59 protein-coding genes and 5 pseudogenes (1 of these 64 running past the window's edge) are annotated in these 54,803 nt (G+C 58.7%); 26 read left to right on the forward strand and 38 right to left on the reverse strand.

Features of this window, described 5'->3' with window-relative positions:
• Window positions 1–56: 56 nt before the first annotated feature.
• Window positions 57–278, reverse strand: a pseudogene (locus ACODSU_RS06770) (ATP-binding protein); the annotation flags it as partial.
• The gene (istA, locus tag ACODSU_RS06775) at window positions 271–1,782 is read right to left on the reverse strand and encodes an IS21-like element ISVapa4 family transposase (RefSeq protein ID WP_488841031.1); all 1,512 of its coding nucleotides are present in this window, start codon (window positions 1,780–1,782) and stop codon (window positions 271–273) included. The pseudogene ACODSU_RS06770 and the gene istA, both read right to left, overlap by 8 nt.
• A 116-nt stretch (window positions 1,783–1,898) precedes the next feature.
• Here istA and ACODSU_RS06780 point away from each other — a divergent pair.
• From ACODSU_RS06780 to ACODSU_RS06790, 3 genes and pseudogenes are all read left to right on the forward strand, one after another.
• Window positions 1,899–2,471, forward strand: a pseudogene (locus tag ACODSU_RS06780) (IS110 family RNA-guided transposase); the annotation flags it as partial.
• A gap of 353 nt (window positions 2,472–2,824) precedes the next feature.
• The gene (gene tnpA, locus ACODSU_RS06785; protein WP_488841033.1) at window positions 2,825–3,112 is read left to right on the forward strand and encodes an IS66-like element accessory protein TnpA; all 288 of its coding nucleotides are present in this window, start codon (window positions 2,825–2,827) and stop codon (window positions 3,110–3,112) included.
• Window positions 3,043–3,261 (forward strand): CzcE family metal-binding protein, encoded by a 219-nt coding sequence (locus ACODSU_RS06790; protein WP_488841035.1) that lies wholly within the window; start codon window positions 3,043–3,045, stop codon window positions 3,259–3,261. The genes tnpA and ACODSU_RS06790 overlap by 70 nt, the downstream gene beginning before the upstream one ends.
• A gap of 128 nt (window positions 3,262–3,389) precedes the next feature.
• On the opposite strand, the gene ACODSU_RS06795 is transcribed toward ACODSU_RS06790, so the two are convergent.
• The 12 genes from ACODSU_RS06795 to ACODSU_RS06850 all read right to left on the reverse strand — a co-directional run bounded on the left by ACODSU_RS06795 (window position 3,390) and on the right by ACODSU_RS06850 (window position 17,343).
• The gene (locus ACODSU_RS06795; RefSeq protein ID WP_488841037.1) at window positions 3,390–4,793 is read right to left on the reverse strand and encodes a heavy metal sensor histidine kinase; all 1,404 of its coding nucleotides are present in this window, start codon (window positions 4,791–4,793) and stop codon (window positions 3,390–3,392) included.
• Entirely contained in the window at window positions 4,790–5,464 is a 675-nt protein-coding gene (locus tag ACODSU_RS06800) for a heavy metal response regulator transcription factor (protein WP_488841039.1), read from the reverse strand. The genes ACODSU_RS06795 and ACODSU_RS06800 overlap by 4 nt, the downstream gene beginning before the upstream one ends.
• A 610-nt stretch (window positions 5,465–6,074) precedes the next feature.
• Window positions 6,075–6,440 (reverse strand): copper-binding protein, encoded by a 366-nt coding sequence (locus ACODSU_RS06805; protein ID WP_488841041.1) that lies wholly within the window; start codon window positions 6,438–6,440, stop codon window positions 6,075–6,077.
• Window positions 6,441–6,524: 84 nt separating this feature from the next.
• A complete protein-coding gene (locus tag ACODSU_RS06810; protein WP_488841043.1) occupies window positions 6,525–6,992 on the reverse strand; it encodes a copper-binding protein in 468 nt (155 codons plus the stop codon).
• Window positions 6,993–7,422: 430 nt separating this feature from the next.
• Window positions 7,423–10,602 (reverse strand): efflux RND transporter permease subunit, encoded by a 3,180-nt coding sequence (locus ACODSU_RS06815; protein ID WP_488841045.1) that lies wholly within the window; start codon window positions 10,600–10,602, stop codon window positions 7,423–7,425.
• Window positions 10,599–12,197 carry an efflux RND transporter periplasmic adaptor subunit gene (locus ACODSU_RS06820; protein ID WP_488841047.1) on the reverse strand — a complete coding sequence of 533 codons (1,599 nt, stop codon included), beginning with the start codon at window positions 12,195–12,197 and terminating at the stop codon, window positions 10,599–10,601. The genes ACODSU_RS06815 and ACODSU_RS06820 overlap by 4 nt, the downstream gene beginning before the upstream one ends.
• 24 nt (window positions 12,198–12,221) lie before the next feature.
• Window positions 12,222–13,541 (reverse strand): TolC family protein, encoded by a 1,320-nt coding sequence (locus ACODSU_RS06825; protein WP_488841049.1) that lies wholly within the window; start codon window positions 13,539–13,541, stop codon window positions 12,222–12,224.
• Between the two features lie 133 nt (window positions 13,542–13,674).
• On the reverse strand, window positions 13,675–14,151 hold the full coding sequence (locus tag ACODSU_RS06830) for a hypothetical protein (RefSeq protein ID WP_488841051.1): 477 nt from the start codon (window positions 14,149–14,151) through the stop codon (window positions 13,675–13,677).
• Window positions 14,152–14,438: 287 nt separating this feature from the next.
• A complete protein-coding gene (locus ACODSU_RS06835; protein ID WP_488841053.1) occupies window positions 14,439–14,819 on the reverse strand; it encodes a hypothetical protein in 381 nt (126 codons plus the stop codon).
• 60 nt (window positions 14,820–14,879) lie between these two features.
• Entirely contained in the window at window positions 14,880–16,544 is a 1,665-nt protein-coding gene (gene merA / locus ACODSU_RS06840; protein WP_488841743.1) for a mercury(II) reductase, read from the reverse strand.
• Window positions 16,545–16,546: 2 nt separating this feature from the next.
• Window positions 16,547–16,837 carry a mercury resistance system periplasmic binding protein MerP gene (gene merP / locus ACODSU_RS06845; protein WP_419474877.1) on the reverse strand — a complete coding sequence of 97 codons (291 nt, stop codon included), beginning with the start codon at window positions 16,835–16,837 and terminating at the stop codon, window positions 16,547–16,549.
• 149 nt (window positions 16,838–16,986) lie between these two features.
• Complete coding sequence (locus ACODSU_RS06850; RefSeq protein ID WP_419474878.1) at window positions 16,987–17,343, reverse strand: mercuric transporter MerT family protein; 357 nt, start codon at window positions 17,341–17,343, stop codon at window positions 16,987–16,989.
• Window positions 17,344–17,432: 89 nt separating this feature from the next.
• Here ACODSU_RS06850 and merR point away from each other — a divergent pair, with 89 nt between their 5' ends.
• From merR to ACODSU_RS06885, 7 genes are all read left to right on the forward strand, one after another.
• A complete protein-coding gene (merR, locus tag ACODSU_RS06855; RefSeq protein ID WP_488841056.1) occupies window positions 17,433–17,843 on the forward strand; it encodes a mercury resistance transcriptional regulator MerR in 411 nt (136 codons plus the stop codon).
• A 126-nt stretch (window positions 17,844–17,969) separates the two neighbouring features.
• Entirely contained in the window at window positions 17,970–18,383 is a 414-nt protein-coding gene (locus ACODSU_RS06860; RefSeq protein ID WP_488841058.1) for a heavy metal-responsive transcriptional regulator, read from the forward strand.
• Complete coding sequence (locus ACODSU_RS06865; protein WP_488841059.1) at window positions 18,380–18,649, forward strand: thioredoxin family protein; 270 nt, start codon at window positions 18,380–18,382, stop codon at window positions 18,647–18,649. The genes ACODSU_RS06860 and ACODSU_RS06865 overlap by 4 nt, the downstream gene beginning before the upstream one ends.
• Window positions 18,650–18,665: 16 nt before the next feature.
• Window positions 18,666–19,334, forward strand: coding sequence for a cytochrome c biogenesis CcdA family protein (locus ACODSU_RS06870; RefSeq protein ID WP_488841745.1), 669 nt, complete (start codon window positions 18,666–18,668; stop codon window positions 19,332–19,334).
• 5 nt (window positions 19,335–19,339) lie between these two features.
• Window positions 19,340–19,540 (forward strand): hypothetical protein, encoded by a 201-nt coding sequence (locus tag ACODSU_RS06875; RefSeq protein WP_488841061.1) that lies wholly within the window; start codon window positions 19,340–19,342, stop codon window positions 19,538–19,540.
• A 21-nt stretch (window positions 19,541–19,561) separates the two neighbouring features.
• Window positions 19,562–20,578 carry a site-specific integrase gene (locus tag ACODSU_RS06880; protein WP_488841063.1) on the forward strand — a complete coding sequence of 339 codons (1,017 nt, stop codon included), beginning with the start codon at window positions 19,562–19,564 and terminating at the stop codon, window positions 20,576–20,578.
• 31 nt (window positions 20,579–20,609) lie between these two features.
• Window positions 20,610–20,876, forward strand: a complete 267-nt coding sequence (locus ACODSU_RS06885; RefSeq protein ID WP_488841065.1) for a hypothetical protein — start codon at window positions 20,610–20,612, stop codon at window positions 20,874–20,876.
• Window positions 20,877–21,086: 210 nt separating this feature from the next.
• Here ACODSU_RS06885 and ACODSU_RS06890 read toward each other — a convergent pair whose 3' ends face one another.
• A complete protein-coding gene (locus tag ACODSU_RS06890) occupies window positions 21,087–24,131 on the reverse strand; it encodes a Tn3 family transposase (RefSeq protein ID WP_488841067.1) in 3,045 nt (1,014 codons plus the stop codon).
• 80 nt (window positions 24,132–24,211) lie between these two features.
• Complete coding sequence (locus ACODSU_RS06895) at window positions 24,212–25,678, reverse strand: hypothetical protein (RefSeq protein ID WP_488841069.1); 1,467 nt, start codon at window positions 25,676–25,678, stop codon at window positions 24,212–24,214.
• Window positions 25,679–25,776: 98 nt separating this feature from the next.
• Here ACODSU_RS06895 and ACODSU_RS06900 point away from each other — a divergent pair, with 98 nt between their 5' ends.
• The gene (locus ACODSU_RS06900) at window positions 25,777–26,232 is read left to right on the forward strand and encodes a helix-turn-helix domain-containing protein (RefSeq protein ID WP_488841071.1); all 456 of its coding nucleotides are present in this window, start codon (window positions 25,777–25,779) and stop codon (window positions 26,230–26,232) included.
• Here ACODSU_RS06900 and ACODSU_RS06905 read toward each other — a convergent pair.
• The 15 genes from ACODSU_RS06905 to ACODSU_RS06975 form a co-directional block, all read right to left on the reverse strand.
• Complete coding sequence (locus tag ACODSU_RS06905) at window positions 26,229–27,281, reverse strand: tyrosine-type recombinase/integrase (protein ID WP_488841073.1); 1,053 nt, start codon at window positions 27,279–27,281, stop codon at window positions 26,229–26,231. The genes ACODSU_RS06900 and ACODSU_RS06905 overlap by 4 nt on opposite strands.
• Window positions 27,282–27,532: 251 nt before the next feature.
• Window positions 27,533–28,231 carry a hypothetical protein gene (locus ACODSU_RS06910; RefSeq protein ID WP_488841075.1) on the reverse strand — a complete coding sequence of 233 codons (699 nt, stop codon included), beginning with the start codon at window positions 28,229–28,231 and terminating at the stop codon, window positions 27,533–27,535.
• A 177-nt stretch (window positions 28,232–28,408) separates the two neighbouring features.
• Window positions 28,409–28,654 (reverse strand): hypothetical protein, encoded by a 246-nt coding sequence (locus tag ACODSU_RS06915; protein WP_488841077.1) that lies wholly within the window; start codon window positions 28,652–28,654, stop codon window positions 28,409–28,411.
• Window positions 28,655–28,925: 271 nt separating this feature from the next.
• Complete coding sequence (locus ACODSU_RS06920; RefSeq protein ID WP_488841078.1) at window positions 28,926–29,186, reverse strand: hypothetical protein; 261 nt, start codon at window positions 29,184–29,186, stop codon at window positions 28,926–28,928.
• 116 nt (window positions 29,187–29,302) lie between these two features.
• The gene (locus ACODSU_RS06925; RefSeq protein WP_488841080.1) at window positions 29,303–29,713 is read right to left on the reverse strand and encodes a hypothetical protein; all 411 of its coding nucleotides are present in this window, start codon (window positions 29,711–29,713) and stop codon (window positions 29,303–29,305) included.
• A gap of 292 nt (window positions 29,714–30,005) precedes the next feature.
• Window positions 30,006–30,146, reverse strand: coding sequence for a hypothetical protein (locus ACODSU_RS06930; protein ID WP_436078911.1), 141 nt, complete (start codon window positions 30,144–30,146; stop codon window positions 30,006–30,008).
• A 33-nt stretch (window positions 30,147–30,179) separates the two neighbouring features.
• Window positions 30,180–30,494 carry a hypothetical protein gene (locus tag ACODSU_RS06935; RefSeq protein ID WP_436078910.1) on the reverse strand — a complete coding sequence of 105 codons (315 nt, stop codon included), beginning with the start codon at window positions 30,492–30,494 and terminating at the stop codon, window positions 30,180–30,182.
• 118 nt (window positions 30,495–30,612) lie between these two features.
• On the reverse strand, window positions 30,613–31,587 hold the full coding sequence (locus ACODSU_RS06940) for a ParB/RepB/Spo0J family partition protein (protein WP_488841082.1): 975 nt from the start codon (window positions 31,585–31,587) through the stop codon (window positions 30,613–30,615).
• Between the two features lie 66 nt (window positions 31,588–31,653).
• The gene (locus tag ACODSU_RS06945) at window positions 31,654–31,974 is read right to left on the reverse strand and encodes a hypothetical protein (RefSeq protein WP_488841084.1); all 321 of its coding nucleotides are present in this window, start codon (window positions 31,972–31,974) and stop codon (window positions 31,654–31,656) included.
• 70 nt (window positions 31,975–32,044) lie between these two features.
• Window positions 32,045–32,380 (reverse strand): hypothetical protein, encoded by a 336-nt coding sequence (locus ACODSU_RS06950; protein ID WP_488841086.1) that lies wholly within the window; start codon window positions 32,378–32,380, stop codon window positions 32,045–32,047.
• Window positions 32,381–32,509: 129 nt separating this feature from the next.
• A complete protein-coding gene (locus tag ACODSU_RS06955; protein WP_488841088.1) occupies window positions 32,510–32,740 on the reverse strand; it encodes a hypothetical protein in 231 nt (76 codons plus the stop codon).
• A 93-nt stretch (window positions 32,741–32,833) separates the two neighbouring features.
• Complete coding sequence (locus ACODSU_RS06960; RefSeq protein WP_488841090.1) at window positions 32,834–33,133, reverse strand: hypothetical protein; 300 nt, start codon at window positions 33,131–33,133, stop codon at window positions 32,834–32,836.
• Entirely contained in the window at window positions 33,130–34,587 is a 1,458-nt protein-coding gene (locus ACODSU_RS06965; protein ID WP_488841092.1) for a DNA cytosine methyltransferase, read from the reverse strand. Before ACODSU_RS06965 ends, ACODSU_RS06960 begins: the two co-directional genes overlap by 4 nt.
• 257 nt (window positions 34,588–34,844) lie before the next feature.
• Entirely contained in the window at window positions 34,845–35,324 is a 480-nt protein-coding gene (locus ACODSU_RS06970) for a hypothetical protein (protein ID WP_488841093.1), read from the reverse strand.
• Window positions 35,325–35,336: 12 nt separating this feature from the next.
• Window positions 35,337–35,942, reverse strand: a complete 606-nt coding sequence (locus tag ACODSU_RS06975) for a hypothetical protein (RefSeq protein WP_488841095.1) — start codon at window positions 35,940–35,942, stop codon at window positions 35,337–35,339.
• Window positions 35,943–36,102: 160 nt separating this feature from the next.
• On the opposite strand from ACODSU_RS06975, the gene ACODSU_RS06980 reads away from it, so the two are divergent.
• The 4 genes and pseudogenes from ACODSU_RS06980 to ACODSU_RS06995 form a co-directional block, all read left to right on the forward strand.
• On the forward strand, window positions 36,103–39,018 hold the full coding sequence (locus ACODSU_RS06980) for a Tn3-like element IS1071 family transposase (RefSeq protein ID WP_003049965.1): 2,916 nt from the start codon (window positions 36,103–36,105) through the stop codon (window positions 39,016–39,018).
• A 134-nt stretch (window positions 39,019–39,152) separates the two neighbouring features.
• Window positions 39,153–39,341, forward strand: a pseudogene (locus ACODSU_RS06985) (dihydrolipoyl dehydrogenase); the annotation flags it as partial.
• Between the two features lie 108 nt (window positions 39,342–39,449).
• On the forward strand, window positions 39,450–40,997 hold the full coding sequence (locus ACODSU_RS06990) for an IS91-like element ISCR8/ISPps1 family transposase (protein WP_011117152.1): 1,548 nt from the start codon (window positions 39,450–39,452) through the stop codon (window positions 40,995–40,997).
• A gap of 187 nt (window positions 40,998–41,184) precedes the next feature.
• Window positions 41,185–41,295: pseudogene (locus ACODSU_RS06995) on the forward strand (Sua5 family C-terminal domain-containing protein); the annotation flags it as partial.
• Window positions 41,296–41,321: 26 nt separating this feature from the next.
• On the opposite strand, the gene ACODSU_RS07000 reads toward ACODSU_RS06995, so the two are convergent.
• On the reverse strand, window positions 41,322–41,750 hold the full coding sequence (locus ACODSU_RS07000; protein WP_169132477.1) for a cupin domain-containing protein: 429 nt from the start codon (window positions 41,748–41,750) through the stop codon (window positions 41,322–41,324).
• A gap of 119 nt (window positions 41,751–41,869) precedes the next feature.
• Between ACODSU_RS07000 and ACODSU_RS07005 the strand changes: the two genes are divergently transcribed.
• Complete coding sequence (locus ACODSU_RS07005; RefSeq protein WP_169132476.1) at window positions 41,870–42,841, forward strand: LysR family transcriptional regulator; 972 nt, start codon at window positions 41,870–41,872, stop codon at window positions 42,839–42,841.
• 50 nt (window positions 42,842–42,891) lie between these two features.
• Window positions 42,892–43,164 (forward strand): HNH endonuclease, encoded by a 273-nt coding sequence (locus ACODSU_RS07010; RefSeq protein ID WP_169132475.1) that lies wholly within the window; start codon window positions 42,892–42,894, stop codon window positions 43,162–43,164.
• A 26-nt stretch (window positions 43,165–43,190) separates the two neighbouring features.
• Here the strand turns inward: ACODSU_RS07010 and ACODSU_RS07015 are convergent, their stop codons facing one another.
• Window positions 43,191–43,658 (reverse strand): carboxymuconolactone decarboxylase family protein, encoded by a 468-nt coding sequence (locus tag ACODSU_RS07015; RefSeq protein WP_169132474.1) that lies wholly within the window; start codon window positions 43,656–43,658, stop codon window positions 43,191–43,193.
• Between the two features lie 59 nt (window positions 43,659–43,717).
• Entirely contained in the window at window positions 43,718–44,350 is a 633-nt protein-coding gene (locus ACODSU_RS07020; protein ID WP_169132479.1) for a sigma factor-like helix-turn-helix DNA-binding protein, read from the reverse strand.
• Between the two features lie 38 nt (window positions 44,351–44,388).
• Between ACODSU_RS07020 and ACODSU_RS07025 the strand changes: the two are divergent.
• Window positions 44,389–44,835: pseudogene (locus ACODSU_RS07025) on the forward strand (Tn3 family transposase); the annotation flags it as partial.
• 176 nt (window positions 44,836–45,011) lie between these two features.
• Here the strand turns inward: ACODSU_RS07025 and ACODSU_RS07030 are convergent.
• Complete coding sequence (locus ACODSU_RS07030; protein WP_488841098.1) at window positions 45,012–45,383, reverse strand: recombinase family protein; 372 nt, start codon at window positions 45,381–45,383, stop codon at window positions 45,012–45,014.
• Window positions 45,384–45,636: 253 nt separating this feature from the next.
• Between ACODSU_RS07030 and ACODSU_RS07035 the strand changes: the two genes are divergently transcribed.
• The 6 genes from ACODSU_RS07035 (at window position 45,637) to ACODSU_RS07060 (ending at window position 50,101) form a co-directional block, all read left to right on the forward strand.
• A complete protein-coding gene (locus ACODSU_RS07035; RefSeq protein WP_011342941.1) occupies window positions 45,637–45,915 on the forward strand; it encodes a hypothetical protein in 279 nt (92 codons plus the stop codon).
• Window positions 45,912–46,196, forward strand: a complete 285-nt coding sequence (locus tag ACODSU_RS07040) for a type II toxin-antitoxin system RelE/ParE family toxin (protein ID WP_011342942.1) — start codon at window positions 45,912–45,914, stop codon at window positions 46,194–46,196. The genes ACODSU_RS07035 and ACODSU_RS07040 overlap by 4 nt, the downstream gene beginning before the upstream one ends.
• A 406-nt stretch (window positions 46,197–46,602) precedes the next feature.
• Entirely contained in the window at window positions 46,603–47,163 is a 561-nt protein-coding gene (locus tag ACODSU_RS07045) for a chlorite dismutase family protein (RefSeq protein ID WP_011514928.1), read from the forward strand.
• A 133-nt stretch (window positions 47,164–47,296) separates the two neighbouring features.
• Complete coding sequence (locus ACODSU_RS07050; protein ID WP_012435589.1) at window positions 47,297–47,653, forward strand: cupin domain-containing protein; 357 nt, start codon at window positions 47,297–47,299, stop codon at window positions 47,651–47,653.
• A gap of 692 nt (window positions 47,654–48,345) precedes the next feature.
• Entirely contained in the window at window positions 48,346–49,416 is a 1,071-nt protein-coding gene (locus ACODSU_RS07055) for a DNA-binding protein (protein WP_488841101.1), read from the forward strand.
• Window positions 49,417–49,786: 370 nt separating this feature from the next.
• Window positions 49,787–50,101, forward strand: a complete 315-nt coding sequence (locus ACODSU_RS07060) for an H-NS family nucleoid-associated regulatory protein (RefSeq protein ID WP_488841103.1) — start codon at window positions 49,787–49,789, stop codon at window positions 50,099–50,101.
• Window positions 50,102–50,263: 162 nt separating this feature from the next.
• Here ACODSU_RS07060 and ACODSU_RS07065 read toward each other — a convergent pair whose 3' ends face one another.
• The 3 genes from ACODSU_RS07065 to ACODSU_RS07075 all read right to left on the reverse strand — a co-directional run bounded on the left by ACODSU_RS07065 (window position 50,264) and on the right by ACODSU_RS07075 (window position 53,697).
• On the reverse strand, window positions 50,264–50,824 hold the full coding sequence (locus tag ACODSU_RS07065) for a GNAT family N-acetyltransferase (RefSeq protein WP_488841105.1): 561 nt from the start codon (window positions 50,822–50,824) through the stop codon (window positions 50,264–50,266).
• A gap of 3 nt (window positions 50,825–50,827) precedes the next feature.
• Entirely contained in the window at window positions 50,828–51,160 is a 333-nt protein-coding gene (locus ACODSU_RS07070) for a hypothetical protein (protein ID WP_488841107.1), read from the reverse strand.
• A 134-nt stretch (window positions 51,161–51,294) separates the two neighbouring features.
• Entirely contained in the window at window positions 51,295–53,697 is a 2,403-nt protein-coding gene (locus ACODSU_RS07075; protein ID WP_488841109.1) for a site-specific integrase, read from the reverse strand.
• Window positions 53,698–53,998: 301 nt separating this feature from the next.
• Here ACODSU_RS07075 and ACODSU_RS07080 point away from each other — a divergent pair, with 301 nt between their 5' ends.
• Window positions 53,999–54,403, forward strand: a complete 405-nt coding sequence (locus ACODSU_RS07080; protein WP_146186048.1) for a hypothetical protein — start codon at window positions 53,999–54,001, stop codon at window positions 54,401–54,403.
• A gap of 23 nt (window positions 54,404–54,426) precedes the next feature.
• Window positions 54,427–54,803, forward strand: partial view of a hypothetical protein gene (locus ACODSU_RS07085; protein ID WP_060985853.1) — the 5' portion only. The gene runs 94 nt beyond the window's last position; 377 of the gene's 471 nt are visible here — the first part of the coding sequence; its start codon is at window positions 54,427–54,429; its stop codon lies off the right edge, out of view.

The raw sequence follows: 54,803 nt of genomic DNA on the forward strand, positions 1-54,803 counted from the left end.
GCCAGTGCTAGCTTTGCGTACCGTCACTTATTGCACTGAAAACGAGGAGACCCCAAGTCGAAGCCGGCCAGATCCCGGTGCACGGGGAAGCGCGCCGAGTTCATCTGGTGCTGGACCGAACGCATCGAACGGTCTGTAGTCTCCGCCTGCAGCAGGTGCTCGACCAGCCAGCGAGAGGCATCCAAGCCGGACGCGGCACCTTGCTCCGCCAGATCGCACCAGGCACTGGCCATGCCGTGCAGGCGCAACGCCTTGAGTTCGACTGTCACGTCACGCATGGTCCACCTCCTGTCCACGCAAGCCGTCGTATCGGGCCGTGTTGGCCAGCGGCGGCGTGACGATCTGCAGCGCCGTCTGCGCACTCTGCGGTGCTGCCGGTGCGGTGAGCCGGCCGAGCACATTGACGACGTGCTCCACGCTGACCCGGCCCGATGGCGGACCACTCTCCAGCGCCAACTCGACCGCCACGATCACCGCGTCCAGCCCCGCCGTCGGCACGATGGCCAACACCTGCGCCATCACGCGATCTCCCCCGGCCTGGCGCAGCAGGCCGCGGCGCAGTTGCTGCAGTGCCTCGGGCATGTCTGCGAAGGGCGCACCGTTCCTCAATGCACCAGGCTTGCGCTGGATGAGCGGAATGTAGTGCTGCCAGTCGTAGCGGGTGCCGCCCGCGTCGCTCAGGCGCTCGTGTCGCGCGACCACCGCATCATCGGCAACAACCACGATGCCGCCCGGATACAGCCGCGTGCTGACCATCTGCCCGGCCAGCTCGCAGGGCACCGAGTAGCGGTTGCGGGCCACCGACACCAGGCAGGTGCTCGACACCCGCGCCGGCTTCTCCACATAGCCATCGAAGGGCTCCGGCATGGGCATCAGGTGGGGCCGCTCGTGCTCGAGCATCTCGGCCACGCTGAACTGGCTGTGCTCGGGGTGGCGCACCTCGTTCCACAGTGCTCGGCATCGCTCTGCCAGCCAGGCATTGAGTTCGACGAAGGAGCCGAAGCGGCGCCGGCCCGCCTCGATCCAGATGCGCCGACGGCTGTCCTGTACGTTCTTCTCCACGCGTCCCTTCTCCCAGCCCGAGGCGACGTTGCAGAAGTCGGGGTCGTACAGGTAGTGCGCGCACATCACGGCGAAGCGGGCATTGACGGTGCGACCCTTACCCTTGTGAACCTTATCGACGGCGGTGCGCATGTTGTCGTAGATCCCGCGGCGCGCCACACCACCCAGCGCTGCAAACGACCTCGTGTGGGCATCGAACAGCATCTCGTGACCTTGGCTCGGGTACGCCACCAGCCAGAACGCACGGCTCGCGCACAGCTTCAGGTGCGACACCTGCATGCGGTAGTAGATGCCGCCGACGACCAGGCCTTCTTCGCTCCAATCGAACTGGAAGGCCTCGCCGAGCTCGAAGGTCAGTGGAACGAACGCGGTGACGTTGACTGCCTGTCCCTCGCCCTGGCGCCACGCTCGAACGAAGTCAGTGACGGCCGAGTAACCGCCGTCGTAGCCCGCCGCCTTGATCTCGGTGTGCAGCGCACGTGCCGTGCGCCTCTCGTGCTTGGCCCGTCGCGCATCGGCCGTCAATGCCTGCTTCAGCGTTGCCTCGAACGCACTGAGTTTGTTCGGGCGCGCTTCGCGCCGGTACTTCGGTGCCTCGGCAACCGGTGCCCGCAGCCACTTCGACACCGTGTTGCGCGACAGCCCCGTCATGCGCGCTATCTCGCGCTCCGACAGCTTGTCCCTCACGTGCAGCCGCCGGATCCTGCCAATCATGTCCATGGTGATCACTCCTCGAACCCCGCTGCTTAAATAAACAGCAGGGTAGGTTGAACACCTGGCTCACTTTTACTTCGGCACCACCTACAAAACTGGCTCAGTTTCCGGTCGGCGCCAACAGCTATATCGCTTCGAGGGTGCCGGAACTGATCGAAGACGCCGACAACGAGCTCCCCGGCTCCTTCCGCGTGCTCGTCCAGCGACTGCTCGACCACTTCAAGGAACTCGGGCGCCAGGTCGAAGAGCTCGAAGCACAGATCCAGGCATGGCATCGAAGCAGCGACCTCAGCAGCCGGCTCGCTCAAGTGCCCGGCATCGGCCCCATCACGGCGAGCGCGCTGGTTGCCTCCATTGGGGACGCGAAGAACTTCGACGGCGGCCGCCAACTGGCGGCTTGGCTGGGCCTGGTGCCCCGGCAACACTCTTCTGGAGGCAAGTCGAACCTGCTGGGGATGAGCAAGCGCGGCGACAGCTACTTGCGCACCTTGCTGATACACGGTGCGCGATCGGTCATCTATCGCGCGGGACAGAAGGCAGACCCGTGCAGCTGGGTCAACGCAGTGGTGCAGCGACGCAACAAGAATGTCGCGGCGGTTGCGTTGGCCAACAAGAATGCTCGAATCGTCTGGGCGTTGCTGGCCCATGATCGACGTTACGAGACGGGTTACAGGAAGGCGGCCGAGGTCGCGTGATCGAAGGCCAATCGCGGAAGAGGTAAAACAACTTCAGGGAGAAATACCACCGATTGCTCAGGCGATCATGAAGTGATGGCAAGACAGGTAAGACCGTGGTTGACCAAGCCCGCGCCGCGCGAGGCACCCAGAGTGCGTGTAAGCGATCGAGGCGTCAACCAGCAGATCCCATCAGGGACCGCAGCCAAAAGCTGCACTCACAGTCCGAATGTACGGGAGCAATCTTCACCTTCGCGTTGTCACGAATTGAGAGACTGGCATAGGGGGCGTTCATGTACGCGCGGCCATCCCACCCTTGAATGCATTGGCGTAAGCGGCAACGATGGTGTCTACCAAACAATTAGGTGGACACCATGAATGAAGCCAAGAAGAAGACCCGCCGGCGGTACGGCGCCGAGCTCAAGCAGCAGATCCTTGCCAAGTGCGCCGAGCCAGGTGCATCGGTGGCCAGCATCGCCTTGTCGCACGGCATCAACGCCAATGTCGTGCATAAGTGGCGCCGCCAAGATGGCAGGGCGCTGCCTGCACTGGAGGCCCCCGCATTCGTTCCGGTGCCGCTGCCGCCGACGGCATGTGTACCTGCACCAGACATCCGCATCGATCTTCGCCGTGGAGCCACCAGCGTCTCGGTGACCTGGTGATTTTTCGGGCAGATGGGACCAACCAGTTTGCGTGGACCTTCAATGGCGTTCAAAACCGCTCGTTGGATTTGGCAAAAATTGCACCCCCTGGATTCAGCGCAACAGACTATAAGGTCTATGTTGGCCGCAACGCCCTTTATCGTCCTTGAAACATCCGACGCTGACCAAACTAAAACGGCCCTTTTCGCAACCTCCGAGCGGGCGATTTTGTCTCGCTCGGCGGTAAGAACACTAGGGGTCAGGACTGTCGCGCAAAATACTTCAGCCCTGGGTTTGGTCAGCGTTTCTTGTGACCTCGAGGAAAGTAGAGGGTGAAGCATGTCTCGCCATTGACACTACTTTTGGCCGTAACCCGCCCGCCATGAAGACTCATGATTGCTTTGACGATGGCCAGCCCTAGTCCGGTGCCGCCGAGATCTCGGGCACGCGAAATGTCAACGCGATAAAAGCGGTCGAAGAGCCGCTCCAGATGTTCACGCGGGATCGGTTCCCCGAAGTTGGTCACTCTCAGCGCAACTTCAAAATCGTCGGAATGGAACACGTTTAGGATCACCGGAATGCCCTGCGCACCATGCCGCACGGCGTTGGACAGCAGGTTGGTGATTGCCCGTTGCACCAGACCGCCGTCAGCGAATACGCGCGCACCACCCTCCACCAAGATCTCAATGCCGCGCTCGTCGGCCAGCAGCTGCAGAAACTCCGCGACGGTGCGCGCTTGTTCGACCAGATCGAGTTCGTCGCGTTCAAGGGCGGTTTGCGCATTGTCGGCCTGCGCCAGAAACAGCATGTCAGACACAAGGCGTCCCATCCGCTGAAGCTCGTCAACATTGTCTTCAAGCAGGTCCGTCAATTGCTCGACTGAGCGCGGCTGCAACAACACCACCTGGGTGCGCCCGAGCAACGTTGCCAGCGGCGTACGGAGCTCATGCGCCAGATCCTCTGAAAATTCGGACAATCGGCGCACTCCATCGTCCAGGCGCTCCAGCATGCCATTGAATGCTTGGCCAAGTCCTTGGAGCTCGGTCGGCAGGCCTTTGGAATCAATGCGCGCCGAAAGGTTGCTGGCAGTGATGTCGGTGGCGGTCAGTTGAAAGCGTCGCAACGGACGCAGGCTAAAAACGACAATCGCCAGCGAACTGCCAACCACCAACGCCAAGCCCAAGGGTGCCGCGGCCATCGCGGTGAACAGCAAATTGCGTAACAAACGCTGATCCTCGCTGCGCTCGACTGTCACAACAATCTCGTATGTTTCACCGCTCTTGAGTTGCACGGCGGCGGCCTGCGACAGCATCGGCGCGTCGTTGTTCTGCGAACGCCATTCAAGGAATGCGTCGGTGCCCCAGGTGTCTTCCCTTAATCGCTTCAGCGATTCAGCGGCTTCAGGGCTGAACGCAACCGTCAGCTCGTGTGACCCTTGGCGGGCGATTGCAAGATGCAATTCGGCGTGACCAGTGACGAGGTCCACAAGCTCGTAGGCCTTTGCGCGAATGGCCTCATCGTTGGGCATATTGCCGACCAACTGTTGGGCGTGATCGATCTTGTCACGCAGCACAAGTCGCCGTTGTGAACCCAACTCCTGTTGCATCGTGAGATAGGAAAACCACAGAACGCCGGCACCCTGCATTAGGCCCAACAGGCCGACCCACAGCGCGAGCCGAACAGAAAGGCTTTTGATCCTCATGGCCGAGGCTCGAAGACATAGCCCACGCCACGCACTGAGTGGATCAGTTTCGTCTGGAAGGGGTCGTCGATCTTGATGCGAAGACGGCGCACTGCCACGTCTACCACGTTTGTAGCGGAATCAAAGTTGATGTCCCAGACCAGCGAAGCGATCTGCGTTCTCGACAACACCTCGCCGCTCCTGCGAACGAACAACACCAGCAGGGCGAACTCTTTGGCCGACAAGTCGATGCGCTGGCCGGCACGCGTCGCGCGGTGTTTGACGGAATCAACTTCCATATCCGCGACGCGCAGCACGTCGTCGCTCGCCACTTTAGTCCCCCGCTTGAGGAGCGCGCGGATTCTCGCCAGCAGCTCTGGAAACTGGAATGGCTTCACAAGGTAATCGTCGGCGCCGAGATCGAATCCCTTGACCTTGTCATCGACCTTGGAACGCGCAGTCAACATCAGCACCGGCGTTTGCTTGGACGTTCGAAGTGCAGAGAGCACCGCAAAGCCATCAATGCCGGGCAGCATCACGTCCAGGACTACCAGATCGTGGTCTCCGTTTATGGCCGCGTGCAGGCCGTCGCTTCCATTGGTTGCAATCTCTGCCGTGAAGCCGCTTTCGGTAAGGCCCTGTTTAAGGTATGCCGCAGCACTCGCTTCATCTTCGATCAACAGTATTTTCATGATTTTGAAGGGTCTTGCGGAAGCTCCAAACCGAGAGCTTCTATTTACGCAAGATAACCCAGTGCCTCCGAATGGTGTGGCTCCCGGGACCTATGCCTTTTGTTCCTGATGTTGTTCAGTGATGGCTTCCTTCCGTTTATGGTCATCGGCTCGGAGGCGTTGAATGGATCATCATGGGAATGGGATGTGCCAGCTCCACCGGAGCGTATCCGTCACTCTTCCGGCAGAGCAGCTTGCTTCTCTGACCTCAGTCGCAGCCAATCCTGCCAAGGATGCGGCGCATCCTCGAGCATTAGTACCAAGATAAAGTGTGAAAATGGCGATATCTCTGCTTGAGCAACCGACGGGGCGGCATGGCCAAGGCGGACGTGGCCTGCGAAAGTGGAGTATCGGTATCACGCTCTGGCACGAGTGAGGATCCAACCGGCCGCACCGTCTCTGCATCTCTTCTAGTGCACGTGAGAGCCATGTAACTGAAGAGATCATTTTCAGACCAGGTGAGACTCCCGAAAAGCCAGTAGGAGAGGATCGACCCGCAGAGCGAGTTGAGCATCATTGCGACGATGCCCATTTGCCAGCCCCCCGGCGGATCATCGCTCTGACATTTCCTCTACTTCACTGAGGTGACGATGTACTTGCCATTTTCTTGAACGAACTCAAATTGAACTTTTGAGCCGACGACCATTTTTTCCATCAGCATCTTGTCTCTAATAACGAAGCCCATCGTCATCGACGGCCACTTGAGCGTTTTGACCGGCTCATGCGCAACCGTCACCACTTGACTCTTGGCGTCGACGGTCTTGACTTCGCCCATGGCTATGTGAGTGGCACCCACTGCCCCGGCCTTCTTTTGCATGTTCATGTCTTTTGAACCGGACATGTCCATGCCTTTCATGTCATCCATTTTCTGTTGCGCCAGCACGGCGGCGGGGACCAAGACGGCGGCGACGAGAAAATTGCATGTGAATTTTTTCATGAGAACTCCTGACTGAATGCAAGTTGGGGTGAATTGGTTGAAGCCGCCGTTCGGCGGCCTGTGCTGAAACGAATCGGCAGTTGCTTATTGGGCCTTCATCATCATCTCGTGGCATTTGGTCATCATTTTTTTATCCATGCCGCTCATCTTCATGCCGGACATGTCGTGATCTTTCATGTTGCCGCGAGGCATCGATGCGCCCAGCGTGGATTCCGAAGCACGGATGACCTGCATCTCGGTGATGGCAATTCCGTCGCTCGACGGACTGAGGATGAAGGCAATCGGCTGACCAATGCGCAAGCCCTCAGGTGAGAGACTTTTATCCAACTGAAAGTCCATCGTCATGCCGGACATGTTCATACGGGGGATGGCTTGGTGCTCAATGGTCAAGATGTGTTGAGCGGTATCTATTCCCCTGATCGTGCCGACGGCCAATGCGCTCGCACCTACGGCGCGCGCGCCTGAGGGCATCGGCGCGGAGGGCTGTGCCAGCGCGGGCAGTGCAAGCGCCGTGCACAACACGGCGGCAAATGCGATGTGTTTGGTTTTCATTGCTTTTTCCTTTCTTTGGAAGTGTTGGTACATCGTGGTGCTCATGTCATAAAAACGAACCGTTGATCAATGGAGCCACCGGCAGAACGCTATGTGCACAGGCAATCAAGCCCGCCCACCTCCGGTGGCTGCGAGCAGAGTGATGTCGGGAAACGAACTCGAGCGTTCCTGCCACGGAGCTTTCTCCGGCCATCCTCCCTGCCCGCTGATGTTCTGTACGACTGTTGCAGAAGCGGCATCACACCGCGCACAAAACATGACCTCCAAAACTGTAGAGATCGGATTTCGCGTTATCCCCCATTGCGGCACTGTCTCAGCCATCGTCCGCACCTCAACAGCGCGCGATTGGAATGCCTGACGCGTACCTGAGCGTAAGACCAGGAACAGAGATACCCCAGCAGCCAAGCAGGTGGAACAAGCCCTGCGAGATTCACGCCTCAGCACCGCTGCGCCTCCAGAATCCCCTCTTCGCCGCGCGCTTCTCTCGCTTTTCCCGCTCTCTGCGCATCAGAAAATAGACCGCCGGAATCACGAACATGGACAGCAGGGGCGCTGTGATCATCCCGCCGACCATGGGGGCAGCGATCCGCTGCATCACCTCCGAGCCCGTGCCCGATCCCCACATGATTGGGAACAGCCCAGCCAGAATTACGGCGACGGTCATTGCCTTGGGGCGCACGCGCAGGACTGCACCTTCGCGAATCGCATCCAGGAGGTCATCGTTGCTGGTCGTACCCCTTGCAATTCGCTCATCCCAAGCTTGCCTGAGATACAGCAGCATAATCACGCCGAACTCAGCAGACACGCCTGCAAGGGCAATGAAGCCCACCGCACCCGCCACCGACAGGTTGTAGCTCAGCAGGTACAGCAGCCAAATACCGCCCACGAGCGCAAAAGGCAACGTGGCCATGATCAGGGCTGCCTCATCAAAACGCTTGAAGGTAAGGTACAGCAGCACAAAGATGATGAGCAACGTGAATGGCACCACGATCTTCAGCTTGGCAGTGGCGCGTTCGAGGAACTCGAACTGCCCCGACCAGGAGACCGAGTAGCCCGCAGGCACCGTTACCTGTTCGGCCACGGCACGCTGCATGTCCTTCACGGCCGAACGCAGGTCACGACCGCGAATGTCGACGTAAATCCAGCCCGAAAGGCGTGAGTTCTCGCTCTTGAGCATCGGCGGGCCATCGACCACCTCGATCTTCGCGATGTCCGACAGCAAGATGCTGGCACCACGTTTGGTCACGATCGGCAGCTGCCGCACCCGCTCAACCGAGTCTCGGTACTCGCGGGGATACCGCACATTGATCGGGAAGCGGGACAAGCCTTCGACCGTTTCGCCTATGTTTTCGCCACCGATTGCAGATGCGATGATGGATTGCACATCCGCCACGTTCATTCCGAACCGAGCCGCAGCATCACGATCAATGTTGATGTCGACGTACCGGCCACCGGACAGACGCTCAGCGAGCGCGGACGATACTCCGGGCACGTTCTTCACGACGGCTTCGATCTGTGCGGTCACCCGATCGATCTCAGCCAAGTCGGCACCCGCAACCTTTACGCCCACCGGGCTCTTGATACCTGTGGCGAGCATGTCGATTCGATTACGGATCGGCGGCACCCAGATGTTGGACAGGCCCGGAACCTTGACAATGCGATCCAGCTCTTCCACCAGCTTGTCCTGGGTCATGCCAGCACGCCACTGATCGCGCGGTTTGAACTGGATGGTGGTCTCGAACATTTCCATCGGCGCGGGGTCGGTCGCGGACTCGGCCCGCCCTGCCTTTCCAAACACCGTGGCCACTTCCGGGACGGTCTTGATCAGGCGATCGGTCTGCTGCAGCAACTGAGACGCCTTGCCCGCCGAGAGTCCGGGCAGTGCCGAGGGCATGTACAGAAGATCGCCCTCGTCCAGCGCAGGCATAAACTCGCCGCCGATGTGCTGCAGCGGCCAGAGGCTGGCCACCAGAAGCACCCCCGCCACGCCGATCGTTAGCTTCGGCGCCTTGAGCACCGCATCGAGAAGCGGACGGTAGACCGCAATCAGGAAGCGATTGAGCGGGTTCTTGTTCTCGTCGGGGATCTTTCCCCGAATCAAATAGCCCATGAGGACTGGGATCAGCGTCGCCGACAACCCTGCGGCGGCCGCCATCGCGTAGGTCTTCGTGAAGGCCAACGGCGCGAACAGTCGGCCTTCCTGCGCCTCCAGCGTGAAAACGGGAATAAACGACAGCGTGATGATCAACAGTGAGAAGAACAGTGCCGGTCCGACCTCAGCGGCTGAATCGCCGATCACGCGCCAATGCGTCTCCCCTTGGAGCTTTTGCTCGGGGTGCTCGTGATGCCACTTCTCAATATGCTTGTGGGCGTTCTCGATCATCACGACCGCCGCGTCGACCATGGCACCGATGGCAATTGCGATGCCACCCAGGGACATGATGTTGGCATTCACGCCTTGATACCGCATCACGATGAAAGCGACCAGGATGCCGATGGGCAGCGACACGATGGCAACGAAGGCCGAGCGCAGGTGAAACAAAAAGATGAAACACACCACCGCGACAACAAGGAACTCCTCGATCAGTTTGAACGAAAGGTTTTGGATTGCTGAATCGATCAGGGTAGAGCGGTCGTAGGTCGGCACGATCTCTACGCCTTTTGGCAGGTTGGACTGCAGGCTTGTAAGCTTGTCTTTCACCGCCTGAATTGTCTCCAGCGCATTTTTCCCCGAGCGCATCACGATGACGCCGCCAGCAACTTCGCCTTCGCCGTCGAGCTCAGCGATGCCACGCCGCATTTCTGGACCGACTTGAATTCGGGCCACATCGCCCAGACGCACGGACACGCCGGCGTCGGTGGTCGAAAGCGGTATCTTGCGAAAGTCCTCTAGGGTTTTGAGATAGCCCGAGGCGCGGACCATGTACTCGGCCTCACCCAACTCGAGGACCGAGCCTCCGCTTTCCTGGTTGGATTTTTGAATTGCTTCCACCACTTCGCTGTGCGTCAGTTTGTAGCCGCGCAGCCGATCCGGATCGAGCACCACCTGATACTGCTTGACCATACCCCCGATCGAGGCCACTTCTGCGACGTTGGCAACGGTCTTCAGTTCGTATTTAAGAAACCAGTCCTGAAGAGCGCGGAGTTGCGCCAAGTCGTGTTTGCCGCTTCGGTCCACCAGCGCATAGGAGTAGATCCAGCCCACTCCTGTTGCATCGGGGCCAAGCGACGCCTTCGCGCTGGGTGGAAGGCGGGATTGAACCTGGTTCAAATATTCGAGCACCCGAGAGCGGGCCCAATACAGATCTGTGCCGTCTTCAAACAGAACATAGACGAACGAGTCGCCAAAGAACGAGAAACCACGCACCGTCTTTGCCCCGGGGACTGAGAGCATCGTTGTGGTCATCGGATAGGTGATCTGGTTCTCGACGATCTGAGGAGCCTGCCCCGGGTAACTGGTTCGGATGATGACCTGCACATCCGAGAGATCGGGCAGCGCATCCAGCGGAGTACGCATCACCGAGTACACGCCCCAGGCGCTGATCATCACTGTGGCCAGCAACACCATGAACCGGTTGACGATCGACCAGCGAATCAATTTGGCGATCATTGCTTTTGTCCCATTGCGCCCATCGGTATCGTGTCCTTGGTGCCCGAACTGGGCATGGACATTGCGCCTGCGCCAGCGGGTTCTATCCGCGTCAGCACCGGGAGGCCTTCCTTGTTCATCGTGAACGCGAAGTCAACGGTCTGGCCAGGTCTGAGGCCATCAGGAATGCCGCCAGCCGGCTTGCCGAAGTCCATCGTCATGGCACTCCACTTCATAGAAGGGATCGGATCATGCGACAGCGTGACAGCGTCCTTCTCGATGGATTCGATCTTGGCCTTGCCGCTGTGCTCGCTGGATGCGGCGGTGCTACCTGCGGCCTCACCACCAGAAGGCTGGCCTGTGCCTTCCATGCGCGTGGTGGTACCCCGGAGGCTGGCCTCGGAGTCGATTAGGAACTGGCCGGAGGTCACCACCATCTGGCCCGCCTGCAAGCCCCGCGTGATTTCGGTCTGACCGTTGGATTCGTTGCCTATCTCTACGTCCACCGACCTGAACTTGCCATCACCTTCCGCGATCATGACCACCAGCCTGCGTCCGGTCTGGATGATCGCCTCGGTCGGGACCATCAGCCCTTGCTCAGGCTTTGCATTCAGAGCGACACTCACGAACATGCCCGGGGCAAGCCGCCCTTGGGGGTTCGCCAGTTCGATGCGGGCCTTGATCGTGCGTGTGCCCTGGTTGACTTCCGGTAGGACTGCTTGGATCTTGCCCTTGAACACCGTGTCCGGCAGTGCCGGCGAACGAGCTTCCACAACAGTCCCTGGACGCAACAGCGCCGACTGGCTCTCTGGCACATCCGCGATAGCCCACACCGTCGACAGGCCGTTGATGCGAAACAGCGGTGAACCCGGCATGACGGTCATGCCCTCACGCGCCGTCAGCTCGACGATCACGCCACTGGTGGGCGCGACCAAAATGATGCGGGGTTGAACCCGGCCAGCGCGCTCAACCAGCTTGATCTGGTCGTCCGTCATACCCACCAGTCGCATGCGCTGGCGTGCGCCGTCAACGAGCACCGCCAGATCTGTTCCCTGCATGCGGCGCACAGAGAGAAACTCTTCCTGCGCAGCGATCCAGTCCGGGACGTACAGCTCAGCGAGGGGCTGCCCCTTCTTGACAGGGTCAAGAGTCGCACGAACAAACAGTTTTTCGACGAAGCCTGTCGATCTTGCTTGCACAAACGTCTGATCTCGCTCATTGAATGCGATGCTGCCTGCAGCTTCCACGCGCGACGTCATTTCGCCACGCGTCACCTCGGCGGTGCGGATTCCCAAATTCTGCTGAACGCGAGGGCTTACGGAAACCGTTCCTTCGTCGCCGGATTCACCTGCGTAGACCGGTACCAATTGCATATCCATAAATGGCGATTTGCCCGGCTTGTCGAACTTTTGGGTCGGCACCATCGGGTCATGCCAATACAGCACCTTCTTTTCTGAAGAGGGGTCCATCTTGTCACCAGGTGCATTGGAGACCGCTGGCGTCGGTGAGGCCGAACCATCGCTGCCCTGGCGTTTGCCAAGCGAGTACAGCCCGTAGCCACTTGCGACGAGCACACCGGTGGTGACGAGTCCAAGGACGAGGAGTTTGAGTTTCATGAAATTTCTCCGGTGTTCAGGTCTTCAAGGGCTCGTTGCGCTCGCTGCATGGCCTTCGGGGATCAAATAGTTCAGCTGCGCCCACAGGCGCGCGGCATCCATCTCGAGGCGGATGCGCTCCATTCGGACATCAATTTCGTCGCGACGCGCCTCCAGCACCTCAGAGAGGGGAGCGGCGCCTCCCCGGTAGCTGGCGATCGCAGCCCGCGTGCGCTCGGCCGCCAACGGAATGAGCGAGTTGTCGTAACGGAGCAAGCGTTCGCGATCGCTTTGCCACTCTTGCAGCATTGCCATCGCTTCCGATACGTGGCTGCGGGTCGCCTCTTCGCGTTCAGCTCGCATGCGCTCGACCATGGCCAGCTTGGATGCCAGCTCTCGGTCTTGCCGGCTCTTCTGGTCCCACTGCAGCGGCACCGATACGTTCACCGACACCATGTTGGAATAGGCGGAGCCGCGCTGGCTGTACATGACCTCCACCGTCCAGTCCGACTTCTTGTTGGTGCGGGCGATCTCTGCTTCGGCTTGCGCCGTTTCCTCTTGTTTGAGCATCAACTGGAGCTGCGGGTGGTGGGCCAGGCGCGTTTCCAGATCCTGTGGGGTCAGTGCGACCCGATCTAACTTCGGCAGGGACCCGATGGAAGCCGTCGCCGGCGTTCCGATCCAGCGCACGAGCGCGGTGGTGGCCGTTGCGATCTGTCGATCCACCTGGACGATGCGATCCTCAATTTGCGCCACCGCCGAGCGGGCCGCGAAGACGTCCGCCTGATTGCCCTTGCCCCCGCGGTAGGTGGCATCTGCCGCTTCAATTTGGAGCTTGGCCTCGTCGCGCTGCTGAAGCAGCACCTCGCGCATGCGCTCCTGAAAATACCGATCCAGCCAAGCGAACGCGGTGCCGGCCTGCAGCTTCGTCAGCGCTAGGGAACGACCTGCCTCGGCCGCTTCGGCTTCCTTTTCGTAGCGTGACGACCGAGCCCTCAACTTATCGCTTCGTGTGAGTTCCTGCATCAAGCCCACGGAACGCATGGTCATGAAGTCGCGCGTCAGGCTGAAGCGATCCTCGCCGTTCACCGGCAGGTTGTTTATTCCTGCACGAAAAATGGGATCGGGTCGCTGACCCGCAGCGACGGCCATTTCGCGCGACGCCGTGGCAAGAGAATCCTGGGCGGACAACTGCTGCGAACGGTCCCGTGCCAGCCGCAAAGCGTCTTGCAGCGACAGAGCACCGGCACCGGGCGTTTGCCCGAAGGCGCCGGTACTGAAGGCGATACCGAGCAAGGCGCCCAGCAACGAACTGCGGATGGCCGACTGGCTCCGCCGTCGACAGATAGCTTTATTGAGACACATGACCAATCTCCAAACAATGAGGGGCGTCGTTCTTCAGCCGTCTGGCGCCTTGCCAAAGGCAAGCGTCAAAGGGCCGAACCGGCGCGACAAGCATAGGCCGCAGGGCCATGCTTGGCTCGCTATTCGGGGGAGATCAGGTTCGAAGGCAGCAGTGCTCTATCGCGTGCGGAGGGCCCTCAGCCTGCAAAAGCATCCCAGGTACGTAATAGGCAGCCTCGGCCATAGGCGCCGCCGTGCTTTGCATCACGCTGTACAGCTCAGTGAGAATTACCGGTGCAATCGTCGAATTCGGAGTGTGATCGGCGCGTTGCTGACCTTGTTTGCAATATTCAGCACAGAGATTAGGAGCCTCTACATCAACCTCCTCACAGTCCACTGGCATGGAGTGCGAAGCGTTGGCTGCTCCCATGGCCGGGCTGGCCTGAATCAAGTGATTGGCGTCGGCGGGCATGACCTCTTGTACTTGCGATTGCATGCCCGCGCCTGCGCCCGCAAGTGTTGCTTTGGGTAGGTTTGGGCAGGCGTACGCCGCGATGGCCATTTGAGCAAACATCAAGACGCCAATCATCGAGCGGATGACTGGACGCCGCAGCGAGCTGAATAGTGTCATCGCCTTAGCCCAGAAAGGCGGCCGCGCAAAACGGCGGTCCTCGACGTGACGCCGCAGACGTGAGTGACTTCGCGAATGACGGGGGCGAACGCTTGCACGATGGGTTCTCAGTTGAAGAAACGGCGCTGGGCTAAGGATGTCTTTACGTCGATTGAAGATCAGAGTGAGAACCCATTGCTTGCTAGTCGGGACAAGTTCCAGACTAGCAGCAGCTACTGCCCAAGATGTCCAGAATGTGGAGCGTGGCGGTAGGCTTCTTTCTCTTCAATTTCACGGTGTCACCGCTCTCAGGTTTTGGGGCACCAACGGTTCGCTTTTTCGGTGTGGTGGACTGTATGCAGAAGATGCCGTCGGCACTCTGACCAAATGATTACAGTTCTGTCATTTAAACGGCATCGCTTTTGGTCGCCGCTGATCCGCGCGCGTTCCCAAGCCCCCAACCGTCTTTTGAAGGGCAGATGGGCTTGGGCAAACGACCCTGAGCCTCTTCTGATGGGTTTGGTTTGTTGGTCGAGGATCAGCCGGTCTTTCGCGATGCTGGGGAGTCGCAAAAGTGCTCTGGCGTAGCGCGCGATGGAAAAGCGGAACACACCCCGGAAGTCGATATGGACAAAATGCAAAGTCCCCATGCGACGCAGCCACGAATCTTCAATGGGGTGCTTTTCCATGCTTCAGCGATCAACGAAGCCCTGCATCCTCAAACTGAAATTGTTGGTGGTCATGTGCATTCACCCAGCGCAGCACGACAACTGCTTCACGTCTTTGAAAAATGTTTGGGCACACAGCTTCAGGCCTTCCACCATCGTCAAATAGGGAAACATCTGATCGCCCAGTTCCTGCACCGTCATCCGGTTGCGAATGGCGAGCACCGCCGTCTGAATCATCTCGCCCGCTTCGGCCGACAGGATTTGGGCGCCGATCAGGCGTCCGGTCGTCTTGTCGGACACCAGCTTGACGAAGCCGGTGGTGTCGAAATTCGCTAGCGCGCGCGGTACGTTCTCCAGCGCCAGGGTCCGGCTGTCAACCTCGAAGCCTTCGGCTCTTGCCAGGTCTTCGCTCAAGCCCACGGTTGCCACCTGCGGATCGGTGAAGACGACTGCCGGCATGGCCGTCAGGTCCAGCACCGCATTGCCCCCCATCATGTTGCGTGCCGCACGTGTTCCTGCGGCGGCCGCAACGTAGACGTATTGCGGCTGGTTGGTGCAATCCCCGGCGGCAAAGATATGGGAGACCGAGGTGCGCATGTGTTCGTCGATCACGACAGCGCCAGAGCTATCCACGGCAACGCCCGCAAGCTCCAACCCCAGGTTCGCTGTATTGGCTTGCCGGCCCGTCGCTATCAGCAAGCGATCGCCCTTGAGCTTCTCGGTGCCGGTGTCGATGTGGAAATCGGTGCCGTCGTGGCTCACAGTTTGAATCTGCGTGCGGGTCAGAATCCGCATGCCTTCTACTTCCAGAGCCGACTGAAGTCCGGCACTGATCGCCGGATCCTCCTTTGACAACAGCGTCGAGCGTGCAATGAGCGTGACTTTGGACCCGAGGCGCAAAAATGCCTGCGCAAGTTCGAGCGCAACAACCGAGGCGCCGTAGACCACCAGGTGCTCGGGCGTCCGATCGGCGAGCAGCGCTGTGGTCGATGTCCAGTACGGGGTCGCAGACAGGCCCGGCAATCCTGGAACGATGGGGGAGCGCCCGGTCGCGATCAAGACCCGATCGGCTATGAGCCGCTGTGCAGCGGCACCCTCATGCGAAACCTCGATCGTATGGGCATCGATAAAACGAGCCCGGCCCCGTACCAAAGTGATGCTCGCATTCGTTTCGAGGATCGCTTCATATTTGGCGTAGCGTAACTCCTCGACACGGCTCTGCTGTTGCAAAAGCAAGGCCGCGCGGTCGATCCGGGGCGTGCGTTTGTCGATGGCATGAAATGGGTGGTGAGCCTGCTGATGCGCCACTTGCGCTGCGCGAATCAAGATTTTGGAGGGTACGCAACCAACATTGACACAGGTTCCGCCCACCACGCCCGCTTCGACGATGGTGACCGTCGCGCCTTCCTCTGCGGCTCGCAATGCTGCGGCAAAAGACGCCGAGCCACTGCCGATGATGACGACCTTCAGTGCAGCGCCCGCACCTGGAACGGACGTCGGCGGTGCGACAGAAAATGCAGGCTCCTTGACGGCTGCGCTCTGCAGCGTGGCATCGAACCCCTTGGCCCGGATTGCATTGATCAGCGTTTCCGCTTGAACTACGGCATCCAGCGCAACGGTTGCCTGGCGCGCTGGATAGGACACCGTTGCACTGCGGACCCCCCTCACCTGGCCCAGCGCCTGCTGCAGCGTCGATGCGCAGTGGTCGCAGGTCATCCCTGTGATCTGAAAATCAAGCGTCTGCATGCTCATTTCACCACCTTCAGCGTAGCCGGATAACCGGCATTGGCGCTCGCCAGACTGAGCTTTTCGACCGAGGTTTTCTGGTCGTCGAACGTGACCACGGCTTCGCGTTTCTCAAAGCTGGCCTTGACTTTCTGAACGCCATCCACCTTGGACAAGGCCTTTTTGACCGTGATCGGGCAGGATGAGCACGTCATTCCCGGCACATCCAGCGTCACCGTTTGTATGGCGGCCATTGCCATGGACGACAGGCCAGCGGCACACACAAGCGCGAGGGTACGGAGTGTTTTGAACATAAATTTTCCTTAGTAGTTGAGAACAATAGGGCAGCAACCGAGGCGCTGCATGGAGAGCAACAAACCCAGAATGCCCAGGTAAAGGAGCAAGGCCACAGCCAAGGCGCCAACCGCGCAACGAAACAGGGTGTTTTTGATCACTGCCGTCATCACTCCAACAGCGTCACAAGGTACGGATAGGCCAGGGCGATACCAACAAGCAGCGAGACCACCCAGAAAAGTGCTCTGTTCCTGGAATTCGTCTGCGGAAGTGCGCATGCCGAGCCGGGCGCGCAGTCGGCAGCAGCCGGTGCCCGATAGATCTTTTGGTAGGCCAGCACCATGCAAAGCAGTGCGACGCCGATGAAGAGCGGCCTGAAGGGCTCGAGCTTGGTAAGGGTGGAAATCCACGCTCCACCAACGCCCACGCTGACCAGTACCAGGGGTCCGAGGCAACAGGCGGAAGCTGCCAGCGCGGCCAGACCACCTCCGATGAGGGTAGTTTTGGCAAGTTTGTCTTGTTCCATAGAGTCCTAAAAATGAATCGATGTGCAACTGTAAGCTCCGTACTACAGTACAGAGTCAAGCGCTTTTGCCACCTTCTTTGTAAAAGTTTATGGCTCAAAAACTAACCATTGGAAAAGTCGCTGCCGCTGCGGCCGTGAATGTGGAAACCATTCGGTTTTATCAACGGCGAGGCCTGCTGACGGAGCCGCCGAAATCGCCAGGGGGCTTTCGTTACTACGACGAGGCAACCATCGCCCGCGTCCGCTTCGTGAAGCGCGCCCAGGCACTGGGTTTTTCACTGGAGGAAGTTGTGGGCCTGTTGGCTCTAGAACAGTCCAGCGCTTGCGGACCGACCCACGCTGCGGCTGTTCGCAAGCTGCAACTTGTGGAGGAAAGGATCACCGATCTGAAGCGCATCCGATCAACACTGAAAAATCTGGTGCAGAAATGCGAGGCCGGCCCCGCCGCAGTCTGTTGCCCCATCATTGAGTCATTGGCACTCAGCGCGACCAATAAATAAACTTCCACACGTGTTGCCGCATCAGGGTGGCCCATTGACGCGCTACTGGGGCAGATGGCCCTGCCGAAAAAGCTTGACCTTCGCCTTAGGTGTAAGGATTAAAGTAGGTTTTTGAACAAGGATGCCATGCTTACCATTGGGAAACTAGCTACCCTAACTGACTTGAGTACCAACGCATTACGCTTTTATGAGCGCGAAGGACTGCTTCAGCCCAGCTCAAAAAGCCCGGCTGGCTACCGCTTGTATGGTGACGACGCGCAAGCCCGGGTGAGCTTTATCAAGCATGCTCAGCACTGCGGATTCACGCTAACAGAGATCAATGAGCTGCTGACGCTCCGCAGTAACGACTCTGCTTGCTGCGACGACATACGCCGCTTGGCCGTCGAGAAGAAGTTGCAGCTCGAAGCCAAGATTCGGTCCATGAAGGTCATGTCCAATGCGTTGGAGTTCCTGATCGTAAATTGCCCGGATCAAGGCCGCCCCATCGGCGACTGCCCGATTCTGGGTGCGATGGACCAAATCGACGGGTTGCGCACATGAAAGTAGAGCTTTTTCAAACCAGCGGGTGCAAAAGTTGCCAGGCTACGCGTGAAACTCTCAGACAGGCTGCTGAGAGCGCCGTACCCGGGGTGATTTGGCGTGACGTTGATGTCGCGGCAGAGCTCGACTACGCAGTTGAGGTAGGCATCCTGAACCTACCGGCAGTGGTCGTAGACGGTACTCTTGCTTTCTCTTCGCTCCCTACGGCGGCCCAATTAACGAAAGAGCTGCAGCGACGTGCGGCTGGAGGTGCCTGTGGACACTGAATTGCTGCGTCAAACGGTGGAACAGTCCAGGTACGCCGCCGTTGGAGTCGCATTTTTAGCGGGCCTATTTTTCAGTGTAAATCCAGTCGCCATCGCGGCCATACCTGTGTCGCTGGCGTATGTGACCAGGGCCAGAGAGCGGCCTACCGCACTCCGATTCGCCACCATGTTCATCATTGGTCTGCTCGTGACTCACGTCCTCTTGGGCGTGATGGCTGCGCTTGGAGGCAAGTGGGTGGAGCAACTGCTGGGACGGTATTGGGGCGTGGTGCTGGGCCCGGTACTGATTGTGATGGGACTGCTGTGGACTGGTTGGATCAAGCTCCCGCTCCCGGCGTTATCGTTAAGGGCGAAGCGTGTTACCGGATCATGGGGCGCATTTGCTTTGGGAGTGCCATTTTCCATTGCTGTCTGCCCCGTATGCACGCCGGCTTTGTTGGCATTGCTCGGTGTGGTGGCGGCTTTGGGATCACCCGCCTTGGGAGCCACCATCTTGCTTGCGTTCGCTTTAGGACGAACCATCCCGATTGGGGCAGGAGCTTGGGCCATGGGTTGGCTAGAAAGCCTGAAGCCGCTTGCGAGATATCAACACGCCTTCGATGTGGGCAGCGGGATCGTGCTGGTGCTTGTGGGTTTGTCCATGCTCAACGCCTACTTATTCATGGTGCCCGCACTTGCAGGGTAAGAGTGATGAACGTAATGACCGATGCCGCCTTGGCGGATCAGCTAGGCAAAATTTTCAAACTGGCTTGTGCAGAGAAGGACTGGGAAGTGGCAGAGTTCCTCCTTCAAGCCTTGGAAGCAATTGCCAAAAGAGAAGGAGATGATGGCCAAAAGGGACTTGCATCGGAAGAACTGCTGGAGCACCTCCCCAGACGTGGCTTGCACTGACTGGCTCGATCATTCCGGAAAATGACACAGCTTGCTCAGTACATCGAGGCAGCCGAGAGCGACAACACGCGCCGGAACTATGCTTCGGCGATACGCCATTTTGAAGTTGAGTGGAAGGGTTTGCTGCCATCCACAACGGACGCCATTGCCCGCTACATGGCCGACCATGCGGCTACCCTGGCCATCAACACCCTGCGCCAACGGCTGGCGGCGCTGTCGCGGTGGCACACCGACCATGGATTTCCCGATCCCACCAAATCGGCTTTGGTGCGTCAGGTCCTCAAGGGCATTCGCTCCGTTCACAGCGTGCGGGAAAAACGCGCCCGCCCACTCGAACTGGCCGTACTTCAGCAAGTCGATCAATGGCTCGATACCGCTATCACCAATGCGCAGCGGTCCGGCGACCAGTCAGCCGCGCTGCGCCATACGCGCGACCGCAGCCTGATACTTGTCGGATTTTGGCGCGGCTTTCGCTCCGACGAACTGGTCAACCTGCGCGTTGAGAACACCGAGGTCACCCCTGGCCAGGGCATGACCTGCTACCTGGGCCGCAGCAAAGGCGACAGGCAGCGTGAGGGCCGAGTTTTCAGATGCCCGGCGCTCTCCCGACTGTGTCCTGTAACTGCGTTCAATGCCTGGGTCAGCCTCGCTGGACTGAGCGAGGGCCCGGTATTCCGCAAGATTGACCGCTGGGGCCATGTTGCCGAGGAGAGCCTGCACGTCAACAGTCTGATCCCCTTGCTGCGCAGTCTGTTCGCCGAATCAGGCGTCGAGTCACCTGAGGAATACAGCAGCCACTCCATGCGTCGCGGCTTTGCCGGCTGGGCACGCGCCAGCGGCTGGGACATCAAGGAGTTGATGGAATACGTCGGCTGGAAGGATGTCAAATCGGCCATGCGCTACCTCGATGCGTCGGATTCCAGCCTGCAAGCTCGGTTCGAGCAGGGCCTGATCGCTTCGGCGCCAGCAGCTCAACTGATACCGCCTCCGCAGCCTGAAGACAAAGCTGGCGGGCATTGCGCACCCACCGGGCGATGAAACAAGGCCTGTGGCAATCTTGCGTGTCACGATGACCCTGGCCCGGTTCAGCAAACAGTCGCTCGGTCTGGCCCGCGCCCACCGCCTGATCGAGCAGACCTGCTTCGAACGTTTTGCCATGCAGCGTCTGAACACCGAAAGCACACTGTACGAGCTCACGATTCCTCATCCGTCCCGCGACGCGCTGAACGAGCTGATCGGCACGCTGCTGGAGGGCATGCGCCGCGTTGCCGAAGACAACCCGTGCCTGCGGGAAACCTCGTTTCATGAGCCCGCCACCGATGCACATTGGGATTGAGTTGGTGGGTGTACAGGCAGCCAAACGGGGTCGTTGCCGTAAATGACCACGCTTCTGTGAGAGCAGCGAATCCTTTTCAACGCCATCACCTTGAGCCGCCACGTCTACGCGCCGAAGTTGCAAGGCCTGCGCACCGCCCACGCCGAGAGCTCAGGATCAGCTCGACCTAGCAACCAGCGCGAGTGATGGCACCAACTCCGAAAACTACGGCTATGACATCTGGGGCAACCGGCGCAGCTTGCGGCGCCTGGCTTCAGCGGGCGTTTCCTCCTCCAACTTGCTCAGCAGGACGCCAGCGTACTTCTCGATAGAAAAGCTCATGACACCGCGGAAGTTGATGTTCCCGAAGAATACCGGACCCAGCCGCCGCACAATGTCGTCGTTAACACCACCACCGGCGGACCTCAGCTTGGCGACGACCTCGTTAAGCTTGTTGGTGTTCCACGCGATGATGAGGTTTGTGAGAAGTACATGCGAGCCCGAAATGGCTCGCAGCTCATCGCGTCGACGGCCGCGTTCGGCGGCGATACGACCGTAATACACGGCGCGCTGAAGCTGATGCACCGACTCGCCACGATTCAACAAGGTATGGATCTCGCGGCGGAACTGCTCTTTGGTGAAGTAGTCGCACAGGTACACGGACCGCAGCATCCGACCGTAATGATCCAGGGCACGATGAAGTTTGTCGCCAATGGCTGCGCTGCCATTGCGCGCCAACGCCCAGCCCACGCTGACCCGCCCAGTCAGGATGGACGCCACCAAACGCAGCATCACGTCCCAGCCGCGCACGATGGCGCGCTCGGACACGTTGGTCAGTGCGATCGCGTCCAGCTCCTCGGGAACCTCGGTCTTGCGTGTCACCCAGAGCTTGCAATCCGGCAGTCCTGCGAGCTGCGGGCAGAGGTCGAACCGAAGATGCTTGGCCAGCGCCATCGCGCCGTACGTGTAGCCATGCGTATCCACCGCCAGCAGCTGAATCTTGATGCGGTCCTCGCAGGAGCTGTTGTACTGCTCGACCCCTTCGACCGCTGGGCCGCCCTGGCGCGTGAGCAGCACGATAGGCTGATCGTAAAAGACGGGGTAGCTGCCGAGCACGTGGGTGTAGATCCCGGCAGCGGGGGTTTTTCGCCGCGGATCGGTGCGGGCAATGCCCAAGTGCCTCGTCGTGTCCATGGCCATCATGTCGGCGGATGCCTTGGTGCCATCGCTCCAAAGTTTCACGATGGGAATGCTCTGCTGGTATGCGACTACGGCATTGTTCGCAGCTCGCAACCGGCCCGGAGTTTCCAACTGCCGCATGGCGGCAGTTACCTCGGCCACGGTGACACCGCTGACCATGGCGGCAGCCGACTTGGCATCGATCTCAGTTCCGTGGGCCAGCAGGGCGGCATACAAGGCGATCAGCTCCCTGGTCGTTTTGGCATCGCGCCCTAGCAGCTTGGAGCTGAAGCGGGTCTGGGCGTCCATCTCCAGGATCAGGTCTGGCAACTGGACGGGACCAATCATCTGCTGCACCGCCTGGGCCGTTCTCTTGAGCTCAGGTTCTTCCGCCATCGCGTTCAATGCGGGCAGACGAACGCAAGCTTGCGCGTCGATCTCAAGCAGGCCGTTGGCCAGCCCTTCTTTGACGCGCTGCAGGCCATCATTGAGCAACGCCATCTGGCGCGCAATCGCGACCTGCGGGTCGACCTCCAGGCCAAAAGCCGTGCAAAACGTTTCACGATCGCGCTCCCACTCTTCCTCGGGAATGAGGCTGTCGGTGCGGCTACGGAAGTTGGCGCTGTGCGGCACCCACAGTCGCCCGCCCTGCAAGCCTTTGCGGATTCGTAGCAGAGCACAGGCCTTGAATGCCTTCAGCGCCTTGACACGATCCGCGTCGTCGACGAGCGGACGCCAGGCGGCTTCGATGCCTGACACGTCCCAGTCCTTGGGCAGTTCCTTCAGGCCTTCGGTGCGAATTTTCTTGAGCTGTTCGACGAGGGTCAGATCCTTCTTGCTCTCGTCGCCCTCGATGTTGAGGCAGTCCACTGTGTCCAGCACGGTCGCGACCCGCTCGCCTTGCTCCACGAGCGTTTCGCGCACGATGTCGGCATGGCTGACCCTTGGCATATTCAACACCTCCCTGGCAACCCTGACGATCTCCACGATCCGCTCTTCTGCGGTTTTGTCCGCGTCCTGCGCTAGGTTCAGCATGGACTGAACTGACTCGCGGTAGATGCCACTGCGGCTGGCCTGCTTGGACTGCACGCGCTTCGCACCCATGCGCACCAGATCGCCGGTGCGCCGGCCCATCCGGAAAATGGCTTCGTCTGTCAACTCCCAGAGCGTGGCTTTCAAGAAGCAGATGACCTCCACGATCTGCGTCTCCAGCACGCGGCGGGAGGTCTCGGATGGAGGTCGGTGCGCAACACGCTGCGCGAAGGCCTGGATGCGCGTCTGGGAGAGCGATGTGAGGTTCCAATCAGCGACGCCGAGTGTCTTCAGGTAGTCGACGCGCGAGGACACTTCCTCCAGATTCTTGACCCCATGCTTGCCCGCCGAGGTTTTGAGCCATTCGAGGACAGTGGAGTCCTCCGACGGCCCTTGGTCAAACATAATCTTCAAGATCGCGCGCTGCCGGGCCGGCTTGACCGCGCCGTTGATGACCTCCATCGCGAGGGTTTCGATCGCGCGAAAGGCTGCATTGGCTCGGTCCTCCAGCGTCGAGACGCCGGGCAGGACGATCCTGCGCTCGTAGAGCCATTCCTCGGCGAAGGTCACCAACTCGGCCTGACTCGCTGCGTCCCGTGCGCGCATGGTGAGCGTGGCGGCCAGCTCCCTTTCTATTTCAGGCGCAAAGCCCTCAAACCCCAGCGTCTGCCGTGCCCATGTGCGCTGCTCGCGCAACCGGCGTTCGACGGAACCTTCGGCCTGGGGACCGGCCTTGCCACGGTAGATCGACTTGATGGTCGCGATGGCCGTGGCATCCGTCCCCAATTGGTTGGCCAGCACCTTGACCATGTTGGCCGGAAAGCTGTCCGTCACGCCGGCCAACCTGCCAGTCAGTCCAAGAAACATGAGCTGAAGGGCGTAGCCTAGGCGCAAATCTAGAGGTGGCCGGCCGCGCTTCGCGTTGCCATCGTCATCGACGCGGCTTACGATGGGGATCGCTGCGAGCTGTTCGTCACTAAGCCTGCAGTGCTCGATCGCTTCCGCCTCCGTCATCTTTGAGGGAAGCTGTTGCTTGCCGAGGAACTTGTACCGATAGCTCGCCATAGCGCCTCCAAAGACTGGATTGCGAGCCACTATACGGGCACTCGGCCGCAGGTGCCCTGTGTTTGCGCTTGACTAACCGGTCAGCGGTGAATCGCAGAGCACCGCGATGACGACACCAATCCACTTGAGCTGTCACTGGAGGTAGTGGAACCCGGCGTACAGGGTTCAGTTCTTTTTCGAGTTTTGTCGACGATTCCCAAGAAACCGAGATGACCCCTGGTTAGGGCCTGGGCTTCAAGGACCGCTCGGTACTTCACGGCTTGGTAGATGCCACGTTCCAGATCCTGATCCCCAGACAGGAGTGATTTGACCTCCACTCCAACCCATACATCTTCCGTGCGAAAGAAGGCATCGAGCTTGTCACCCGACAACAGTGGATGCTCAGTGGCTGAAAATTTCGGATTCACGACACCGAGTAGCTGTGGATTTCGTAGCACATGATGGCGTAGGTCCTTGTGTGCATCAGACTCCCCTCCTCCCCATCCTCCCCAAGGAACACCTCCGGAGCTGTCGCCGTTTTCATTAGGTTGGAGCAAAGGCGAGAGACCCACACTTTCGAGAACCTTCAGCCAAAGATCACCGTAGGCAAGAATACGAAAATACTCGTCGTTGATCTTGGCCCGTTTTTCAGCGGCGGTCATCAACTCGAAGCCTGGCCAAAACCCTTTCACGCCATCGTCAGGGAGGCCAGCATCGCGCCCCGACTTGAGGACAACTATGGTCGTGATGTGCGGAGGCCTGGACTCAACTGGCCAATCGGCAGTTGCGTTGTGGATGAGTTCGACCACAACTCCCAAGACCTCGCCCATGCCAAGCGCCATGGGCGAACCATCAGGCTTGAGCCTGCCGATATACAGCGCTAGGTCTGAGTAGGTCAGAGGATTTAGAACTCCATCTTTTTGCAAACGTACATGCTCCACCAAATATGGCAGTGCCTTCAGCGCACCCTGCAGGTTCGCCCCGTTGGGCGAAGGGGCCACCCAGTCAGCGGCAGGAATATCCCCAGCTGGATCTGAAAGCTCAAAGAGCGTCCCGTTTTTGAGGGCATCAATATCAGGGCTCTTCCATGCATCCGCGAGTATCTTGTCGAGATTGAGACGCTCTCTTGTATCAAGTGCACTACCCCCAATGTGAGGCTTCAACAGGTACACGCGATCAAGGTGGAGGCGATCAATTCGACGTGTGACGGCCCCTGGTTGGCTCCCTGCAGCGACAATTTCAAAGCCGTAGACAGGCAGTTTTTCCCTAAGGGCGTGAGCTATGGCCTCTTTAGCTGCAAGCCCACGTTTCTTAGCTCCCTTGAGCCAGAATGACGAGGATCCACCCAACACAACGAAGCGTCGGTATCGCCCAACAACGGGATCGTAGACCTCTGCTACTTGGTCATCCCAAACAGTGCAAACCAATCGTCTTCGATCTGCAGTAAAGGCGACCCAAGGTGTGTCGTTCTGGGCGTTTCCAGGGCCTCGGGCGTGAGTATCGATGCCGCAGGTTGCCAACCAAAAATCGCGTGCGCTGCGTACAACCCGTGCATCAGCTGAAGTCATGGACCGCCCTCACCAATAGAAACTGAAAATGAAAGTTGGAATCGGTGGGGTATCCTACGGCGACTTTGACCCGCCGAAGATGGCGAAGGGACACCAAATTGGCAAACGCTTTTCAGGAATCGCTCAAAACCGAAATTGGCCGCGTGGCTCGCCAACAGCTCAAAGATGAGCTGGAGTCGCTGCGCCAATCATCAAAGAAGCAGCGTTCGGATATCGCGGCTCTACGGCGTGACGTTGCCGCCTTGACCAGTGAGTTGAAGAAACTCAAAAAATCGAGTGAGGCTGGGAAGAAAAACGATCATCCGGAAGCTGCTCCAGCCAGTGTTCTGCGCCCTGTTTCGGCCGAAGAACTCGTGCGCCACCGTGAAGCACTGCAGTTGACCCAACTTGAGGTTTCCCTGCTCATCGGGGTCTCTTCCCAAACCATCTACAAGTGGGAGGGAGGCAATGTCGCCCCCCGTGCTCGTCATCTGCCGCTGATTCACCAGTTCCTGAAGCTTGGGAAGCGAGCAGCAAAACACCGTCTTGAAGAGATGGCATCAGCAGGTGGCTAGAAGACTGCTTCTGAACAGTCAGCATCGTCCCTGATGTTTGTGAGTGTGGCCCGCACCTCATCGCTGCAGTGAATTCGCAGGTGCCAGAGGCCTTTCACGTTCTTCAGCCCTGCAAACCTGGCAACCCATGGGGATGAGTGATCACCATCCTCAAGCAACCGAACCAGCACGGAGTTGCGAATCACTTGAGGCCCCGCTTGGGGAGGTTCCTCCCGTTGAGCCAGATTACTTGCCTTCTTCAAGAAGGATTTGACCAGCAGGTACAAACTCACTGAGCCAAGGGGGCCCTTCGGCGTACAAAAAAGGATCTGCCCTGATTTGGACGTAGCGACGGCTGGGCGAGCTTTGAGCCACTCACGTATGGCTGCGGAAGTCTTCGGGCAAAGCGTCAGCGTACGCGGCCGAAGCGTATTGTGGCCGTCAACGTGAACCTTCGAAGGGTTCACCTCTTCCGACTCGGAGGCCTCATAGAGCAGCGAGGACGTTTTTAGAGCGCGGACTTCCTGGGGCGCCAGGCCGAGCCCGAAGAGAATTTGCAGAATAGCTCGATTCCTAACGGAGATTGGGTCAAAGCGATCAGGGTGAGCAAGTAACTTTTCGGCTGCGTGCCAGACATGTGGATCAAGTATCGTGCCGAGAGTGTCTTCCGATTTGGGCTTGTCATTGGTGGTCAGACCAACCAGAGGATTACTATCAACCCAGTTGTGAGCCTTTGCGTAGTTGTAAATGCGGTCGAGCACTCGCCAGTAACGACGCTTGGTTGTCTCATTGCTTGAGGACTCCAGCTTTTCCTTTCGACTAGCAGGGCCCGACTGGAGGAAACCCACAACTGTCGCTGCGTCTACCTCATACCAGGGGATTGGCCGCGACCTTCCTCCTGCCTGGCCCCCCTGCAAGTATTTGCACCAGGTACTCCAGATATGCCGGTAGGTCTCACTATCCCTGATGACTTCTTCGTCTGTAGCGGCGCGAGCAGCTAGCCAGAACTTCAGCAGTTCTGTTTCACTTGGACGATCCGCAGTCAATGGAAATAGCGTATTGGCAGTCATGGTGCGTCAATCAAAGGCAATCGACGACTGAATTATGAGGCCCTATCGATTTTCTGTCACCTTTGAATGGTGGACCCCCTGTATCTTGATAGCAAATTGGATTTAGCAATTGGCCAGGTCATGTAATATAAATGCCTTCGTAAAGTTCAGTGCCAGCCCCAATCTCTGAGTAACTATTAGAGTCATGGCTAGGTGGCCATGAGGGGGGAACGTGAGCCGGATGACCTATCAGGGCGGAAGTGGACAATTCATCAAAGGGAAAGTGTCCTGACACACTTGATGAATCGTGCGAGTTTGCCTGGATCTAAATGATGCTCGTCAGCAGCAATGCCGGTAGCAACAAGAATATCCGAGAGATAGGGCGAATACAGATGGACGTTATCAGGGGTCATGCCGCTGGCAACCGCCAGGGGGCCTCTTGCAGCCATGGCGCGAATTTTCTCCAAATCGGGAGGAGCCCCCGTCGCTGAGCCACTTGTAGTGGGCACAAACCCAGCCATTCGAGCGTTGTCGGCGGCCGTCACTGGGTCAGGTTCCTCAGGCATGTACTTGAACGCAACCGAGGCAAAAAATTCAATACTCGGATGTTCTGCCGCCAAGCGCATCAAAGCCTCGCCCTCCCCTGTCAGGCCGCTTGAATCAACGCCCATGGAATCAGCCCAGATCATATCCAAGCTGGCCTCTACAGCGCGTTGAGCGCTGTGAAGTGGAGACCAACTTAGACAGTTGATCCCGATACAAGAACCTGGGTGGAGGGCTTTCAGCTCTGAGGCCAGACACATAAGCGTCTCATCATCTGCGATGCCGGCATAGGCTGTATCACTAGAGTAATGAGAGATCAAAAACACACCATCAACACCCAATCTAAGTGCTTGATTGACTTCGGCATGGGTAGTTGGCGAATCAATGTGATGGATTACGGGGAAAATACGAGGAGGTTTTTTATTCATCGCACTATGCTATCACTGGTATGAAATTACAACGGATGGCAGAAATAAAAAAAGCCCCATCATCTCCTTACGGAGAATCAGGGGCTTCACTTGATGATTTCATTGGCGGTTCATCTTGAGAATGAAAGGCGCCAAGAATAGATGATATTGATGCGAAATCGCTGACAGTTTTGCAGGTTATGCCTGATGTACTCCAAGCAGGCTCAAGAGCCAGTTGTAGTCATCGCCAGTGGGTGGGATTTCACGCCAGTCAAGCTGGCCATCGTGCTCGACAATAGCGTCGCGACATTTGACGAGCGCAGTATGTGCTTGGGAAAAAACCTCCTGGTTCAAGTCCTTAGCATTACCAGCTGTTGTTGCCAGTGCAAGGGCTTCAATTGCCAAGCAGAGCACTGATTTGGTGTTTCCTTCTGAGTCAACCATGGGATGTCCTTTTCGAAGCTAGGACCGACAGCACCTCAGGAGGGGCATGCCCGTCCTGGGTTGTTGAGCAGCTAGTTAGCCGCGATGAAATCGACACAGACATTGATGTAACCATCATCATCTGCAGAACCGGGCCAGCCTCGTGCACAGGTGCTTAATGCACCAGGCTGGTACTGACAATGACCACAGCCTTCGCATTTGTCGTCGTCCGATATCGAACGCGGAACCGTCACAAGTGATGAATCACGGGATGTCGCTACGGTCGAGGTTGTCATTGCTGATCCCCCCACCGATCCGCGAGACCGAACTCTTCGAGTACGGATGCGAGCTTTTCATTTGCCTCGTAGACCGCGTGCTCGTCATCACACATGCGGTGGTTGAGAGCGGCGGCCTCACGACACAGGGAGGTTTCCAGATCGACTGCAATAGGCTCACCATTGAGGACGGTGAGAGCCTCCTCCTCGTAGGAGACCATGTGACCTGCGCGTGATGCCGCAACAATTCTTGCTGCCCAGCGTTCAGTGTTTGTCATAGGGCGAGTGGGTGATTCAGTGTCATTACGCATTTCGACTCCTGCTTTCTGGGGTGCGGACCCACGCATGCTTATCGAGTAATCACACGCAGGCACTTACTTCTTGGCGAGCAGCATCAAGCCGCCGTCTCCTCGATCGCCTCCTCGCGGAAGAGATCCAGATCCAGTGCATTCATGAACTGGTAGACGTGGAAGGCCTCTTCGAAGGCACGCTTCATACCCGCGAGGGTCTTCACGCGAAGAAGAGGAAGGCACTCAAAAGGCTCGCGATTGACCTCGTACATCACCTCGATGCGTGAGCCTTCGCTTGCGCCCTCGGAGACGCAAATGCGTACAGAAAAATCACCTTCTGGCCAAATGGCAGTTGGTGCCTTGAAGGAAGACGCATCACCTATTGCAGTGACCCAGTGCACGCTGGTGTCGGCTGCTTCCAGGTAGCGCTCAAGTGCGTCAGCAATCTTTCTTGCAAAGATTGGGGATTTTTTGGACGAACCTGTGGTTTGGCTCGATGTGGATGTTGGGTCCATTGGCATGATTGCTCCAGGGGAAGCAGATACACATGCCCCAGCGGGCATGAAGTACCCGCAGGTTGTTGAATACACCAAGTGGTGCGTGAGAGTGCTGTTTTCGCAGAAACGCGTGGCCAGCTGCCAATCAGTGCGCCGCAGTATGCGGTGCATGAATTCGTGCGTACCAATGGTCTCTCGGGGCCATTGAGCTTGTGTTCTTAAATATCTCGCCTTGACGGCAAGGTTCCTGAAATCCCACCTGTGAGACTTGAGGAACCCCCTTGGCATGTGCCAAGAGAGACCTGCAGCGTCAGGGTCGTTGCTTGCGACCTTTCGCTTGCTGCTGTTGCTCAAACTTATCCTGCCAGCGCATCGCCAAGCGGCCAACAATCAGCACGAAGCTAAGTGTCAGCAAGCAAATGGCGTTTGGATCAGTGATGAGTGCATTCATGGTGTGTCCTTTGTACCGAGGAATCTCGGTTGATCAAGGGAGCTTCTTCGACTGCCCATCATCACGCACGCTGTCATGCACGTTCAGAAGCAGCTTGAGAGCTACAACAATGGTTACCAGAGGCAGCGAAAAGATCGCTGCATCCAGCAGGTTTCCTGCAATGCAGGCATCGACGATGCGATCCAGCAGCTTGGAGGCGAAGTGCGGCAGAAGCAGCACAGACGCCAGCCAAGCGTGCTTGGAACGCGCGTATGCGCGCACCATGGTACCGAGAAGCCAGAAGACTCCAAGACCAAGTGGCACCGCGAAGGGCGAGCAGAGCAGGAGAAGTCCGATGGTGTTGGCCATGGTTATCTCCTTCAAAGTTCGCCGGGCCTCTCCCCCGCCAGGGAGATTCCCCGGCTGGGTAAGAAAAGCGAGCACCAGGTGCTCGCAGCGGCATTCCTTGATGGAATGTGTTCATCTGTCAGGCTGGTTGATCACCGGCCGTTTCCGAATTGCGGTCCGATTCCTGGTTAGCGTCGGTACCAGAGCGCTTGGCTTTGAGCTTTTCGGCCTGTTTGAAGGCTTGGATCAGCTGCACCAGCGCCGAGGCGTCAACAGTCACCACCTGGCCCGCGAGTGTTTGCGGATCGACTCCTTCAGCGGCGTTGATGATCTCCTCAGGAACCCCGTTGGATTCGAGAGACTTCACCATGTTGCCGATGGAGGCGTAGATCTGAGTCGCTTGCTTGCGCGGAGGAACCCACTCACGGAAGGCAGAGGGTTTGACCTTGGTCTTGCCGCTGGCCTTTGCTTTCGCGAGCAGCTTGGTAAGTTCTTCACCTGCGTTGTCACCGTGTGCTCGAATCACTTCAATTGCGGTGGAGGCTGCAACCTGGTCGTTGTTGACCATCTCCTGAACATCGGTACTCGCCTGAGCAAGCAACAACATTGCTTCCACGTGCTGAGTTGTTCGCTGGATCTGGTCGGCAACCAGGGACACATCCTTCAGCAGCCGGTAGAGTTTGAGGTAACCACGCGCGATACCAACAGGCCGAAGCTTCAGGCCTTCAGCACTTGTCAGCATGCATGCCACGCGGTCTACATCGTTCCCACGGAAAGGCATGCAAGTCAAATGCTTCAGAGGTACACCGCGTGACTTAGCCAGAAGCGCGGCTTTGGTTCTGCAATGACCATCCACGATGTACTTCAAGCCAGTACCCTGGTCGATTCTCACGATCAGAGGAGGCATTGGTGAGCCCGCAGCGTACGCCTTCGCGAGGCGCTCAATATGCTCAATCACCACGGGGTCGTTGTAATCTCGCTCGTTGAATCCAGGTTCCTCGTGAAGGTCCTCGGGGAGAACCTTGTATGAGTCGTCCTTCTTGACGTTCGTCAATTCGGATTCGGCTGCTTGCGCTTTGAAGGACCGAAGGATTTTGGTTTCTTGCGTTGTCATGTTGATCTCCTAAGAAATCCATGAACGCATCCCACCGTGGGATGCGCCCACGGCGGGTTGAAAAAATTAGATTTGCTCTTCAGCGTCGGCAACTGCCTGGCCGATAAAACCTTCCTGAGTGGTTTGACCAAGATGGTCTTTCACAAGGATGGCTTGACCGACACTAAGGTTGACCAACGACACGATGCTCATGAAGTCGAGCCACTGAACGAATTTCGAGCTGGGTTCCTCATCACTGAGAAACTGCTCACCTGTCAACTTCGCAAACAGCTCACCGCTTGTGCGGATGGTGCTGCGTTCAAAAATGACACCATCGACGATGAGTTCCGCATGCTGCGAGGGCATGATGGCCTGGTCAACGTCTGGATGAGACGAAGCGCTGCTCATGGGTTTCCTTTCGGGAATGCGACGAGCACCGCCACCCATGTGGGCAACGAATGCCCGTCTGGGTTGAAAATCAGTTTGGAATCGGATCAGCGGGTATGGGCGGAAACTCCTCGAAGAGGGGTTCGGGGTCCCAGCCGCTTTCAGACTCGACGTAGATCAAGCGTCCACGCTCAGGGTCAGTGCTGACCTGAAAGGACTTGATCTCCTTGGTCAGCTTCATGCGCTCGCAGTAGGAGTGCACGTTGGAAAAATTCCAGTCTCCGGAAAATGCAGTTTGCATTTGATGGCCAGCTAATTGAAGGCCATGTCCCAAAGGGCATGGCCCGATGGGTTGATGAGTCTGGCGGATCGCCAGTTTGGATGCTGTGTATTTTGGCTCTTCAGCTAGAGCTACGACCAATGGCATAGCCACAGGTTGAAATCACTTCCCAAAGGATCCCACAGTTGAGACGCTTTGGGAAGCCCCCTCGCTTGACGCGAAGGAGACCCCAATTCTAATCGTGAGCAGATTGCACACCCCGAGTCGTCCTGCTCTTCAGGACAAATCAAACCCCTTTGGCGGCTGTCGCTTCAACGATTCTTGAGCTGTATCGCTCACCTTGGAAACGCTCTTGAATGCACTTCGGATTGAAGAGGGCAGACCAGAGGTTTCTTCCAGGTGCTTCAGCTCTTCTTCGGTTAGGTTGCCCAAGTGGGCAGCTGCGCGAATCAGTAGCTCGCAAACTGCATTCGCGTTGGCTTTGATGAAGGTGGTACGGATGGGCATAGTGAATCCATGCTAAACCACGGGCACCCCACTGGTGCTACCCGTGGGGTGTTGATGAATCGCCCGTCGCATAAAGCGAGGGCGCTGACAGGCTTAGAGCCCCAAGTCTGCGAACTTCGTGAACTCAATTGAGCGTCCAGAGTAGATTCCCAAACGACCGTAGATGTACAGCTTGTCGGGATCAAGTCCAGCAGCGATCGCTTCTTTGATGCACAACTTGAACACCTCACGGGTCAAGTCTTCTCCAAGGATGAAGATGCCCCTCTTCCGCTTACCTGATGTCAACGCCTTGAGGAAGGTGAATCCATCGAGTCGCGGAAGCGGTCTCTTTTCATACCGATTGAGCACGGAAAGCACGCTTGAAACGCGCGCCTCGGAAGGCGCTGGGTTCATGCCGGCACTCCCACTTCAAAACCGAAGAGATCTTGCTGAGGCATCGGGGCTGCGCGCTTGCAGAGTTCCTTGACGGCGTGAACAGACAGAAGCACGTTCGCGAGGAGTTTCCCCACCGCACGGAACGGTCCGTAGCAAACACTTTGGCCAAGAAGTTCATGACCTAACGTGACACCCAGGCCTTCAACAAGACTCTCAGGCACCCCCTTGATCCTCGCATGCTCTACAACAGTGAACTGCCGAAGAAGATCTGGGTTGGAGGGATGTGCCAGTTTGGGATCAGTGCTCCGGCGCTTCGAAAAGCCCTTGGTGATGACCGGGCACGACGTACTGTCTGCAGAAACAATCTGCATCTTGAAGTTGGTGCCCTTTCTACCCAGGCGACCTTTCTCCGCGTCCATCTCTTGCTTGCGCTTGAGATATGCCATTTCATCCCAGCTCGGATCATCTTCTGGCACGGGGTCCAGAACTTCGGCCAGCGTGCGTGCCAACGGAGCGGGCCTGGATATCTGACTCAGATCCAGGTCCAAACCCTCAGTCACGGCAACCACTCCCAGACGAGTTCTGGCCTCCAGTTCGTTCCACTCACCTGCATGCAGGATTGTTTCGTGAACGGTGTAGCCAAAATCGCGCAGGGTGTTTCTGAGGATGCACATTGAAGCGGAATTTCTCCAGGGCTTCACGTTTTCCAGCAGGATGGCCACAGGTTGGACCTTGGCGATGATCGCAAGGAACGGGACGATGAGATGACCCACCTCGGGGTGTGACTCCGCATGTCCAGCACCATTCCGGGCTCGCCCAGAAAGGCTCGCTCCGCTGCACGGAATTCCCGCCTCCAGAATCTCAACCTTTGGCAGACTATTCGTCGCTTCAGGGTCAAAAGCCAGGTCCTGCATTGGGGCCGTGAGTGGGATTGTTTTCAAATCCCAAGCATCGTTGTGCTCGTATGCATGCTCTAGCAGCTCTGGGCGGATTTCGTTCGCGAACGCAAGACGTGCCTTGAGCCCCGCGTCGCTCATCCCTGTGTGCAGGGCATGAGTCAGCACCCCACCACCATGGGCGATAGAGCCAATTGCGATGGGCTCACCAGAATCGAGCTTGGCTTTCAGGCGCGCAATGCGCTCCTTCTTAGCAAGTTCGACAGCCATCGGCTGCAGCGTGATCCCGGTATCGTCAATCGTTATTCGGAGCGAGTTGAATCCTTCGAACACTGACAGGGCCTCGCTCGAATTGATGTCGATGATCGGAATCACTTTGTCGCCCTGAACTTTCCGCGAGACGATTCGATCGCCAAACTGATTCAGTTCCAGAATCAATGCATGATTCGCCGTGTCCTTGCGGATGCTGAATCGCATACCTGGCAAGAACCCAGCAATCTTCGCTTTCATTCCTTGGAGCCAGAGGCGGGGACTGCCACGGTGTTCGCCGAGTTTGATTGCTTCATAAGCCTTCATGTTTTCTCCAGAAAAACACGAAGCCGCACCCGTACGGGGATTGGCCCCGTATGGGTTGATGAATCCGCTTACGCGGTGGTGTTCGGCATGTGCCGATTTGTGGTTGCGCTGATTTTTTCAACACCTCAGCTGGGTGTATCAAGGGGAGCCTTACGACTACCGCAGGAATTTTTGGAGAGAGCTTGAAAAGCCCTGTCCAAAAACACCTGATCATTAGGCTGGACGGCCATCCACCGAATGGTGGACGGCCTGCAGCACTAATTGACCTCGTTCGGTCCGTGCACACTCAGGAAATCCCGTGAAGGTTGTCCTGTGTCTGCGCGGCTGAAGTCCCGTGCAGCCTTGAGAGCTTCACGGATCGTCTTGTCTTGAAAAGCTCTTCGCCCTTCAAGTAGCAATGGACCGCTGGACGCTATGGTCCTGTCCAGAAATGGAACCGAAATTTCTTCTGCCTCGGCAATCGCTTTCCGAACGCGGGCAATCCACTTTCCTGGATCGAACGCGCTATTCGTGCGGTGTGTTTTCCAGGCTGCGGATCCATTCCGGAAGTAGTAGCTTGTAGCCACTGCGTACGCTGTGAGCGTGGCCTCGGGAGCGAAGTATTCCATTTCCCATCGGCGTGTCGTTCCACGGCTGTTGCCTACCAGGACCATCAGACCAAAATGGTCAACTGAATCGTCGATGCAAGCAGCTGGCACCTGGACCACACGGATATCGTGATAGATGGTTGTACTCATCGGAGAACCGCTTCACTCGAACATATCTGCAGTTTCCTGCAGCTGGCTGTGGGCTTTGGTTTCATCGGAGCTGCTGGTAGATGAACGCTGCACACGGACACTTACGCGATCGCAAGCGACCTCGACAAAAGCCAGAGCTTCTGCGGACGAGAGGGGAATCTCAACGGTTATGCCCGAGGTGCTTTCCGTGATGACCGATTGGCTGTGATCCCACGTATGTTGGTCATACACCCGCACAGCGTTCATCGAACCCGGTGGAAACTTCGCGACAGCCAGCACTCTCGTACTGAGTTTGGAAGCGTCCTGCTCTGGAATTGAGTCTACAAAACGGAGGTACCGCTCTGCACTCATCTTCTGGCCACGTACCAGACGAACACCAATCTCCGCCTCGTACAGCGCGCCCTTCTTGAACGCTTCGTAAAGCACTGTGTTGACGCGAGTGAGAGAGGAGTCGATACAAGTCCATGTCTCAGATCCATCGTCCCCGCGCTCGCAAGCGAGGGTGACGAAGGCCCGATCAAGATTGCGGTAGTGCCAAGCAATCCACCGATCTTCTGGTGGCTTGCTGGAGGCAAAGGATGAGAATGACACCTTAAGGTGCCCGGTCTCATTGATCATGTGTTGCTCCTAGAAGGGGTCTCCTCGTTTTCAGTGCAATAAGTGACGGTACGCAAAGCTAGCACTGGCGCGGGGGTGGTCTGGGTAGACCGTTGATTTCATTGACTTTCCTGTTCGCTTTGTAAACGGGTATGGTGGCCTCCCACTTTTGAGGTTCACGATGCAGGGTTGGCACACAACGTTTTTGGGGATGCGTGGGCTCCCCCGCGATATCAGCGACTTCGAGATGAAGGCATTTTTCACCTTCGATGGTGCCGAGCGCGACGCAATCAATGCACGCCGAGGTGATTCCCACAAGCTTGGTCTGGCGCTCCATATTGGTTTCCTGCGCATGAGTGGGCGTTTGCTCGGTGCCTTTCGGGTAATTCCAGTAGCCTTGTGGCGCCACCTTGGCAACGAGCTTGGCATTGCAGCACCAGAAGTCGCCTCGCTGAGAGCCATGTATGAACGCGGGCGCACGCTATTCGATCACCAACAAGTAGCCTGCACGGTCCTTGGATTCCAGTGGATGAGCGAGCACCAGCGCCGCTCACTGGTACGTGAACTGCGCGACGAAGTGGCGCGCTGCGCCGACCGCGATCAGCTACTCGTGCGGGCGCGTCAATGGCTGTACAAGAACAAGCTGGTGATCGTGCACGAGCGGGCAATTCGGACACTGATTGCGGCGGCACTTGCCCAGCTTGAAGTTGAAACAGGCACCGCCATCGCCGCCAGCGTTGATCCAGCAACACTTGATCGCTGGCGAGCCTCAGTTTCAGAGCTGCGCCCAGATGGACAAACCCAGCAGAGTTGGCTATGGGCTGCACCGGCGAAACACTCAACCCGCCAAATCAGCGAGGTACTGGAGCGCATCGACCTGCTTTACACGCTGGACGTTCATAAGCACCTGGCAGACATCCCCGATCTCATCTTGCGCCGCTACGCGCGCCGACTTGTCTCCAGGCCGCCCTCAGCCGGAGCCAAGATCAAAGAGCCAGCGCGCACCGTGGAGGTCGCATGCTTTCTTCGGTATTGCCTGTTCACCACCACAGACCAGTTGATCCTTATGGTGCAGCGCCGGATCGCCGATCTGTGGCGTCAGGCTGCCGCCGATGTCCCCGCTACCGTCAATTGGGCCGCAATGTACAAAACGCTGCTCGGCGAACTTGTTGCCTTGAGCGCGCAAGGTGCGGTGCCAGATGCTGAGTTGCGTGCCCGTCTTGAAGCCTTGATCACCGAAACCCAGAAACGCAAACCACCGAGCAGGGCCTCCCTGGTCCGCGAGGGATTGATTGATGGAATTCGCCCCGTGCGGTCGTTGCTCGTCGCCATTGCAAAGCTGCCCTGGCAGGCCACCGGCGAGCATCCTGCCATCGAGTACCTTGCCAAGCTGCAAGCTTTATATCTCAAAGGATCCAGAAAGCTGCCAGTTGAAGTGGTGGCACCAAGTCTGGGAATGATCTGGCAGGTTTCGATCTCCAGCCCAGACCGGGAACGGGCGTTTCAGGCGTTGGAGGTGGCCACCCTGTTTGCCCTGCGCCGCGCGGTGCGCAATGGCTCGGTCTGGATTGAGCACAGCCTGAGCTTTCGGGGTCGTGCGCGCTTGTTCTTCACGGACGAGCGTTGGCAGGCAGAGTCCAAGAAACACTATGCCCGTCTATCGTTACCCAGCAAGGCTGCCACTTTCTTGAAGCCTTTGCTGGCCAGAGTAACTGCCGGTGTCGATGCGGTGGCCGCTGCAGCCCGCAGTGGCGTACTGCGCGTGGATGATGAACTCCATTTGTCGCCATTGCCCGCAGAGGACGAAGACCCAGAAGTGACCAAGCTGCGCGCGGCTTTGGATCACCGCATCGGTGAGGTTCAATTGCCGGAAGTGATTCTGGCCGTTGACGCCCAGGTGCGCTTTAGCTGGATCATGCTCGGACGTGAGCCGCGCTCTACCGACGAGCTGCTGATGGTCTATGCCGGCATCATGGCCCACGGCACCAGTCTGACTGCGGTCGAATGCGCGCGCATGATTCCGCAATTGTCTGCCACCAGCATTCGCCAGGCCATGCGCTGGGCGCGGGACGAACGGCGTCTGAGCCAGGCCTGCCAGGCTGTGCTGGAATTCATGCAGCGACACCCGATTGCCGCCACCTGGGGGCGGTCCGATTTGGCATCTTCTGACATGATGAGCATGGAGACCACCAAACGGGTGTGGCAAGCCCGGCTTGATCCTCGGCGCAACACACCTTCCATTGGAATCTACTCCCATGTAAAAGACCGGTGGGGCATCTTCCATGCGCAGCCCTTTGTGCTCAATGAGCGCCAGGCGGGCGTGGCCATTGAAGGTGTCATCCGCCAAGAAAAGCTGGAGACCAGCCAGCTTGCTGTGGATACCCATGGCTACACCGACTTTGCCATGTCACATGCCCGTTTGCTTGGTTTTGATCTTTGCCCGCGGTTGAAGGAACTCAAACAGCGCCACCTCTTTGTGCCACGCGGCACCAAAGTGCCCGCAGAAATCGCTGCGGTGTGCGAAGCCAATGTCGACGTCGCTTTGATCGAAAAGCATTGGGATAGTCTGGTGCACCTGGCAGCCTCGGTCATGAGCGGACATGCCAGTGCGGTGGCAGCTCTTGCGCGGTTCGGTTCTGCCGCCCAGGGCGATCCAATCTATGAGGCTGGCGTGCAATTGGGGCGGTTGCTGCGTACGGCGTTTTTGGCTGACTACTTTGTCAAGGACGCTTTCAGGAACGAGTTGCGCCGGGTGCTCAATCGGGGCGAGGCTGTTAACGCCCTCAAGCGCGCCATTTATACCGGCCGGATCAGCCCGGCGCAGGCCAAACGTGTCGATGAAATGCAGGCTGTGGCCGATGCGTTGAGCCTGATGGCCAACATCGTGATGGCGTGGAATACCTCACAGATGCAGGCGGTCCTGGATCGCTGGTCGAACCGCCGCCAGGTCATTCCACCGGAACTGATCGGGAAGATTGCGCCCACCAGGCTGGAGAGCATCAACTTGCGGGGTGTGTTTCGCTTCCCGGTTGACCGCTATGCTGACCAAATCCTGCCTTCGCGGCCAAATGCATCGATAACTGGCACCAATGGATGAAACCGACCACGGTTTGACGCCACGAATCGCAGATTTGAAAGTGAACAGGAAAGTCAATGAAATCAACGATCTACCAACACCACCTCCGCGCCAGTGCTAGCTTTTCGTACCGTCACTTATTGCACTGAAAACGAGGAGACCCCATGGTCGGCACGCATGCGGGCGACATGATCGGCGAGATCGCCCTGGCCATCGAGATGGGTGCGGACGCTGTCGACATCGGCAAGACCATCCACCCGCATCCGACGCTGGGCGAGAGCATCGGCATGGCGGCGGAAGTGGCGCATGGCAGCTGCACGGATGTGCCGCCTGCGCGCAAGTAAGTCCGCAGCCAAGCTACCCTGACAAGGCCCGAACTGGCGACGGTTCGGGCCTTGTGCTTTGCGTACCCAAACAATCGCCGCAGAATACTGTGCATTTGTACAGTATTCATGTCAGCCACTTCCAAGCCCAAGCTCTACAACCCACGCCACCCCGAACGCACGCTGCTCTACCAAATGGTAGCCGAGCACTACGAGACCTGGCTAGAGTTGGCCAGCGCGGGTCAGTTCGACGGCCAGGGCGACCACCACACCCCCAAGCCCTTCGTGCGCAAAGCGTTTGCCAAGTATCTTGAGTGCGGCATCTTTGCCCATGGCTTTGCCCGCGCTCGCTGCGGCGACTGTGGGCACGACTACTTTGTAGCCTTCTCCTGCAAAGGCCGGGGAGTCTGCCCCTCGTGCACCACGCGGCGGATGGTGGAGACGGCGGCACACCTGAGCGACCACGTTTTCCCCCGCCTGCCGGTGCGCCAGTGGGTGCTCTCCGTGCCCAAGAGGTTGCGGTACTTCATGCAACGCGACGGAGCGGTGCTGAGCATGGTGCTGCGCATCTTTCTGCGGGTGATCGCACAAACTCTGCAGACCCACAGCCCCGGTGCGGCCCATATGGACAAGGCAGGCCTGCACATCGGTGCCATCGCCTTCATTCACCGATTCGGCTCCAGCCTCAATGAACACGTCCACTTCCACGTTTGTGTGGTGGACGGGGTGTTTGAGGAAGTGGAGGGCGAGGGCGATGCTGATGCGACCCCTCGAATCTCATCGCCGGGTGTCATCTTTCACGCGGCCACCGGCATCGATGCGGCTACCGTGGCCCCAGTGCAGACCACACTGCAAAAACGCATCCTGCGCGCCTTCGTTGCTCGGGGCCTGCTGGAGAACTGTGACGCCAAAGACATGCTGGGCTACAAACACAGCGGCTTCTCGGTGGACGCCGGTGTCTGCATCGAAGCCCACGACCGCGCTGCGCTGGAGCGGCTGCTGCGCTATTGCGCGCGTCCACCGTTTTCCATGGAGCGCCTACGCAAAGAGGGAAGCAAACTGGTGTACCGCTGTGCCAAACAGCGCAGCGAGCCCACCAGTGACAAGCGTGGTGCCAAGGCAGATGAGCTGCACCTCACACCGCTGGAACTGATCGACCGCATCGCCGCGCTGGTGCCACCGCCACGCACCCACCGGCACCGCTACTTTGGTGTGCTGGCACCAAACTCGCCGCTGAGAGCGGCGGTAACGGCGCTGGCTCAGCCTGCTGCGTCGCAACCAGCCACGGTGGAGACTGCACAACCTGGCGCGGGCGTACCTGGGGTGGCGGCGCCGGGCAACGCGGCCACACCCACACCCGAACCTGAAGCACGCCCGAAGCGAGCGGCGCATTACTTGTGGGCGGTGCTGATTGCCCGCATCTACGAGGCATTTCCGCTGCTGTGCCCCATGTGCGGTGGGCAGATGCGCATCATTGCCTTCATCACCCACAGCGCCGAAATCCGCCACATCCTGAACCACATCGGGGTGGAGTCTGCCCCCCCGCACATCACCCCGGCACGCGGGCCACCGCTGTGGGAGGGCTGCGACGCGCCGGTGGATGATGGTGCGCAAGGCGAGCCGGATTGGGATCTGGCAGCTCAACCCGACGAGGTAGACCAGCGCGTCAATTGGTGACCCAGTGAAGCGGCGGTATCCATCGCTGCGGGGAAGCAGCTGCGCGCGCGCCAGGCCCAAATGCATACTGCCTCCCAAGCTCTTGCCATTGAGCGGCAAGCGAGCGCTCAACCTTCCTTGGCCGAACGTGTTTCGAGGCCCAAAACTCGTGCCATACTTGGCCTCATGCGGTTGAATTTCCTATCCGTTGCGCGATTTTGACGCCCAGGGCGTCAAGCTGATCTGGATTGAGCACCCGCCCGGGACGGCGGAATGGGACGGCGTGCGAGACCGCCTGGGGCGGGCTGCGGCGAGCTGAACCAGCCTTGCGCGTTTCACAGCGCCTCACTTCTTCAATGGTCGCGGAATGGAGCGTCCCTTGTCCTTCTCGGCCACGATGAACTCCACAAAGCGCAGATTCTCCGTGGTACTCGGGTTCCAGTGCGAATGGATGGTTCCGGTCGGAACGAACAGGCTCTCCCCGGCGCGCAGCGTGACGGGCGGCTTGCCGTCCTCCTGAAAGATCCCCGTGCCGGACAGGATATGGAAGGTGATCGCCGCCGGGTGAAAGTGCCGGGGGTTGATCCCGCCGGGTGCATATTCCGCCTCGAAGACCATCACTTCCTGGTTGGCCGTATTGGGCAAGACGCGCCTGAGCAGGGGCTCGTGGGGTATGGCGCCCTGCTTCACCTGGGCGGACGGCATCTCTTGTGCCGGCGCCGGTTGCAGCATGGCGCCGAGAACCATGGCCAGTAACGCAAGTGGCTTCTTCATTTGAATCTCCTGGTTGAATCTTTGTTGGATGACAGCCTGGACGGTAGCATCGTGGGTATCTGTTGTGTATCGTTTTTTATCCATCGGATATAACTGTACGGTTTCAACAAGGAGTGCGCATGAAGTCTGTCGATGCCATCGTCCGGCGGGTCACGCTGCGGGAACTCCGGCTGCTGGCCGCCATTGCCCATTCCGGCAGCATCCTGAAGGCGGCGCAGGAGGTGGGCCTGAGCCAGCCCGCGCTATCGAAAGCCCTGGCCGACCTTGAAGAGACGCTGGGCGTGCGTTTGTTCGACCGCACCAACCGTGGCGTCGAGCCAACGCCGCACGGCAGCGTCTTCATCCGCCGGGCGCTTGCGGTGTTTGACGAGATGCGCCGCGGGGTTGAAGAACTCAAGGTCCTCACGGATTCAACTGGTGGCGAGATTCGCATGGGGGGCACGCCCACGATGTGCGGCGGATTTTTGTCGCATGCGGTCGCCAGCATGGGAAGCGAGCGACCGGGCATCCGCTACAAGCTGCTTGAACTGGAGTCCGAGAGGCTGGCCATGGAGGTCAGGAACCGTTTGATTGATATCGGCATTGGCCGCGAGCCGCCGGTTCGCCCGGATGGTGAGTTGTCCTTTGAACGGCTGTTTGACGACCCGCTGTATGTGGTCGCGGGGGCCGACCATCCGCTGGCCCGGCGACGCCGCATCACACTGGCCGATCTGGCGGACCAGCGCTGGGTGCTGCCGATGCCGCAGACGCCTGTCAGCGGACAGCTACGCGCTGCTTTCGAGCGTCAGGGGGCAGCGATGCCGGAGTCCATTGTCACCAGCATGTCCGTGCTGGTTCGCCATGAATTGCTTTCGACGAACCGCTTCCTTACGGTACTCTACGGGTCGATGCTGCAGTTCGGCAACATGCCTTCCAGTCTGCGCATCCTGCCTGTGGAACTGTCTGCGAGACTGTCGATTGGCGTTTACAAACTGGAGGGGCGAACGCTCTCACCCGCTACAGAATTGTTCATTGAAAGCATGAAAACCTTTGCCGCGCGCATGCGTACGGTCAGCGTCGACATGCTCCAGCGTGCGCTGCGGGAGCGCTAGACGGTGCGTGCGGCAGGGCGCGCTTTTCGTATTTTTGATCCAGTTTATCCATGAGCAAACTCTCCCACACCCGCGACAAGATCTACAGGACGGTGGCCCGCCAGATGCATGGCATCGTGCCCTGCTGGGTTTGCGGTGAACATGTGCTGCCCGAGGCTGCGACGCTGGAACATATCCAGCCTTTAAGCGAAGGCGGCAACAGCCACGCTGAAAACCTGGCCATCAGCCATGAAGCCTGCAACAACCAGCGCCACGCCAAGGGGCAGGTCACCCTCTCCGGGGCCATGGATGGCCGGGTGCAGCGGCGTACGGTAAAAACGTAAACGCCGCCGGCCGCGGCATCACGCGATCAGGCTTGCGCCTTGAGCGGCAGGGCCTGGACGGGCAGCTTCATGCCGACGCCCAGGCGATTCCATGCATTCATCTGCGCGATGGCAAATGTCAGCTCGGCCACTTCGCGCTCGCTGAAATGGGCGGCCAGCGGCTCGTAGTCGGCATCAGGCGCCTGGGTCTGGGTCAGCAAGGTCAGGCTTTCCGCCCAGTTGAGTGCGGCGCGCTCGCGTGCGGTGAAAAAAGCCACTTCGCGCCAGGTGAGCAGGCTGTTGATGCGCTGAAAGGTTTCCCCGTCCGCGAGCAGGTCGCGCGCATGCAGGTCCAGGCAATAGGCGCAGCCGTTGACTTGCGAAACGCGCAGGTAAACCAGGTCCAGCAGGGGTTTGCCCAATGTGGATTTGCCCACGGCGGTGGTCACGGCGACCATGGCGCGTAGGGCTTCAGGAGCCAGCTCTCGGTGGGGCAGGCGTGCAGTCGTGTTCATGAAAACTCCTTGTAGATGAAGATTCAGGAATTTGAACCTTCACCTGCAAGACGCGACGCTCAGGTCATTTGTGACAGGACTCGTGCCAGCTTGTGTGGATTGCGTTGTGTGCGGATCTCGGTGACCAGGCCGTTCTCGAAATAAATCGCCTGTACTGATTCCAGCTGCCCATTCACAAAACGCAACAGGCCGGGCGTGCCGTTGATACCGGCAATCTCGATCCGTATGGCATCGCCGTGGCGGCGTGCCACGGCGTAGTAAAGCTGCGCCAGCCGCTGGGCACCGCGCACTATCTTGCCAAAGGACGGCACCACGCCGCCGCCATCGCTGATCAGGGCCGCGTCGTCGCTGAACAAGGCTTTCAGCGCAGCCATGTCGCCGCCCCGTGCCGCCGCGGCAAAACGCTCGAGCAATTGCAGGTGTTCCTCGCGGCTGACGCTGAAACGGGTTTTCTCGGCGCGAACCTGGCTTTTGGCGCGGCTCACCAGCTGGCGGCAGGCAGCCTGGGTTTTTCCCAGTGTTTGTGCGATGTCGGGGTAATCGGCATCAAACACTTCCCGCAATAAAAATGCGGCGCGTTCGTCCGGCGTCAGTTTTTCCAGCACCGCGAGAAAGGCCAGGGAGATGTCGCCAGCCAGTTCCAGCAGGTGCTCGGGCGAATCCGGGCCATCGGTGAGCAGGGGCTCAGGCAGCCAGAAGCCGGTGTAATGCGCGCGTTCGGTCTTGGCTGCGCCCGACCCGGCTGGCGCAGGCTATCGCCGAGTTCGGCCGGATCGACAAGACTCTGCACACGCTAACCTACATCGATGACGAAGCGAAGCGCCGTGACACGCTAACCCAGCTCAACCGTGGCGAAGGGCGGCATAGCGTTGCCCGCGCTGTTTTCCATGGCAAGCGAGGCGAGCTGCGGCAGCACTACCGTGAAGGGCAGGAAGACCAACTCGGCGCGCTTGGTTTGGTACTCAACATGATCGTGCTATGGAACACAAGCTACATGGAGGCCGCATTGAACCAGCTGCGCGCGGATGGCTTCGAGGTCCGCGATGAGGATGTGGCGAGGCTCTCGCCGCTATTGCATGAGCACATCAACATGCTAGGCCGGTATTCGTTCTCGGTACCGGACGCGGTGGCCAAGGGCGAGTTACGGCCATTGCGCAATCCGGCGAGCGACGAGTAGGCCGCGAACCCGGCCTTAACCCGGCCTTAACCCGGTTTTACGTTCCACTGCACCTCAAACCCCAAACCGACCACGGTTTGACGCCACGAATCGCAGATTTGAAAGTGAACAGGAAAGTCAATGAAATCAACGATCTACCAACACCACCTCCGCGCCAGTGCTAGCTTTTCGTACCGTCACTTATTGCACTGAAAACGAGGAGACCCCTCGTACTGCGCGAGCGCGCCGAACACCTGGAACAGAAACTCGCCCGAGGGCGTCGTGGTATCCAGGTTCTCCGTCAGCGAGCGGAACGCCACCTGCTTTTTCTTGAGCGAGGTCACGATGGCGAGCAAGTGCGACAACGAACGGCCGAGCCGGTCGAGCTTCCACACGACCAACACGTCGCCAGGGCGAACGAATTCGAGCGCCCGCGCCAGGCCCGCGCGGTCGTCCTTCGCGCCGGAAGCATGATCCTCGAACAGATGCCGCGCATCGACGCCGACGGCGAGCAGCGCATCGCGCTGCAAGTTCGTGCTCTGGCGGTCGGAGTCCGACGACACGCGCATGTAACCTACCAACATAAGCGGAAAACCATTAAGACGAGGTTTCCGTATGGTAGCGTCTGGCGACAGAGTTTTCCGCACAATTTTGCGGCCACTCGGAGGTTGGTGCAGAGGACCGTTGAAGGCCTGTCGAAAAACAAATGTTTTCCGACAGGCCTTGGCCTAGCGCACGCCCGCCTTGCAGCGTTCTGTGAATAGCGCTTAGTAATGACGGCGTATATACTTTGTTAGTATCAAGTGGCAGGAGGCCCCGATCATGTCAAAACAAGCCGTTTTCACGATGAAGCTGGAGCCTGAGTTGCGCGCCGAGTTTATGGCCGAAGCCGAGGCGGCCCATCGCCCGGCGTCGCAAGTGCTGCGCGAGCTGATGCGCGAGTTCGTTCAGCGCCAGCGCGAGTCGCGCGAGTACGACGAGTTCCTGCGCCGCAAGGTCGAAGCCGGCCGGGCTTCGATGCGCGCTGGATTGGGGCGGTCGAACGATGAAGTTGAGGCCGAATTCGCCGCACGGCGTGCCAGTGTGGCGAGCCAGGCGTGAGGGTTGTTTGGACGCCCGAAGCGCAGCAAGACCGTGCCGATGTGTGGGACTACATCGCAGCCGACAATCCGCGCGCGGCGGCCCGGATGGATGAGATTTTCAGCGACGCGGCCGCCCGCTTGATCCAGCACCCCATGCTGGGCAAGCCGGGAAAGATTCCCGGGACCCGCGAGTTGATCCCGCACGAAAGCTATCGCCTGGTGTATCAGATCGACGGCGAAACGGTGTGGATACTGACGCTGGTTCATACTGCCCGCCTGTGGCCGCCTGTGCGCGATTAAGAGATGATCATGGCAACAATGAAACGGCGCGTTGACAGACTGCTTTCGAGCCAGACCGCGGTCGGCGGCAGGCGGCCAGTTGCGGACGGTCAAGCATCTTCCCGGTAGCGGACGTTCAATAGTGTCTCTGACCTGCTTCGCTCCCTCTATGAAGGGAGGTCGCTGGCCCATCCGCGCACTCACAGCCTGCCAGTAGGCGCAAATTGGCAGCGCTCCGTCCGGCAGCGCACAGACTGCGGCCGTACGTCCGCGTAGGTTCGCTTCAGCAGTTTCGATTCGAAAGTTCAATGTGATTGCTGCGGGCGGTCGTCGCAGTTGCGCGGAGGCGATGATGCACAATCACGGGATCGGCAGATAGGTTCTTCGAAGCTGCAAGAGTTAAAACATTCACACATGAAAGATTGAAATGGATACACGATTATTTGCTTTCGTCGGCGCAGACATTGGCCCTTGGCGGATTGTCAGGGCCGAAACGAGAGTTGGCGAGCCCCTGCCTGAAGCCAAAAGGCTCAACGTCGTATCCGCTTCAGAGTTGCAGTCTGAAACCAATGCACCCTGGATACTTCGTGGAATAACCAGCAATGAACGATATGTCATGCGCGCAGAGAAGAATGAAATTGTAGCGAAGCAGCAAGGTCTGGCGCGCCCAGAAGCAACGTGCGGTGCGCTAATACCGATCCGGAAGAACGCAGCTTGGTGGGAGCTCACGCAAGACGAACGCCGGAGCGTTTTCGAACAGTCGAAGCACGTCCAAATCGGGCTTCAGTATTTGCCTGCAGTAGCGCGCAAGCTCCACCACTGCCGCGACCTCTCAGAGAATGAACCGTTCGATTTTCTGAATTGGTTCGAATACGCGCCAATTCATGAGGTTGAGTTCAACAGGCTGCTTTCCGAACTGCGTGCGTCAGAGGAATGGAAATACGTCGACCGAGAAGTCGATATTCGTCTTACGCAAGCACAGGTCTAACCCGCCGATGAACACGGACCCCCAACAGCGGCGCGTTGCGCCGCCGTTTCGGGCCGGTTATCGGCAACGTAGAACTCTCGGATACAGTTGTTCTGTAATAACTTCTCAAGCCAAATTGATTTTTGGAGTGGATATGGAAATGGAATCAAGAATATTTTCGGTAACAGAATATATTCGTCCGTCTGACGGCGAACCAATTCGTTCAGTGGTTCTGGAAACCAAGGACTCAGCAGTTGTTGTTTGGCATGCCCATCCTGGGCAAGAAATAACCGCTCATGTTCACCCGGACGGCCAAGATACTTGGACGGTTATCTCTGGAGAGGCTGAGTATTACCAAGGAGGCGGCAAAGTCGCTCATCTAAAGGCTGGAGATATTGCCATAGCAAAACCTGGCCAAGTGCATGGCGCTCTAAATACTAGTCCAGTGCCGTTTGTATTTGTCTCAGTGGTTGCATCTGGCAACGCGGGTTTTGCGTTGGCTGAAAAATAGTCTTTCTCAAATGTGTGCCCCAGAGAGTTCTAACCCATCCATCAACACGGACGCTGCGCGATGAAGCCGCGCCGCGCCGGCTAACTCCACGTTGAGCGTCAGCTTTCCATATGTCTGGGGGTCTGCAACGGGTCGGGTGCCGTCGCGTGCGCAGTGTCAAAGCTGACATGACTAATACATGAGATGGGCTGATGCTCGCCGTCCGGTCAGGCAGCTGCCCCCCTGCAGGACTCACAGCAGTTGTATGCCACCCGTCATCCGAGACGTCAGTCGGCCTCATCCAGACCGGAACAATCTGGACGTGACGTCCGGCTGGCATTGCCGTGATCGAAATGGCGGCTAGTGACACGACTGTTGGGTCTACCCCATCGACCGGGCGCGGGACAAGCCACGTTGATCGGCTGACGGAATTTTCGGCGGTTCCGGCTTAGAACCCCTTTTTCGGGGACGCGAGTTTTGTTCCGCGCGGTCATAAGCGCATATGACGCCACATTAGGCCGACCCCATACCGCTACCACGGCTGAAACCATCAAAAATTACCCTCACATTGGATAATCTGCCATTACCCAATGTTAGTTCTGCCAGAAATCTCAATTTCTTGACCTCTAAAATAGTACGTAATATCATGGTACATACTACGGTACGGAATAAAGAGGTAAGCCATGGCCCGAGCCGGAATCTACAAATCCGAAGTGCTGCGTGCACGCGATAAATTGCTGGCCATCGGGCGCCATCCGTCCATCGATGCGGTGCGCGAAGAGCTGGGAACCGGCTCCAAGAGCACGATTCACCGGTACCTGAAGGAGATTGAGGAAGAGGAAGGTGGGGCCACCGGCAGCCGGGTGGCCGTCAGTGAGGCGATCCAGGATCTGGTGGGCCGCCTGGCCGCCCGCGTCAACGAGGAGGCCGAGGAGCGGGTCACTGCGGCGCAGGGCAGGCACGCCGAGCAGCTCGCCCATCACCAGCAAGCCGCCGCGGTCCTGAAAACCGAGGCGCAGTCCACGCGTCAGCAACTGGAGCAAACCCAGCGGGCCTTGGCCGAGGAAAAGACCGGCCACGGCAAAACCAATGAAACGCTGCGCAGCAAGACCCTGGAAAACACGCAGCTCGCCCAGCAGGTGGTTGACCTGCAGGAGCGCATCGCGGCCGAAGAACGCCATCGCCAATCGCTGGAAGAAAAGCACCAGCATGCGCGCCAGGCGCTGGAGCATTTCCGGCAATCCACCAAGGAGCAGCGCGACCAGGACCAGCGCAAGCAGGAGCAGCAGGTGCAGTTCCTGCAGGCTGAGTTGCGCAGCGTGAACGAGACCTTGGCAACCAAACAGCAAGAAGCCGTGCACGCCCTGCAGGAAAACGCACGCCTGCTGGGCGATTTGTCGCGCGCCCAGGGCGATCTGCACCAGGCCCAGGAAGAGTTGCGGGGCCTGCGGCCGCTCAAGGACGAACTGGGGTTTGCGCAGCGGCGCACCGAGGAGTTGGGCCGGCGCCTGGTGGAACAAGATGCTGCTGTCCTGCAGCTCAGCACCACGAACGAGAAATCGCAAGCCAAGCTCGATGGACTGCTCGCGGCGAATCAGCAGCTGGAACTGACGGTGGCGGCGGCCAGGTCATCCGTCACGGCGCAAGAGCACGTCGTCGCCAGCATGTTGGAGCGATTCAGTGCTACGGCTCCTGGTCCTGATTCGGCCGTGAAAAACCCGGACGAAGGGGCCAGTCGCTCAGCCAAGAGGGAATCAAAAAAACCAACCGGGACGGGGACTTAAGCCTGTTTCTGCGGGTTTATACATGAGTCCCTGTCGCCCTCCAACGCATCCCCGATGCCTTGGCGCGGTTGCCCAAAATGCATTGACGTTGCGGGCAGTCCTCAGGCTACGGTCGTTTCTGGATTTTCTCGAAAAGCGGCGGAAAGTCGGTCAAAAATCAATGACTTAGCTCGCGCCTAGTAGATGCTGCATTTCTTTTTTTCTCAAAATGCGGCGGAAATTCCCTGGGACGCCGCGAACTCAATTCGATATGGTCCTCACTGGATCCACTGCGGCCTGTGCTAGTTTGACTGACTCCGTCGCCGTGGACCAGCTACTCGGTCGGTCGACGGTAACCTACCATCCTGGAGCCAAACGGAAGAATCACACGATGCCGAAGGTCAAGCCCGTCACCGCCATGAAGCAGCGCCTCCAGGAAGCGCTCAGTTATCTTGCTGAGCAGGAAGAGGTAATCGAACTGGTTCGGCAGACGATCGAAATGTACGACCTGAAGCCAATGGATGTGTTCTCGGAGGATGAACTCGGGGCGGCACTTGCGCCGGACCCGGTGGACGAGTCAATACCGTACTGCGACCGAGCCGGCAACACCTGGGCCGGCAAGGGGAGGCGGCCGACTTGGCTCGTCGAGGCGATCGAGGCCGGCGCCGCACTCGAAGACTTTAGGAATCCCGCGTACGGCGGCTGAGCCTGACGTCAGGTCCGGCCGAGGGAATTTTGTCGACGATTCTCTAAAAACCGAGATGACCCCTAACCAATGCAGAAGCCTCTTCGCCAGATGTCAAAGTGGTTTTAGTCATCCAGAGGCCACTACCCGCCAACTTGGAGCGCGATGCGAAAACTCTGGGGGTTACCTGGATGGTGTTGCCGCCTGAAGCCGTTTCTTTATCTTCACCGTCTCAGCCGACATCCGCTGCTTAAAGTACCGCACACCATCCTCACTGTGAGTGCATTCCGAACCCCCATAGTCTTCGAAACCAAGCTTCTTATAAAGGCGTCGTGCAGATGTACTGGCGTCACCCTCAGGATGGTACGTGTCAATGAGGCAAGTGTCGGCCTCAACTGGCATATGGAGACAGCACGTGCGAATCAGACACTGGCCTATGTGCTTCCCCCGATGCCCCGGATGAACCAATAACCCAGAAATCGCCCAGTCAGGTTGATAGATGCCGGGGCGCAGTATTGATGTCACCACCGCAATGAGGCGACCAGACTCGAACGAGCCAAACGTGGCATATCCATGGTTTTCAAGGTCTCTTGCAACGAGATCTCGGCGGCTGTGTTCCCTACGCTCCACAGCAGGGCCCAGCAAAGGATGGTCGCCTTGATGGTGTCTGAAATCAACTATTTCCGCGATGTCTCTGCTATCCAGCAAGCGAATTTCCAAGGATGAGCAAAAGTCATCAACCACGGGTCACCGGCCACCGTATTCGATTTCGCATGTAGGGCAATACACGTCGCCGCGTGGAACGATGGTGCTGCACGTCGAGCACTTCTCAATGGCGGCTTCGCCCGCCTGGCGGTATGTGTAGTCCTGCTTGGGTGTCAGCTGGTCGGCGGGACGGGCCAAGACTTGGCGGATTACACCTGCCATCGGCTCGTCGTCAATCTGTTGCAGACCACGGATTTTTTCGGGCTCTGACAGTTGGTCAAAGGCAGCAACGCCTGTCTTCGGGATCGGTGGGCTTCCGTCATCCATCGCCTCACCCGTTTCTTCATCAATTTCCGGAAATCGCTTGTCGCTCATGGCGTGCTCACAAAGGAATGTGGGCCAGTCATTTTACGCCGCCCCATCCTTTTCAGACTATCGGTGCAATGGGCGCACCAGTAGGGGGCCTTGTTTGACGCAGTTCGCTTGCCACCGTCAGTGGCACATGCCATTTAGACACTCGACTTTAGCTTTTCCGCCACCTTGATTCGCTCGGACATGTCGGCTTTCACATAGATGGCGGTGGTGTTGATGTTCTTGTGTCCCAGCAGCCCTTGCACCACGCTGAGATCACCTTCGGACGACTTCAGCGCCTTGTGCGCGTAGGTGTGGCGAAGCCAGTGGGTGGAGGCCCGCATGAAAGGCCCCTTACCCTCGCCCGGTTTCTCACCAGCGGTGGCAGAGCACATCGCAAAAAATCCTTTGAGGATCTGATACAGCATGTGGGCGGACAAGGCACCGTTCTCGTTGACGGTGTACTTGAGCTGGCCTGCCACGGATATGCCTTCGATCTCAATCGTCGGCAGCGCTTTGACCTGTGATGCCAGGGCTTTCTCGTCGCGTTCCTTTTTCAGCTTCTTGTCTTTTGCCCAGATCCACCGGTCGTCCAACACCCCTATCAGCGGCTCGTCCTCGGGCTTGACGTGAGAGAAGTATTTCAGCCTGCCCTGGATCACCAGCTCCTCGCGATCCTTGCGGTGCTCGCGCAACGCCTCCATGGTCTCTGCGTTCAATGGCACTTGCCGTTTGCGCTTGCCCTTGCCCAGCACCTGCAGCACACGCGCTTCAGAACCAGGTTCAAGTGCTCGGTCGGTCTGTACGTGGGACCACCTGGCCTGCGCCACCTCCGCACGGCGAAGACCCGCGTTTTCGAGGAGGCGGAACAGGGCGCGCAGCCGCCGCTTGGGAGCACCATCGGGCAGTTCTGCGAACGTGTTCCCCACCACCTCCAGGTCGGATTTGGTGAACGAGCGGAACACGTCCATCGTCTCTTCCTCGCGCTTTTTGCCGTGGACGGCCTGGGCAGCGTTGCCGTCGATGTATCCCGATTCTTTCCAGTGCGTGTACATCTTGCGCACTGCGGCGAACGTCACATTCAGGCTCACAGAATTGAGGGGCCCGCGCAGTGGCCTCCAGCCCGTGGTTTTTTTCTTCGGCGAGCCTTTGGCTGATTGAACCCAGTGAGGAGGCGGGTCGATCAAGAAGTCCTTGAAGGCAAAAAAGTCGGCCTCGTCCAGTGAAGAGAGCGCCTTCTTGCGCTCATGGACGGACCAGAGGATCAAGCGTTCGATGGAGCGCTGGTACGCCTCCTGGGTGAATGGCGACAGGTCCTTGATCTTGAGAAACCACCCCCTCACGGCCTCCAGGTCGTTGGTGGCACTCATCGTGTTGACCCCGTGCTTGCGAAACGTGCCCTTGGTTCCCATCAGATCGGCAGGCCACTTCATCGAAGTCAGCGGCTGCAGGGCGTTTTCATCCGAAACCTGCACTTCGGTGGCGTTGGCGGCGACCAGGGCAGGGAGCTGGGACAGGCCTTCGGCGGGCGCCAGGTTCCAGCGCAGAATCCATGCCAACAGGTTGTCCGCCCGCTTGACCCCATAGCCAGGCAGGGCGTCGTACCAGGTGGCGCCTTGCAGCGACATCCAGTCCACCAGATTCCCCAGCGTGATCACACCGGCTTTGCGCAGCGCCTGCATCTGGGCGGCCGACATGATCACCCACTGCTCCACGCGATGGGCGCGCTCGGGCTTGGTGCCCAAGTGTTCGTCCAGCCAGTTGATCGCGTGCAGCACGTCCTTCATGCGCTCGGCCGCGCTTCGAGCGTCCTCCAGATCCTGCACCGGCTCGACCGGGATCAACGGCGGTTCGCTGGCCAAGGCGATCTCCGCCTGTGCCGGCAAAGCAGTGGCCACGGGAGCGGTGAGGGCGGGAAGTGCGACTTGGGCGGCAGCTTCTGCGTCCTGCAGCGCCTCCTGGTACCGCTCGATCAGCTCCGCTTCAGAAAACATGCCTTCGTCAAACTGCGCCGCAAACTCCTCCAGCGTCGGCGGCTGGGACGCCTGGACTGCCACCGGCTTGGCAACGGATACGGCCTGCGCTGCAGGGGCCGATGACTGGGCACCGGGTTCATTGGCAGGAATCCGCGGTGGCTCCAACACAATGGTCTGGTGGTCCCTGAGAACCCTCACCATAGTGCGGGCCTCGTGCGACTGCGCTATGCCGTTGGCTGCAGCCTCGATCCGGTCCAAAAGCTCCTGGTATCTCTTGATCAGCGCTGGGCGCTCGGGCGCTCGGCCTGGCCAGAGCATGTACTGGCGGGCTGCGACCGTAAGATCTACCCCTTGGGCAACCGCCCGCAGCATGGCAAACTCATCGGCCGTGGCGCTGCTCTCGTGAGCAATCTTGGTGCGCGAACCGGGAGGCCGACCGCGCCGGCGCGCGGTCTTGGCGGGTTGCGCGGGCTCCAGCGGCTGGCCACCGTCAAAATCCGCGACTGCGAGATTTCCGGGGCCGTCGATGGGGTCGATGTCTGCGGGCGATTGACCCGCAGGAATTTCGGGCGTAGATTGGGCCATGACTTTGAAAAAACCAATTGTCTTGAACGTTGGCCAGCGGGTCCATCACCGGGCCAAAAGGTACAACTAAGCGTCAGAGGAGCCGGGAAATCCCCCTCCTCTATTTTTATGACTCATTTGCTAGACCTTAACGGAGTTTAAGGCAGATCAGATGTTAAATGCAAAACAATTTCAAACCGTCGAAAAATTACCGAACTTAACGAAACGATCAAAGCTATACAAAGTAACGTAACTATCCAATCTTGCGAAATTTGCGGCAGCGATGTACATTCCTCTCTGGAAGCCACGGTCAGGACGAGCCATGTCCGCCACGCGACCACAGGAGAACGAGATGCTTGCTTGGATAGATGGCCCATGTGGGCCGAGCGCACCCGCCGCGTTCGATCACTACGCGATCATTCGCCGTAGTGGCGACCTTGTGCCCTTTGAACCGCAGTTGATTGCTCAGGCCATGATGAAAGCGTTCCTGGCCGTGCATCAGACGATACGGCGGTCTTGCACATGGCACCCGTTTTCCTACCCGATGAGCACCCTGTCGAGTCGCGTCTCGCAGTGGTATAGCCACGAACGCCTGGAGGTCCGCTTCCCGAAGATGGGCGGTGGCGCGCGCCTGAGGTCACGGCGCCGCAACAACACAGACCTTCGCGACGGATCTACTTCTGGCTTCTTCTCGGCGGCAAAGCCCAACCTGCGCAACGCGCCATAAGCGCACCACGGTTTGAAATCCCCATGAACACCCTGTCCATTTCCTCACCGTTTGCCCACCGCAATGCCCCAGACCTCTCGCAGGCGTCTCCTGATCCCTACGCGACAGCGGCCCAGTCTGCCGCTGTCTTGCGCTCGGGTGCGCAGTACCGCCGCGAGCGCATGGAAGCCGACGACATGATCACGACCGACGACGCTGCACTGCTGGCAGGCGCCAGCCGGGTGACCATCAACGCCTGGATCAAGTCGCGCCGCTGCATCGGGGTTTCCCACCTGCGCCGGGGGTTCAAGTTGCCGCGCTGGCAGTTCGAACCCAACCTGTGGCCCATCCTGCAGCCCTTGGCATCGGCCCTTGGCGCGTCCGATGGCTGGCAGGTGCTCACCTTCCTGGAGACGCCGGC

The sequence above is a fragment of the Acidovorax sp. FG48 genome (genome assembly GCF_057809085.1).

Excerpts from the sequence above, each read along its gene's own strand:
- ACODSU_RS06830 (WP_488841051.1), bottom strand. The coding sequence starts at position 14,151 with ATGACACTATTCAGCTCGCTGCGGCGTCCAGTCATCCGCTCGATGATT.
- tnpA (WP_488841033.1), top strand. The coding sequence starts at position 2,825 with ATGAATGAAGCCAAGAAGAAGACCCGCCGGCGGTACGGCGCCGAGCTC.
- ACODSU_RS06990 (WP_011117152.1), top strand. The coding sequence starts at position 39,450 with ATGTCAGCCACTTCCAAGCCCAAGCTCTACAACCCACGCCACCCCGAA.
- ACODSU_RS06935 (WP_436078910.1), bottom strand. The coding sequence starts at position 30,494 with ATGGCCAACACCATCGGACTTCTCCTGCTCTGCTCGCCCTTCGCGGTG.
- ACODSU_RS06945 (WP_488841084.1), bottom strand. The coding sequence starts at position 31,974 with ATGAGCAGCGCTTCGTCTCATCCAGACGTTGACCAGGCCATCATGCCC.
- ACODSU_RS06915 (WP_488841077.1), bottom strand. The coding sequence starts at position 28,654 with ATGGTTGACTCAGAAGGAAACACCAAATCAGTGCTCTGCTTGGCAATT.
- ACODSU_RS07015 (WP_169132474.1), bottom strand. The coding sequence starts at position 43,658 with ATGAACACGACTGCACGCCTGCCCCACCGAGAGCTGGCTCCTGAAGCC.
- ACODSU_RS06850 (WP_419474878.1), bottom strand. The coding sequence starts at position 17,343 with ATGGAACAAGACAAACTTGCCAAAACTACCCTCATCGGAGGTGGTCTG.
- ACODSU_RS06815 (WP_488841045.1), bottom strand. The coding sequence starts at position 10,602 with ATGATCGCCAAATTGATTCGCTGGTCGATCGTCAACCGGTTCATGGTG.
- ACODSU_RS06810 (WP_488841043.1), bottom strand. The coding sequence starts at position 6,992 with ATGAAAACCAAACACATCGCATTTGCCGCCGTGTTGTGCACGGCGCTT.
- ACODSU_RS06790 (WP_488841035.1), top strand. The coding sequence starts at position 3,043 with ATGTGTACCTGCACCAGACATCCGCATCGATCTTCGCCGTGGAGCCAC.
- ACODSU_RS06805 (WP_488841041.1), bottom strand. The coding sequence starts at position 6,440 with ATGAAAAAATTCACATGCAATTTTCTCGTCGCCGCCGTCTTGGTCCCC.
- ACODSU_RS06960 (WP_488841090.1), bottom strand. The coding sequence starts at position 33,133 with ATGAACCCAGCGCCTTCCGAGGCGCGCGTTTCAAGCGTGCTTTCCGTG.
- ACODSU_RS06875 (WP_488841061.1), top strand. The coding sequence starts at position 19,340 with ATGAACGTAATGACCGATGCCGCCTTGGCGGATCAGCTAGGCAAAATT.
- ACODSU_RS06920 (WP_488841078.1), bottom strand. The coding sequence starts at position 29,186 with ATGACAAACACTGAACGCTGGGCAGCAAGAATTGTTGCGGCATCACGC.
- istA (WP_488841031.1), bottom strand. The coding sequence starts at position 1,782 with ATGGACATGATTGGCAGGATCCGGCGGCTGCACGTGAGGGACAAGCTG.
- ACODSU_RS06835 (WP_488841053.1), bottom strand. The coding sequence starts at position 14,819 with ATGGAAAAGCACCCCATTGAAGATTCGTGGCTGCGTCGCATGGGGACT.
- ACODSU_RS06910 (WP_488841075.1), bottom strand. The coding sequence starts at position 28,231 with ATGAATAAAAAACCTCCTCGTATTTTCCCCGTAATCCATCACATTGAT.
- ACODSU_RS06970 (WP_488841093.1), bottom strand. The coding sequence starts at position 35,324 with ATGAGTACAACCATCTATCACGATATCCGTGTGGTCCAGGTGCCAGCT.
- ACODSU_RS07000 (WP_169132477.1), bottom strand. The coding sequence starts at position 41,750 with ATGAAGAAGCCACTTGCGTTACTGGCCATGGTTCTCGGCGCCATGCTG.
- merR (WP_488841056.1), top strand. The coding sequence starts at position 17,433 with ATGGCTCAAAAACTAACCATTGGAAAAGTCGCTGCCGCTGCGGCCGTG.
- ACODSU_RS07060 (WP_488841103.1), top strand. The coding sequence starts at position 49,787 with ATGCCGAAGGTCAAGCCCGTCACCGCCATGAAGCAGCGCCTCCAGGAA.
- ACODSU_RS06940 (WP_488841082.1), bottom strand. The coding sequence starts at position 31,587 with ATGACAACGCAAGAAACCAAAATCCTTCGGTCCTTCAAAGCGCAAGCA.
- ACODSU_RS06800 (WP_488841039.1), bottom strand. The coding sequence starts at position 5,464 with ATGAAAATACTGTTGATCGAAGATGAAGCGAGTGCTGCGGCATACCTT.
- ACODSU_RS06795 (WP_488841037.1), bottom strand. The coding sequence starts at position 4,793 with ATGAGGATCAAAAGCCTTTCTGTTCGGCTCGCGCTGTGGGTCGGCCTG.
- ACODSU_RS06950 (WP_488841086.1), bottom strand. The coding sequence starts at position 32,380 with ATGCCATTGGTCGTAGCTCTAGCTGAAGAGCCAAAATACACAGCATCC.
- ACODSU_RS06930 (WP_436078911.1), bottom strand. The coding sequence starts at position 30,146 with ATGAATGCACTCATCACTGATCCAAACGCCATTTGCTTGCTGACACTT.
- ACODSU_RS06965 (WP_488841092.1), bottom strand. The coding sequence starts at position 34,587 with ATGAAGGCTTATGAAGCAATCAAACTCGGCGAACACCGTGGCAGTCCC.
- ACODSU_RS07070 (WP_488841107.1), bottom strand. The coding sequence starts at position 51,160 with ATGAGCGACAAGCGATTTCCGGAAATTGATGAAGAAACGGGTGAGGCG.
- ACODSU_RS06905 (WP_488841073.1), bottom strand. The coding sequence starts at position 27,281 with ATGACTGCCAATACGCTATTTCCATTGACTGCGGATCGTCCAAGTGAA.
- ACODSU_RS06980 (WP_003049965.1), top strand. The coding sequence starts at position 36,103 with ATGCAGGGTTGGCACACAACGTTTTTGGGGATGCGTGGGCTCCCCCGC.
- ACODSU_RS07030 (WP_488841098.1), bottom strand. The coding sequence starts at position 45,383 with ATGCGCGTGTCGTCGGACTCCGACCGCCAGAGCACGAACTTGCAGCGC.
- ACODSU_RS07075 (WP_488841109.1), bottom strand. The coding sequence starts at position 53,697 with ATGGCCCAATCTACGCCCGAAATTCCTGCGGGTCAATCGCCCGCAGAC.
- ACODSU_RS06885 (WP_488841065.1), top strand. The coding sequence starts at position 20,610 with ATGACCCTGGCCCGGTTCAGCAAACAGTCGCTCGGTCTGGCCCGCGCC.
- ACODSU_RS06880 (WP_488841063.1), top strand. The coding sequence starts at position 19,562 with ATGACACAGCTTGCTCAGTACATCGAGGCAGCCGAGAGCGACAACACG.
- ACODSU_RS06860 (WP_488841058.1), top strand. The coding sequence starts at position 17,970 with ATGCTTACCATTGGGAAACTAGCTACCCTAACTGACTTGAGTACCAAC.
- merP (WP_419474877.1), bottom strand. The coding sequence starts at position 16,837 with ATGTTCAAAACACTCCGTACCCTCGCGCTTGTGTGTGCCGCTGGCCTG.
- ACODSU_RS06890 (WP_488841067.1), bottom strand. The coding sequence starts at position 24,131 with ATGGCGAGCTATCGGTACAAGTTCCTCGGCAAGCAACAGCTTCCCTCA.
- ACODSU_RS06925 (WP_488841080.1), bottom strand. The coding sequence starts at position 29,713 with ATGGACCCAACATCCACATCGAGCCAAACCACAGGTTCGTCCAAAAAA.
- ACODSU_RS06975 (WP_488841095.1), bottom strand. The coding sequence starts at position 35,942 with ATGATCAATGAGACCGGGCACCTTAAGGTGTCATTCTCATCCTTTGCC.
- ACODSU_RS06820 (WP_488841047.1), bottom strand. The coding sequence starts at position 12,197 with ATGAAACTCAAACTCCTCGTCCTTGGACTCGTCACCACCGGTGTGCTC.
- ACODSU_RS07050 (WP_012435589.1), top strand. The coding sequence starts at position 47,297 with ATGGAAATGGAATCAAGAATATTTTCGGTAACAGAATATATTCGTCCG.
- merA (WP_488841743.1), bottom strand. The coding sequence starts at position 16,544 with ATGCAGACGCTTGATTTTCAGATCACAGGGATGACCTGCGACCACTGC.
- ACODSU_RS07080 (WP_146186048.1), top strand. The coding sequence starts at position 53,999 with ATGTCCGCCACGCGACCACAGGAGAACGAGATGCTTGCTTGGATAGAT.
- ACODSU_RS07035 (WP_011342941.1), top strand. The coding sequence starts at position 45,637 with ATGTCAAAACAAGCCGTTTTCACGATGAAGCTGGAGCCTGAGTTGCGC.
- ACODSU_RS07010 (WP_169132475.1), top strand. The coding sequence starts at position 42,892 with ATGAGCAAACTCTCCCACACCCGCGACAAGATCTACAGGACGGTGGCC.
- ACODSU_RS07045 (WP_011514928.1), top strand. The coding sequence starts at position 46,603 with ATGGATACACGATTATTTGCTTTCGTCGGCGCAGACATTGGCCCTTGG.
- ACODSU_RS06865 (WP_488841059.1), top strand. The coding sequence starts at position 18,380 with ATGAAAGTAGAGCTTTTTCAAACCAGCGGGTGCAAAAGTTGCCAGGCT.
- ACODSU_RS06895 (WP_488841069.1), bottom strand. The coding sequence starts at position 25,678 with ATGACTTCAGCTGATGCACGGGTTGTACGCAGCGCACGCGATTTTTGG.
- ACODSU_RS07005 (WP_169132476.1), top strand. The coding sequence starts at position 41,870 with ATGAAGTCTGTCGATGCCATCGTCCGGCGGGTCACGCTGCGGGAACTC.
- ACODSU_RS06955 (WP_488841088.1), bottom strand. The coding sequence starts at position 32,740 with ATGCCCATCCGTACCACCTTCATCAAAGCCAACGCGAATGCAGTTTGC.
- ACODSU_RS06825 (WP_488841049.1), bottom strand. The coding sequence starts at position 13,541 with ATGTGTCTCAATAAAGCTATCTGTCGACGGCGGAGCCAGTCGGCCATC.